Genomic DNA, 57671 nt, shown 5'->3' with positions numbered 1-57671 from the left:
CATCCATACCGTCCACGCCTGCACGCTCAGTGATCTCTTCTTTCAATTCCTCTGCCGCCTGTCTGATACGTGCCGCTTCTTCGGTCTTCATTGCTTTGCGGTATGTTTCATACAGACTGTCAGCATCTTTTTGTATCCGTTTTAGACCTTCCTGTTTTTCCTGCTCTGTTAAAATCAGTTCTGCTGCCGGATAGATCTCGATACTCTCTAAATTCTCGATTGAACGCTGGCTCTCAACATCAAAACTCCGTATCGAATCGATCTCATCGTCCCACAGTTCGATACGGTATGGATTTTCCTCTGTCAATGGAAAAATATCTATGATGCCTCCACGGATCGCAAATTCTCCAGCCGTTTCTACCTGACTTGCAGACTCATAGCCCATTTCGATCAGTTTCTTTTTAAACTCCTCTAAGTCTATGATATCCCCCGGATGATAGGTTCTGACTGCCTGTATGAACTGTTCCGGTTGCGGCATCCGGTTCATTAAAGCATCATATGTCGTGATCAGAGTGATACGCTCCCCTTCTGCGATCGTTTTTAAAGCTAGGATACGTTCCCTTGTCAGTACATTTCCCCTAAGGTCAGACTGGTAGAACAAGATATCTTTTGCCGGGTAATAAACTGCCTTTGGATCATAAAAAAGATATTCTTCATAGAGTTCTTTTGCTTTCTGCTCACTAAAAGTGACAATGATCTTATTCTTAAAGCCATTGCCGATACCATAGATCAGATGCGGTTTTTCAGGATCGATACATCCAGAGATCATCTGCACACCCGGTTCTTTTTTTAACTGCGCTTCTAATCTTTCTAATTCTTCTAATTCACGCAGCGGTTCTAAAAATGCTTTCATATATCTCCTGTTTCGTTACGATTAAAAACTGGCTTTACATACATTTGCGATCTCATGCTTTGTGTTACAGAGCCTGTTTGTGAATCGTAACTTATTACTTCACATGATTAAATTCGTTCATGGCACGACTGATCTCGCCGCCTGCCATATAAGCTGCTGCAGTACAGGCATTTTCGATCGCTTCTTCCACACATGCCCGTTCCTCTTTTGAAAAATGGCCAAGGACATGGTCTGCTAAATCCCATCCTTCCGGTTTTTCACCGACACCGACTTTGATCCTTGCAAAATCACTGCTGCCTGTTTCTGCGATAATACTTTTGATCCCGTTATGTCCACCGGCACTTCCTTTCGCCCGGATACGGATATTTCCCGGTGACAGACTGATATCATCGAAAATGACGATCAGGTCTTCTGCGGGATCTAACTTATAAAATGCCATCACTTCTGCGATACTCTCTCCGCTTAGATTCATATACGTCTGCGGTTTCACTAAGAGTACTTTTTCTCCTGCGATCATGCCTTTTCCACAGATCGCTTTGTGTTTTTTTTCATTCATAGAAATATTATATTTTTCAGCTAAGGCATCAATGACATCAAATCCGATATTGTGTCTTGTATTCTGATACTTTTTATCAGGATTTCCAAGTCCTGCGATTACATACATGATAATTGTTTCCTCCTAAAATCACTACTTCCTCATGTGTGAGCGGGTCAACAAGTCAGAACTCTTATCCTGCAAGCAGGAACGATTTCTGAGCTTTTGACCCTTGTATTCCACATAAAAAATCCGCTATACTATTTCGAATATTCCTAGTATAGCGGATTTTTTATAAAATTACAAATGCTTACTCATCTGTATGTTGTAGCATCTCTGCCTGATATTTCTCTAAGATCATATCCTGTATCTTCTCTCTGGTATCCGAATTGATCGGATGTGCAATATCACGATATTCGCCATCGGCTGCTTTGCGGCTTGGCATGGCAATGAACAACCCCTTCTCTCCTTCGATCACCTTAATATCATGTACTACAAATTCCTCATCGATCGTAATGGATACAATGGCTTTCATCTTGCCTTCTTTCTCCACTTTACGAATCCTCACGTCTGTAATCTGCATATCTGCTGCCCCCTTCTTGTCTATATGTAACTATAATCAGTACCTTCTCCTAAATCACCTTCTGACAGTCAAACCCTGACTGTTTCGATCTGTACCAGGCAATCTGCCCTTCTCCTAAATGACATATCTCGCATTTTCTTCACGCACAACCTTGATACCATTTTCTCCACAATAGTATGTATTTGCACGTAAGGTATTGCGGCTTTCTACAATACAATTCTCCACATAAGTATTGTCACCGATATAAACATCATTTAAAATGATAGAATTTTTAATGACACAATTCTTACCGATAAAAGCCTTCTTAAAGAGAATCGAATTTTCTACTTTACTGTTTACGATACAGCCGCTTGCTATTAAACTGTTCTTCACATCAGAACCCACATTATATTTTGCCGGTGGCAGATCGTCCACTTTTGTAGCAATCTTAGGTTCATCACGGAAGAAGAACTTACGCACTTCCGGATTTAAGAAATCCATATTCGTCTGGTAATAGGATTCCACGGTTGCAATATTGCTCCAGTAAGTTTCTAATTTATAACCATAGATCCTCTTTAAATTCTTATAACGAATCAAAATATCGGATACAAAATCATACCGTTCTTCTTCTGCACAGCGTTCTAACATCTCGATCAACTGCCGTCTGCGGATCACATAGATACCGGTAGAAATCGTATTCGAACTTGCCATCATCGGTTTTTCTTCAAATTCGATGATACGTGCATCTTCATTCATGCGTACCACACCATAACGGCTGACATCCACGCCCTGCGGCATGTCTTTGCATACAACAGTGATATCTGCTTTCTTAGCGATATGATAATCTAAGATCTTATTGTAATCTCCCTTGTATACACAGTCCCCACTGGTAATGATGACATATGGCTCATGCCGTCTTTTTAAGAAATCAAGGTTCTGGTACATCGCATCTGCCGTACCGCGATACCACCAGCTGTTGCCTGCGGTCACTGTCGGTGTAAAGGTATATAAACCGCCCTGTTTACGTCCGAAGTCCCACCATTTTGAAGAACTTAAATGTTCATTCAATGACCTTGCATTATACTGTGTTAAAACTGCTACTGTATGAATGTGGGAATTGCTCATATTACTGAGTGCAAAATCAATACACCGATAGCTGCCACCAATTGGCATTGCTGAGATTGCCCTGCGGCTTGTCAGCTCCTGCATACGATTGTTATTTCCACCTGCGAGAATAATTCCTAATGCCTTCATTTGCCATCACCTGCCTTAATAATATATTCTCCTCCGGCAAGTATACCGTCTGGATAGTCCTCGTTGTCTGTCACTCCTGAAATCGCTGTATTCTTTCCTATCTTTACTTTTGATGGTATGTAGGAACACTCTCCGATCGTAGCTAAACCGAATGCATAGATCTTCTCATTAAGTTTGCTCGGTGCTTCTTCACCAACTCCGATCTCAACTTCATCTCCAACTTCACAATTTTCTGCAATGATCGCTTTATCGACCTTACAATTCTCTCCGAGTATCGTATCTTTCATAATGATGGAATCACGCACTACCGTACCTCTGCCGATGACAACTCCGGCACCGATCACGGAATTATATACTTCTCCATATACTTCCGTTCCTTCCCCGATGATACTCTTTTCGGCAACGGCATCAACAGATAAATACTGCGGCTCTACATTATCTGTCTTCGTATAGATCTTCCAGTATTCTTCATATAGATTAAATTCCGGTATCAGATCTACCAGTTCCATATTAGCTTCCCAGTAAGAACCTAAAGTTCCGACATCTTTCCAATAACCATTATATTCATAAGCAAAGATCCTCTGCTTATTCTCATGGCAGTATGGAATGATATGCTTACCAAAGTCACAGTTGCTCTGGTCTTTCATCACGAGCAATGCTTCTTTTAATACCTTCCAGCTAAAGATATAAATACCCATAGATGCCAAATTGCTTCTCGGATGTTCCGGCTTCTCCTCAAATTCAACAATACGCTTATCATCATCTGTGATCACAATACCAAAACGGCTTGCTTCTTCGATCGGTACCGGCATGGTTGCGATCGTAACATCCGCATTATTCTCTTTATGGAAATCTAACATCACTTCATAATCCATCTTATAAATATGATCTCCCGAAAGAATCAGGACATATTCAGGATTATAACTCTCTATATAACTTAAATTCTGGTAAATTGCATTTGCAGTACCTGTATACCATTCACTGCTGTCGCTCTTCTCATACGGTGACAAAATAGTTACACCACCATTATTCCGGTCTAAATCCCATGGAATACCGATCCCGATATGTGTATTCAGCCGAAGTGGCTGATACTGTGTCAATACGCCAACTGTATCAATTCCTGAATTGATACAGTTGCTCAACGGAAAGTCAATAATACGGTACTTTCCGCCAAATGCAACTGCCGGCTTGGCTACATTTGCAGTCAGCACACCAAGTCTGCTGCCCTGCCCGCCAGCCAACAGCATTGCTATCATTTCTTTTCGAATCATGTCACTCACCTCTCGTCAACTCTCATTATTGATGCTTAAAATTATATCATATTTATCATTATTGTACAACATATTTAACAAATTTATAATCCATTTGTACCTTTTTTTGTTAAAAATAACATATTACAGAAATTATCTGCCTGCAATTTGCAAATCACAGATTGTTGGTTATAATAATAAAAGAAGATAAACGTTTTATATAAGGTAACTGCATTTTATGTATAAAACAGATTGGACAGGTAAAAAATATGTATAAGATTAATTTTGGACAACCGATCCACATTCATTTTATTGGCATTGGCGGCATCAGCATGAGCGGACTTGCCGAGATCCTTTTAGAAGAAGGATTTACCATTTCCGGTTCCGATGCAAAAGAATCTCCTCTTACAGATAAGCTGGCATCAGAAGGTGTGCAGATCTCTTATCCACAGTCTGCTGCAAATATCACTCCCGGTATCGATGCTGTCGTTTATACTGCAGCGATCCATGAAGATAACCCTGAATTTGCTGCTGCAAAAAATACAGGGCTGCCAATGCTCTCTAGAGCTGAGCTCTTAGGACAGATCATGGATAATTATGCAAACTCTGTTGCGGTAGCCGGAACCCATGGCAAAACAACAACGACTTCCATGTTAAGCCAGGTGTTACTTGCCGCTGATTCAGATCCTACGATCTCTGTCGGAGGCATCTTAAAGGCGATCCATGGAAATATCCGTGTCGGACATTCAGATGTCTTTTTAACAGAAGCCTGTGAATATACGAACAGCTTTTTGAATTTCCACCCGAAATACAGCCTCATCTTAAATATCGAAGAAGACCATTTAGACTTCTTTAAAGACCTTGCAGATATCCGTCACTCTTTCCGCAGATTTGCAGAAAATACTGCAGAAGGTGGTACGATCATCATTAACGGAGCCATCACTGATTATGAGGAGATTGTAAAAGACCTTCCGGTATCTGTGGTTACTTACGGACTTACAGAAGTATGTGACTATTACCCTTCCGATATTACATTTGACGAGAAAGGCTGTGCCACTTATACTGCCATGCGTCAGGGCAGGGCATTAACTTCTGTCAAATTGAATATTCCGGGTATGCACAATGTATCCAACTCCTTAGCTGTAATTGCAGCCGCTTTAAGTTTAAAGATCGAACTTTCTACGATCACTTCAGGTATCTCACAATTTACCGGAACTGACCGCAGATTTGAATTGAAAGGCATGTACAAAGATGGGGTCACTGTGATTGATGACTATGCACATCATCCGACGGAGATCGCCGCTACTTTAACGGCTGCACAGAATTATCCGCATAAACGCATCATCTGTGTTTTCCAGCCTCATACTTATACCAGAACCAAGGCATTCCTAAAAGATTTTTCAAAGGCACTTTCCTTAGCAGATGTGATCGTCTTAGCGGATATTTATGCCGCAAGGGAAACCGATACTTTGGGTATCAGCTCCAAAAATATCGAAGATGACTTGAAAGCATTAGGAAAAGAAGCCTATTATTTCCCATCTTTTGATGAGATTGAGAATTTTTTGCAAAAAAAATGTATGAACGGTGACTTGTTGATAACTATGGGTGCCGGAGATGTTGTTAAAATAGGCGAAAACCTACTTATGCACTAAGTTGTCCACATTATCCACATTTGAGCTGTTTTTTTATAAACATTTCGAATGTGGATTTCTTTTGTCATCTGATGCTTAAAAACATATTGTTTTTTCAATATCCCAACCGCTCGTCCCAATTTTATCCACATTATCCACAATTCCTCAACCCCTTGATTTTAAAGGCTTTGAGCGAAAATCACCTCTTTTCAATTTGAAAAAACCGTGCTATAATTTGGGGCATATCAGAATTGGAAAGAAGGCATTTAGCAATGGCAGACATTTTATTAAAGGGCAGCAGTCTACTCTCTTGTACCTGTGTTCCTAATATCTTCATAGATAAGTATATGATAACTGCAAACGGAGAATACATAAAAATTTATTTATATCTGCTTCGGTCTATGAACCAGGGCGGAACAGCATTTTCTGTTTCCATGCTTGCAGATATTTTTGAACATACAGAAAAGGATATCCTGCGTGCTTTACTCTATTGGGAGAAAGCGAACCTGCTCTGCCTTGACTACAATGATCTTGGCGAGATCACTTCAATTACTTTAACCCTTCCGGAGCAGGAAGCAGTTCTTAATACAGCCGCATCAAATGCAGCAAAGCCGCAGACGGCTGATACACTATCAACAGCAGACACCAGGGAACTTCATGCGAAAGATACTACAGATGATCTTATGGCTAAGGCTACAGATACAGCAGACACTACAACGGAATCTGCTTATCTTCCATCTGATGGCAAAGAAATCTATACGACAGAACAGCTTGAGAACTTTCAGGATGATGAATCGGTCCAGGAGATTTTATTTATTACTGAAAATTATCTTGGCAGAACCTTAAATTCAACCGATATCCGTACGATCCTCTACTGGTATGACGGACTTCATTTTTCTACCGACCTGATCGAATACCTGATTGAAACCTGTATCAGCAATGGGCATACAAGCCTTCGATATATGGAAAAGATTGCTCTTTCATGGGCAGAGTCCGGTATTTCTTCTGTCGCACAGGCAAGAGCAGAACACAGTGCACATCATCAGGATGTCTATGCTGTAATGAATGCATTCGGTATTCATGGACGCAATCTGATCCCTGCGGAGATAAAGACGATCCAGAAATGGACAGGTCAGTACGCATTTTCCATGGATATCATCAAAGAAGCCTGCAGACGGACGATCCAGTCTACCGGAAAGGCAAGTTTTGAATATGCCGATACGATCTTAAATAACTGGCACAAGAATAACGTACATAACATGAATGATATCATCAAATTAGATGCTGCACACCAGAAGTCAAAGGCTGCTGCCAAATCCAAAGCCGCTGCTTCACAGGCTTCTGCAAATAACCGCTTTAATAATTTTCCACAAAGAAGCTATAATTATGACCAGTTAGAAAAGCAGCTTTTAAAAACTAATTAGTTACAGGGGGAAGGAGATTAGATTATGCCATTAAGTAATTCACAATACGATGAGATCATCCGTGAATATAATGCAAGACAGATCCAGAACCAGCATATTTTAGACGATCATATCCGTGAAGTATATGGAAAAGACGCAAGGTTAAAAGAAATCGACGATGCGATTTCTTCCTGCTCTCTTGCCCATGCAAGGAAACTGCTAAATGGTGATATGACCGCCCTTTCTTCTCTGCGTGACAAACTTTCTGACTATAAACAGAAACGTCTGGATATCCTAAAAGAGTTAGGATATTCCGAACAGTACCTTGAACCGGTCTACGAATGTAAGGATTGCAAAGATACCGGATATATCGGCAGCCATCGCTGTCATTGTTTTAAACAGCGTGCGATCGATATGGTCTATACCCAGTCTAATATCCGCACGATCTTACAGGAAGAAAACTTTGACCATTTCTCTTATGAGTATTATTCTGAAATAGAAATAAATCCTTCCACCGGTTTAACTTCTTTAGAAACCACGAAAAAAGCGGTCACCGAATGTAAAAATTTCATCCGTGAGTTTGATGATGTTTTTTCTAATCTTTTTTTGTACGGTGATACCGGTGTCGGAAAGACATTCTTATCAAACTGTGTTGCAAAAGAACTTTTAGATACAGGACATTCCGTAATCTACTTTACGGCATTCCAATTATTTGATATATTTGAAAAGAACACGTTCCATCGGGAAACAGATGAGGATATTATTGCTGCCCATCAGAACATTTTTGACTGCGATCTTCTGATCATTGACGATCTTGGTACGGAACTGCCAAATTCCTTTACGATCTCGCAGTTATTTCTGTGTTTAAATGAACGTATTTTAAGGAAAAAATCCACGATCATTTCTACCAATCTGACATTAAACCAGATTGCAGAAATCTATTCTGAGCGGACATTTTCAAGGATTTCAAGCAACTATGTCATGTTAAAGCTGTTTGGAGATGATATCCGTATTCAGAAAAAATTCCGCTGACTTCATTAGATTTTATCTATTGAATATACAATACACCCAATTTATTTTATGGAGGACTATCATGGCAAACGATGAAAAATTACTACGAACACTTCCTGCCGGTTCCCTTGGACTGATCCCGCTTGAAAGCTTTAAAGAGATGGGCAAGAAAGTAGACAAGTATCTTGTAGACTGGAGAATTAAAAGAGAACATGAACTCTCTGACACAACTACTTTAAACGGCTACAAACGTGACACTTATATTTTATCCGCTTCCTGCCCACGATTCGGCAGTGGCGAAGCAAAAGGTGTGATCAAAGAATCTGTCCGCGGTTATGACCTTTATCTGATGGTTGATGTTACAAACCACCACCTGACTTATTCTCTTTGTGGACATACGAACCTGATGTCACCGGATGACCACTTTGCGGATTTAAAACGTGTCATTGCTGCGATCGGTGGAAAGGCACGAAGAATCACTGTAATCATCCCATTCTTATACGAGAGCCGTCAGCATAAACGTACTTCAAGAGAATCCTTAGACTGTGCATTAGCCCTTCAGGATCTGATCAAGATGGGTGTTGACAATATCATCACTTTTGATGCACATGATCCGCGTGTACAGAACGCAATTCCTTTAAATGGATTTGATACTGTCCAGCCTGCTTACCAGTTCATCAAAGGTATCTTAGGCAATACTAAAGACTTAAAGATCGATAATGACCATCTGATGGTCATAAGTCCTGATGAAGGTGGTACAAACCGTGCTGTTTATCTTGCAAACGTGCTTGGTGTTGATATGGGTATGTTCTACAAACGCCGTGATTACAGCAAGATCGTTGACGGACGTAACCCGATCGTTGCACATGAATTTTTAGGTGCTTCCGTAGAAGGCAAAGACGTACTGATCATCGATGATATGATCTCCTCCGGTGACAGTATGATCGACGTTGCAACAGAATTAAAGAAACGTAAAGCAAACCGTATCTTTGTCGTTGCAACTTTCGGACTCTTTACGAATGGTCTTGAGAAATTCGATAAGGCATATGAAAACGGTATCATCTATCGTTTAGTAACTACAAACCTAACGTATCAGGATGCAGAACTGTTAGCAAAACCTTATTATATCAACTGTGATATGAGCAAATATATCGCCTATATCATTGATACCTTAAACCATGACGTATCGATCAGTGATCTGTTGGATCCATATGACAGAATCCACCGTCTGATCGACAAATACAAAACTGAAAATAACTAAGATCTTTTATGTGCAGTCAGTCTTCTGGCTGCACATTTTTTCTCATAAAAAAAAACTGCGCATCACTCTATCCATGCACAGTTCTTTCTATATCCATAATTACATCTTACATTAGAAGATTGGAAGTTCTCCTGCGATCTTATTGTTGATCACATAATATGCTTTCCACTCCTGCGGTTTCATATACACACGAAGGGATTTGATGGAAGACTCACGATGTCCTTCTGCAACATATAATGCTTTTACTTTCTCTACGATCTCAGAAATGCTTGCTTCATGTGATCCGTTATCATCAAACTGTAAAAATACTTCCGGCTGTAAAACGGCTTTCTCTGCTGTTTTCTTAGCTGCTGCTTTTTTGGTTGTTGCAGCTGCTTTCTTAACTGCTTTCTGAGCTGTTTCTTTTACTGCTGCTGCCTCTTTTGCAACTTCTTTGGCAGTTTCTTTAACAACTTCTGCTGCTTCTTTTACTACTTCTTTTGCACTTTCTTCTGGCTTAACTTCTGTTTTTACTTCTTTCTTGTCTGGCTCTGCTTTCACTTCTGCCTTAACCTCTGCGGCTTTCACTTCGGCTGCTTTTGCTTCTGCTGCTTTTACTACGGGTGCTGTTCTTCTTGATGATCTCTTTGCCATAATCCTTTGACCTCCCTATACCAAACTATTATTCGCAAACTAAAAACTGTTCCATTGCAAGCAATGCTTCCTCTTCGTCACTGCCTTCTGTAATAATATTTACTGTCATTCCCTTGGATGGATTGAAAGCCATGATTCCCATAATGCTCTTTGCATTGATCCGGCGATTTTCACTCTCCAGGGTGATATTGCTGTCAAACTGACATGCAACCTGCACCAGTTCAGCAATCGGATTATCATGTTTCTTTGAAACATTAGATACTATAATTTCCTTTTTGCTCATGTTTTCATTTCCTCCTAAAGTACATTGTTTAATATAAACTAAAACTTATAAATTTACAATACGCTTTTCACAAAATCAGCAATTTCTTACGAAAGCCTATATTTCTTACTGTGAAAATTATGCATTTTTTATCTGTTTTTCCGATTTTGTGCCCCGGTATCTCAAAAATCTACTTATCAAGGATATATCCAAAAAATACATTACCTGCATTTTTAAACATTTCTGCCGCATCATTTGATTCAACTTTTTCGGTACGTCCTCTTAATGGATCATATAAAAGTACATTACCTGCATCATATCCGACAACCAATACTGCTTCGGTATCACTTTGCATTGCAAATACCGGAGTTCCTAAATTGATATAATATAAGATTTCCTCTAAGTCACATCCGGTAAGATCTAATGCCGTGACATTATCCATCGTCGTTTCTAAGATCTCTTTTGGTGTCTTGCCCTGCTCGATCAATGCAGTCACGCCGATATTGATCGATTCCTGTTCAAGCATTGCACTGACACACTGGGCGATCGAAGAACCTGCTACATCTTCTTCCCCGATGGAAACTGTCATCTCAGCCTGTGCCGACTTTCTGGCACGTTTCCATATATACTGCTGTTTCTTGCCGATGACAACACCCATCTCAGCATTTGCCGCAGAAATTGCTTCACGCAGATCATCAGTCACGCACAGCACATCTCCTCTTGCATATGCATAGTAACTGCTTTCTTCTCCTGCGTAATCAAGTGCAACTTCACGATCATCTTCCACGACAACTTCTCTCGGTGTCAAAACTTTTGGTGCTGCTTCTTTTACGATATCTGCTAAAGATAACTGCACCTGTGTTTCTTTGACTTCGGTAACGGTCGTATGCACACCTACGATCGTACCGCTGTCACCTTCCCTGTTCATAATCGTATCTTCTGCTGCTTCCACATAAGCCATTCCATTAAACTGTATTCGGTTTAAGTACATGATATAATCTTCAATATCAATATTTTGTACAAAATATCCTGATTTTTCATAAGTTTTTAAAATATCTAAGGTTTCTGAATCCATGATATTAACCTGATACATCGGGAAAGTGATATTTCCGGCAAGATCCTGTCTGACATCATCTCTCTTTGCCACACCATAGACAAAATCTTCTGACATAAATCCTAATGTCTTTAGATATTCTCCACCACCCGCAGAGATCTCATGTTTTTCTTCAGTATCAAGGTTCATAAGAAAGATCGTATCTGCTGCATTTTCATCTTCACCATCGAGCCATGCAAAATATTTGTGAGAATTAGAAATTGCATAAGTTCCTTCTTTTAAACCGGTGATATATTCTTTGACCTGCATCGTGGAAAGATCGATCCTGTATACCGTACCTTCTAACATGATAAAGAAGATGCCCTGCGTATTTTCATACATCAGCTGTCCTAAATCTGCTTTCATGACCTGATAGGATTCATCTGATGGAATAAACAGTTCTTCTTCGATCGTATTCGCCACACTGTCATAATGATAGACACAGATGCCAACCCTGCCTTCGTGCGTACCACAGTTCATATATCCGTATACTACAAAATTCACACTTCCTGTTTCGTCTATGCTGATGATACGGATATCATGTTCGCCATAGTTTTCTCTGTCGTCAATTCCTTCACTGCCGATAAAACTGAATACTCTTGACAACTGGTTTGCAGCTTCGTTATAGCACCAGAGTTCGCCCTGCTGCACAAATGCGACGATATTTCCTTTTTCATTGGAAGAAAATTCCACATTCTGATCACGGATACCAAGCTGAATATAATTATCATAGACTTCTGCACTTTCGGCACGAAAGATCTGTTCCATATTCCGCTCATAATTCAACAGATACATCCGGTCGCTGGTATAACGCACCCTGTAATATTCTTCTACATTATAATACTCCATCTCACCGTTGGCTTTTGTCGCACCTACCAGATAATCTAAGATCACAACGGTATAAGACATATTGATCTCTTTGACAGATGGAACCGGAGTCGTCAGCCGTTCACATGCGAAATCACCCCATGCCACCTGCTTTAAACTTGAATGGATATCTACTTTATTAAAAGTAGAATTATCACCGGACGCATTCGGCTCTAAATAAGCGGCAAGATCCTTTGATTGTACCTCATCAAATGTCTTCTCATGGAAATCCATCGCAAATGATACACATTCATCTACATAACAGTTTTGTTCTTCTATGATCCTTGTATAATAGCTGATCGTGTTTTCACCGGAAGACAGCTTAATGATCAACAGATATTCCCGATTTTCCTCTAAAAGATTCTGTATCGGCAGGCTGGCACTGATCTTCTCTTTGGTCTGTTCATAATCCTCGATCGTTGCATCGGCGATCAGCCTGTCCATATCCATGCTTCTGATCTCATAAGAGATTCCATCTACCTGTGTATCATATGTCCTGACTTGTATCGGCAGAAGCCTGTCCGTACCGACCGGTGTAATGGTATCACGCATATAGATCCCGTTCATCTTTTCTGTATAACCGCGCAGCTTGTTGATCTCTTTTAGACCATCTCCACTGTCTGTCTGTACATATAAAGAAACGACCGGAAGCGTCGCATCTGTCATCTCCGTCGTCAGATCTTTGTTGGAATGATTCATCATCAGTCCAAACCCTAATATGCCAAAGCAAAATACTGCTAACAATACCACTACTTTGATCAGCCCTTTTTTCATGGCACAAATTCCACCTTTCGTCCTCTTATCCACGTTATGCCATGGTTTTAGACAAGGCTAAAACCATGGCATTTTTTTACCACCATCTTTGGCAGCAGCGTCTGCGTCTGCCTCTCCTTCTATGCATCTCATCGAACAAAAGCACCTGTATCACATCCATAAGATCACGATCTCTCCTTCTTCCCCTGCGATGTTCGGTCTGCTCTAGGGGGACAGCTTTATCGTAGATATCTGCTGATACTTTATATAACAGCACACGATCCGGATATTCGTCATACATCATGCTTCCTTCGTATTCCATTTTGTCACATTCTTCCTCAACATATGCAAGCAGTTCTTTCATACGTCTTGGATATAACTCTTTCATCCGTTCCATATCCCGCTCGTATTCTTTTTCTGTCTGATATACATTTGGCATGGGATAAGTCAGATAAAAAGGCATTTTACCGGTATAGTCATTAGGCATTTGCAAATAGGGTTCTCTGAATTGATCCACAACTACAGCTCCGTTTAAAATATCTATATACTATATGCCTTACCTTCTGTTTCCGTTACTGTAACATTATAACGTAGGGTTATCAGAAACACAATGTTAAGATAAAAAAAGTTCTCCTTCCGTTTAATTTCTGTTACTGTTCACTCCGTGACCAGTAACTAATTTCTTCTCAACGCTTCGATTGGACTTAATTTTGCTGCTTTTTTTGCCGGATAGATCCCAAAAAACAGACCGATCGTGGACGAAAATAATGTGGTGATCAATACGGTAATAATACTTACCGAAGGCGTAAAGGAAAGCTGCGGATTCACAAGCGCTATGATCTTCGCTACTAAATATGCCTCCGCAATTCCTGTGATGATTCCTAACAGACCACCGATCATCGTGATGATCGCCGATTCAGATAAAAACTGGAGCATAATGGAACGTGTCTTTGCTCCTAATGCTTTTCGGATCCCGATCTCTCTTGTACGTTCTGTAACGGACACTAACATGATATTCATAACACCGATACCTCCTACCACAAGTGAGATTGCTGCCACAAGTGAGATCAGCATCGTTACTGCATTGATGACCGTATTTACAATACTCATATAGTCATTAAAACTCTCATACTGGTAAATGTCTTCCCCATAACACTGATGTCTGCGTTCTAAGAGATTTACGACCTGTGTGGTAATGGCGGTTGTATCGGCATCATCCTCTGCTAACAGATAGATCTGATAATAATCATCCATTTCCATACCATAGATCGTTGACAGTACTGTCAATGGGAAATAAATATTTACCGGTGAATTATCATAAGTAAAACTTAAAAAGGAACTTTCTTCTGCTTTTTCTACTCCGATGATCGTAAATGCTACTTCTGTTCCCCAGCAGGTAACATCTAAATTCATGCCCACAACATCGGAAGAACCGAACAGACGGAGTGCATCTTCTTCCCCGATCACGCAGACCGGCTGTCCTGCAAGGTATTCATTTTCATTAAAGCATCTTCCTTTAAAGATCGTAGCTGTGGAAAAGTAAGGATAGGATGCCATCTGACCGCTTCCTTCTACTTTAAATTCACCTTTTTTTGTAGTAGTTGTCCCTTCACATCCACTATATACATTGACTGCTTTGATCCCGCTGATCTCGTTTTGGATCGCTTCGATATCATCATTTGTAATATAGTAAGAACCCGTACTATCATAAGTATAAAGTGCGATCTGTCCGGATGCGATTCCTGACATTTCTCCTGTAATGACATTTTTTGCACCATTTCCTAACGACACGATCAGGATGACAGAAGAAATACCGATGATGATTCCGAGCATTGTTAAAAATGAACGGACTTTATTTGCCTTGATATTAGAAACAGCCATTTTCAGATATTCATACAACTGTGACATAACTGCCTCCTATTCTGCAACTTCTGTGGTTGTATTTGTGATCGCTTCTTCCGTGGAATCTGCAGTTGTTCCTGCCGCTGAAGTTTCTGTATCCTGTTCTGTACTTTCTGTTACCTGCATTCCCTCTATGATTGTTGCATCGATCGTCGTAATGACTTTTTCTCCTTCGGAAAGTCCGGATTTAATCTCCATTTCTTCTTTCGATGCCATACCTGTAGTGACCGCTTTTCTTACGACGATATTATCCTCTACAACATAGACAAAATCTCCTGAGGTATCGGAATTGACTGCTGATACCGGTACTTTGATAACATTTTCCACACTTCCAAGATCGATCTTTACTTTTGCATCTAAACCTAATACCAGATTATCATCCGGTGTATCGATATGTACTTTTACGGTAACTAATGCCGCACCGGATTCTGCCTTCTGTGCAACTTTGCTGATGTAATTTACCTCTCCGGTATAATCTTTATCCTGAAATGTGACAGTTGCCTTCTGCCCGATCTCAATATTTGCAAGGTTATATTTTGATACCGGAATCTCTACACACAGATCATTTGCACTTGCTAAAGTAAGAAGCGGTGATCCTTCTGCTGCCATAGAACCTGCAGAGATATCTACCTGTGTGACAATCCCGTCAAAATCTGCGACAATTCCTGCTTTTGCTTTGGAGAGGCTGTCTGCAGTCTGCTCAAGTGTCAGTTTGCCTGCCTGTTTTGTATAATCGATATTTGCCTTTGCTGCATCGGATAATACTCCTGCTTCTGCTGCTGTATTTTTCGACTGGGCTTCTGCTAATTTACTCTGCAGATCTGCAAGCTGGCTGTTCTTCTGTGTAAGCTGTGCCTGTATCGTTGTCTGGCTGTTTGCAATGCTCTTCGTATCGTTTAAGGATTTCTGCTGTTTCTTGATCTCTTTTTCTTTTTCTTTCTGTTCTTTATTTAATGCTTTTAAATTTTTTTCTTCTTTATCGGAAAGTTCTTCTTTCTCCTTCTTTGCTTCTAAACTTGCAATCTGTGCTTTGATCCCTTCTAATTCTGTCTGAAGCTTTGTGATCTTCTCATTGACCGCCGCATTGTCATTACTTGCTAATTCATTATTGGTAGCCTGTGACTGCAGGCTGTTGATCTCTGCATTCAATGCATCGATCTGTCCCTGTAAACTTGCGATATCACTTGCACTCGATGCCATATCTGCTGCGCTTTCCTTACTCTTTTCTAAGGAATCGTTTGACGTTGCATTTTCTGCTTTTGCCTGTAATTCTGCAATATCATAACTTTTCTGCAAGGAAGTCGTATCATAAGTCAGTAAATATTCTCCCTTTTGTACTTTCCCGCCTGCTTCTGCCGGAACATCTAAAACCTGTGCATTGACTGGTGATGCATATACTTTTGTCACTTCGCTTGCGATCGTACCGCTGGTATCTAAAGTGGAAGTGATCTCGCCTTTGACGGCTTCTGCTGTATCGACTGCCGGCAGCATATCTTTTCCACTTCCGAAAACTATGCCAACGACCGTGCGTACAACAATGAGTAACACGATGACTAATACAACGATCTTCCACTTTTTGATCTTTTTCTTTGGTTTATTGATCGTAATTTCTGTTGTCTTTTCTTTTTCCTTAAACATTTTCTAACTCCTTCTCTCCTTCTTCTTCGATTTCTTCTGCTATTTCGTTAATATTTTTATGCTGCCATTCTTCTTCATAGCTGGTATCAGATACGATCTTACCATCCATGATACGGATCACGCGCTTTGCACTGGCTGCGATCTTATTATCATGTGTGATCAATATGACGGTTCTGCCTTCTTCATACAGTTCTCTTAAGATCTGCATGATCTCTTTGCTGGACGCAGAATCAAGATTACCGGTCGGTTCGTCTGCTAAGATCACCGGCGGTGCTGCTGCTAACGCCCGTGCGATCGCTACCCTCTGCTGCTGTCCACCAGACATTTCCGATGGCTTATGATCCATACGGTGCTCTAAGCCGACTTTTTTTAATGAAGCTACGGATAGTTCATGCCGCTTTGCTGCCGGAACATTCCGGTAGATCAGTGGCAGTTCCACGTTTTCAAGTGCTGTCAGATTCGGGATCAGATTAAATCCCTGAAAGATAAAGCCGATCTCCTGATTGCGGATATCCGAAAGTTCATCATCGGAAAGACCTGCAACATCTTTTCCATTTAGGAAATAACTGCCGGACGTCGGAACGTCCAAACAGCCTAACATATTCATAAAGGTAGATTTTCCTGAACCGGATTGCCCGATGATCGCAACAAATTCTCCCTTTTTGATCTGAAGTGACACATCATTTAATGCACGCACTTCATTTTCTCCGGGATTGTAAATCTTCATCAGATTCTTTACTTCTATCAATGTATCCACTCGTTTTCCCTTCCCTCTCATGCATTAGTGTATTACATAGATAATACAATAATACACACAGTTCTTCTTGTCAACCACTTTTTACATTTACTAAAACATCTTAAGAAATTCTTAATCTCTTTATCTTATGTCTTATTTCCGAAGTGCCAAAATCCACTTTTTACAGAACTTTCCTACGTTTTTTGTTCCGTTACGTCACAATACGTTCACACTTTATTCATATTGAGTGTTTTTTGTAAAATTCTAAAGAAATTTTTATAAAAGTTTTACATTGATTTTTTACATTATAAGTTATATTCTTGAGTACGTGAACGTATAAAACTGCCAGATGCACTCTGGTATTCTTAATATAGTATATAAAATCAGGAGGAATCACGATGAAATTAACCGATAAAATCCCGGTGCCGCATATGACTCCGGACAAAAAGAAACGCATGATCGACATGTTTAACCGCTATTCTCTTTTGATTCATGCAGTACTCTCGATGGCATTGTGCTTTACAATCGAAACAATCTCAAGACATTCCGCAGTCAAGGCACTGACGTTTGTTGATAAACATACCTGGGCATTTGCATATAATTCCTTTATTATATTTGCATCCCTTGCGATCGTATATCTGTTCCGCCGCAGAATGTGCCTGCGTATTTTTATCAGTGGACTGTGGCTGTTCCTTGGAACAGTCAACGGCTGCATTTTATCTAACCGCGTCACACCATTTGGCTATACAGACTTAAAATGTTTATCTGACCTTTTGTCGATGCAGAATACCAATTACTTTTCTGCAGGTGAAGCCACGCTTGTTGTCTTTGTCGTAGCTGCTTTTCTTGCATTCTGTATCTTCTTATTTATAAAAGGACCAAAATTTCAGGGTGAACGCAGGAAATTTTTAACACCGGTCATGGTAGCTGCATGTTTTCTGATGCTGCCGGTCACAACACAGGCTGCCCAGAATTCCAATATCATTGCATCTTACTTTGCAAATATTGCACAGGGATATGAAAATTACGGTTTTGTCTATGGATTTTCTACCAGTGTCGTTGACAGAGGTATGAGCAAACCAAAAGATTATTCCCGGGAAACTATAGAAACAGCCCAAAAAAAATCCAAACAGACCGCAACACAAAATGCCGATGATCCGAACATCATTGTTGTATTATTAGAATCCTTTATTGATCCGACAGAAGTTGATTATTTAAACTTCTCCGAAGATCCGATCCCGAACTTCCGTGAACTGACCCAAAATTACAGCACCGGTTATCTTACTGTACCGGTTGTTGGTGCCGGAACTGCAAATACAGAATTTGAAGTATTGACCGGTATGAGTATGCAGTATTTCGGAACCGGTGAATATCCTTATAAGACAATCTTAAAACAGACAGACTGTGAAAGCATTGCTTCTGACCTTTCTAGGATTGGTTACGGTACACATGTCGTACATAATAACGGTGGTAATTTCTACAGCCGTGCAAATGCATTTTCCATGATGGGATTTGATTCATTTACCAGTAAAGAAATGATGAACATCCAGGAATACACACCGCTTGGTTCATGGCCTACAGATAATATCCTGATCAACGAAACCATGAAGGCGCTTGATTCCACCGAAAACCAGTCTGATCTTGTTTATACGATCACAGTACAGGGACATGGCGATTACCCGACAGAAAAAATATTAGACAATCCGGAAATCCGTGTGAGCGGTGCTCCAACAGAAGAAGCCAATTACCAGTGGGAATATTACACGAATATGATCCATGAAGTAGATAAATTTATTAAGAACCTGACTACAGAATTAGAAAAAAGAGATGAAAATACGATCGTTGTATTCTTTGGCGACCATCTGCCAAGCTTAAACTTAGAAGAAAGCAATATGGCTTCTGAAAGTATTTTCAAAACAAAATATGCTACTTGGAACAACTTTGGTTTAGCTAAAAAGGACGCTGATCTTTGTGCTTATGAATTACTTGCTAAAACAACAAACGATCTGAATATCCATGAGGGAACGATCTTTACTTATGAGCAGAATGCTTTAGATCAGGGAACAACCGGAAGTGAAAACTACTTAGATGGACTGAATAATCTGCAGTATGATCTCCTATATGGTGATCGTTATGCTTATAATGGAGAGGATGCTTACCCGGCTTCTGATCTTGTCATGGGTGTCGAAGATACTGCAATTGCCAATATCTTCCCTTCTGCAAATGAAGGCTATCTGATCGTTGGCGGTAAGAACTTCACCCGCTGGAGCCGTGTTTACATCAATGGCGAAAAAGTACCATCTGCATTTATCAGCAGTTCGAGACTTCGTATCAAGGCTGATGCCCTTTCTGATCAGGATACGGTGGTTGTCAGCCAGATGGGTTCTAGTAATACTGTTTTCCGCAGCACACCGGAATATACCTATCATGATCCGAATGCAGAGAATACGGAAGCAAAGATGACTGAGCAGTAAGTTAAGTAAACCCTGTCAATTAAAAATTTCCAATAAATGAGCCCTATACCATAAAAAATGCCGGACTTTGGAAATACGAAAAAATCGTAAAATCCAAATGTTCCGGCATATTCTTGTATTACCATCGTTCCATTATAATGTTCTAAATACCTTTAAATGTAAATGTAAATTCTAATCTTCTGTCTGCATCAATATGATACTCCGGATGTACCGGTGCTCCCCAGCTGTCATCTCCGCCAATACCCATCTGCTGTTTTGATACACGTACTACTGTATAATGTACTTCCGGCAGTTCATATGCATGTTTTGCATTTTCGATTTCATGCGGCGTATATGGAAGTGCTGAAAAACTCATGGAATCTCCGGTAAAGAGGATACCTCTTCCCTTCCTGTCTGTGATCTTACCATAGCGTACATCTGTTTTGTTTCCACACTCCTGAGGAACTAAGTATCCTGCCATGTTATCCATAACATGATTCTTATAAATACCAAGTTTTGCGCCTTCCTTACGGTCTTCGTAAGTTTCTTCCGGTCCGTTTCCGTACCATTCTACATTGTCATAATCTGCATTGAATTTAAAGATCATACCAAATTCAGGCATATCTTTTAATTCTTTTACAGGATCATAAGATAACGTTGTCTTGATTCTTCCATCTCCATAGACACGATATTCTACCTGACACTCTGTTGCCGGTATTGTCGGCATCTTATATGTATAGGTGATCACTGCGTAATCTTTTTCTTCACGTACGGTCGGATTCTCGTACTGTGGGCACTCTACGCCTTCCCGTCTGATACCTGCACCTTTATGTGTCAGATACATACTTGCGATCTTCCACTGTGCATAATGCTGCGGCATATCATTACCATAGTCATTATCTACCGGTGCACGCCAGAAATTCGGCTTCGGAATCTCCTCGATCAGTTCTTTTCCTGCATAACGGTAAGATACCAGTCCACCATTTAAAGATGAGAATAATACTTCAAATTCTGCGCCACGTACGCAGGTATTGTAGACTCCGCGGATCAATGTATATGGTTTCTCTTTTGCCATATATTTTATAGGTTTTACGACTTTCTTTACAACTGCCTGACCAAATGCTACTTCGTGTCCGGCTTTTGCCCATGGCTTATCTTCTTTTAACATGAAGGAAATCGTAACTGCATATTCCCCTTCATACTCAGGAATCTCAAATGGGATCGGATAAGTCTTTTTGCTGTCCGGTTCAACAGAAACTGCAAGCACCTGTTTTGCAATGACAACACCATCTCTCTGTAAATATGCCATACAGTCAAATGTATCTGCATTGACAAACAGATTTTTATTCCATACTTCAAAATTCTTCTCATTTACTGTAACTGCAAGATTCTGATAAACGAATTTAACTTCCTGCATCTTTGGAGAAGCATTTCTTTCTCCACCATATGCAATACCGTTTCCACTGAAATTATAATCTGTCGGGCGGTCACCGAAATCACCGCCATAAGCTAAGAACCACTTGCCGTAACGGTCTTTTTTATAAATAGACTGATCGATGTAATCCCAGATAAATCCACCCTGATAACCGGAATTTTCCTTATCTGCCAGATCGGTATATTTATGGATCGCGCCACAGGAGTTACCCATCGCATGGGAATACTCACAGCAGATAAACGGTTTTGCTCCCGGAGTATTTAAGTATTCTTCGATCTCATATACTTTCGGATACATACGGCTTTCCATATCTGAAGTATCATTATATCTGCGGTCATGGAAAACACCTTCATAATGTACTAATCTTGTATCATCTAACTGCCGGAACAACTCTGACATCTTATAGATCGTCTGACCACCATAAGACTCATTACCGCAGGACCAGAGTACGATCGCTGCATGGTTCTTATCTCTCTGATAACAGGAATTGATGCGGTCTAACATCATAGCCTCCCAGTCTGGTTTATCATCCGGGACAACATAAGACATATCTTTGATACCACGCAGATATGCATCCCATGTACCATGGGATTCCATGTTACACTCAGCGATCATATAAAGACCATAACGGTCACACAGATCATAGATATCTACATCATCCGGATAATGACAGGTACGGATTGCATTGATATTATTCTGTTTCATCGTTATGATGTCTTTTTCTAATTCTTCATAAGTAACATGACGACCGGAAACGGAACTGAACTCATGTCTGTTTACTCCCTTAAATACGATACGTTTGCCATTTAACAGCATACGGTTATCTTTCATTTCAAATTTACGGAAACCGACTGCCTGTTCCATATATTCTACCACTTCACCGGATGCATCTGTTGCCTCGATCTCTAACTGATAGAGATTGGGTTCTTCTGCACTCCAGAGTCTTGGTTTTTCTACAACTTCGGTAAACCGTATCTCTTTTTCTGCATCTACCTGCTTGGTAAAGATACTCTCCTGACCATCTTTTAAGGTAAAACGCACTTTCCCGCTGCCAGATACTTTTGTCGTGATCTCTAATGCTGATCTGCTAAAATCTTCTCCGTCAAACAATGTCTTGATACGGATATCTTCCACATGTACTACCGGAACCGCGTATAAATATACACTGCGGTAAATACCGGAAAAACGGAAGAAGTCCTGATCTTCACACCAGCTTGAAGATGTCCACTTAAATACCTGTACCGCAAGTTTATTCTCACCATCTTTGATATATGGTGTCAGGTTAAAATCCGACGGTGTAAAACTGTCTTCACTATATCCTACATAGCTGCCATTTAACCAGAGAGCCATTCCGCTTTCTACACCGGCAAATGCAATGCGGATCTCTTTTCCTTTCATCCGTTCCGGTATTTCAAAATATTTGACATAACTTGCAACCGGATTGAATCTTTCAGGGATCTCTCCCGGTTCTACATCTTCTCTGCCGTCCCATGGGTACTGCGTATTAGAATACTGTGGGCTGTCATACCCTTCCATCTGGATATGTGCCGGTACTCTGATATCATTCCATGAGGTACAATCATACTCTGCTTTTTCAAATCCTTTGACAGAAGATGCATAATTGACAGCATAGGAAAATTTCCAGATACCGTCGAGGGAAGCTCTAAGAGAACTCTTCCCATCAAACAGCTCTCCCTTATTGCCGTAAGCTATGTGGGAGGAATGTGCTGCTAACACATTTTCCTTAAAAAATGTTGGATCTTTCACTTTTGAATAATCAAACTGTGCCATAACTTATCCTCTTTTTCTCGTATTTTGGAAACGGCAGCCTCATGTAAAGCGAACCTGAGCCTGCCGTTTCAGTTACAATATGATATTTACAATCATTGATTATTTTACTGCACCTGTAATACCTTCTGCGAAAGATTTCTGCAAGCAGAAGAATACGATAGCAGTTGGTAATGTACAGATCAATACGGCCAACATTAACATACCGTAATCTGTTACATAACCCTGTGTCAAGTTTGCTACAACCATCGGCATTGTAACGCTCTTAGCATTTGTCATGATTACCTTTGGCCATAAGTAATTGTTCCATGCATTCATAAATGTGATTGTCATTGCTGCTGCATAGGTAGATCTCATGGTAGGCATGAACATCTGGAAGAAAATACGGATCTCCGATAATCCATCAATTCTAGCTGCTTCAATGATATCATGTGGGAATGAACGTGCACTCTGTCGGAACATCATGATCAAAAACGGTGTTGAAATCGTCGGAAGAATAAATCCGATCGTAGAGTTCAACCATCCTGCTTTTGAGAACATCTGGAATAATGGGATCATCGTTGCTACAAATGGAACCATCATTGCCAGTAAAATTACGCTCATAACAGCATCTTTTGCCTTATCATGGTAAATTTCAAATCCATAACCTGCTAAAGAACAGATTACAAGGGATATCAGTGTTAATACAATCGAATATTTAAAAGAATTTCCTAATGCAGTACCGATATCCTGTGCTGCGAACAGATTCTTAACGTTTACAAGCAGATTTCCACCCGGAATAATGCGTCCGCGAAGAACATCCGCACTTGTATTTGTTGCCGCACATACCATCCAATATAATGGAAAAACGGAAATAAAGGATGCGAGGATCAAAAATACATACATTGCAATTTTCTTACCTTTAGTCACGTTTATCACCTACTTTCATCTGAACGAATGCTAAGATTGCAACTAAGATTAATATCAAGAATGACATTGCTGCTGCATATCCGAACTTCGGCACATACTTAAATGACAGATTGTAAATATAATGTGACATTGTGATAGATGCATTTGCCGGGCCACCATCTGTCAAGTTTACAGATTCATCGAATAACTGTAATGTACCGTTGGTTGACATAATAGCTGTTAAAAGAATCGTAGGCTTTAATAACGGAACTGTGATCTTAAAAAATGTCTGCATCGGTGATGCTCCGTCAATCTTAGCTGCCTCATATACAGAATACTCAATATTCTGTAATCCTGATAAATAGAATACCATATTGTATCCTGTCCATCTCCAGAGAAGTGCTAATACGATAATGATTCGTGCACTCCATACGTGAGTAAGAAATGAATACGGCTGGCTTAAGATACCGATCTTGGTAAGTACTAGGTTTACAAGACCGTTGTTTGCAAATAATGTACGGAATACGGTTGCATATGCTACTAAAGAAGTTGCACATGGTAAGAAGATCATGGTACGGAACGCACCTTTAAACCGTAAGTTTCTGTTATTTAATATAGATGCAAGGATCAATGCTAAGATTAACATGATCGGCACCTGAATGATCAAATAGAAAAATGTATTCTTAATGGACTGGATGAATACAGTATCCTTGAACATCTGTGAGTAATTTCGAAAGATCGGATCTGACCACGTTAATGCTCCACCATTTCCTGTTTTAAAAGACAGGATCAGTGCTTTTATCATTGGCACAAAGCTCATAAATAAGATCAGCAGTGCACCCGGTGTCAAGAATATCCATCCTGTCAGGTTATGCTTCTTGTCTAAAGACAATTTCATTGATGGCTTACTCAAGGAAACTCCCTCCTTTTATGCTGAAAAAACAATGCTACAAGTTAAAAGTTTTAATAAAAAGGGAGAACAGCCGGTTAAACCGTTCTCCCCTTTACAATTATGCTTTACTCTGAAAGATTCAGAAATTACTGCATATTGAAGTTTACAGTATCTTCTGCTGTCTGAAGTTCAGTTGCAATATCAGCTCCGTTGATTACGTTTGTTGTTGCTACTGCTACAGCATCACGAGCTTCATAGTAATATACACCTGTAATATTAGATGGAACTTTTGTAGCAAAATCTACGATCTTAGCAGATACAGCATCGCCACCGAAGAAGTCATCACCTTCAGCGTATTTGTCGGAATCACCAGCTGGTGCCCATGTTGCGATAGCTCCGCAAGAAAGAATGTTGTCATAAAGTTCTGTGCTTCCACCAAATGTGCTTGCTAAGAAATCAAAAGCAAGATCTTTGTTCTGACAGTTAGATGTTACTGCCCATGAAGAACCACCATTGTTAGAGTAGTTAGTTGCATCATCAACACCTACAAGGCTTGGCATATCTGTGATAGCCCAGTTACCGTTCTGGTCTTCAGCTGTCTTGATAGAAGCCATGATCCAGCATCCGTTGATTGTACCAGCAACATCACCGCTTACGAATGAACCTACATATTCATCCCAGCTGTTTACTTCTGTTAACACACCAGTATCTTTTAATTCTTTGTATGTTTCCATAACAACTTTTAATGTGTCGTTGTTTACGATGTTAGCTGTTCCATCTTCGTTGAAAAGAGAAGATCCAGCAGACTGTAACATCATCATGATAAGGTCACACTCACCTGCCTGCATGGAGATAAGAGGTTTTCCTGTAGCGTCTAATACTTTTTTACCGTTTTCAATGTACTGATCCCAAGTAATATCTGTGAAATCATCGATAGTTAAACCAGCCTGCTCTAAGACATCTGTACGGTAGCAGGCGATAACAGCACCATTATCGAAAGGTACACCATAGTTCTTGCCATCTACTACAGAGTATGCAGTTTTACCTGCTGCAAACTGTGAGAAATCAACTCCGCTGTCTGTTAAATCAGTAAATGCATCCGGGTAGCTGATTACGTTCTTCTGGAATGCATTATCCTGCATCAGTAAGATATCCGGTAATGAACTTAAGTCACCAGAAGTAGCTGCTGTTGTAAGTTTTGTCTGAACATCCTCCCATGGAGTTTCAATAACTTCAACGTCAACATCCGGATGATCTTTCTGATAAACCTTAGCTGCTTCTTCCATAGAGAAGATATTGAATGCCGGATCCCAGCACCATACTGTTAATTTTCCACCTTCAGCGCTGCTTCCTGATTCTGTGGATGCATCTGCTGCATCATTTGTTGTAGCTGTGTTATCTGTAGATGCTGCATCATCACTTGAAGATCCACATCCTGCAAACATAGCAGTTGTCATAGCGCCTACTAATAAAAGTGACATTAATTTTCTTTTCATTATTCGTTTCCTCCCAAATACTTTGTTAATAAACAGGAAATCCAACCGGCCGGTTGATGTTGTGCGATTTATACACAATTTTTCTTTTTCCTTTCGTTTATATGTGCATTATACCAACTTTTCATATATAGTTGTTCTCATATTCAACCAAAAAAAGAGCATTTTCAACCATCTTTTAGTTGTTTATGCTCTTTTTTTTAAAAACCCCATGTGTTTTTTGTGCAATTTACCAGCCACGGTGTGCCGAAATCTTAGCGTCCAGTATCTTTCCTTGATAATTTTCACTACTTTTTTTGAATTGATAGGGCGATGTTCCGATAATTTTACGAAAATTCCGGTTAAACGTGGAAATTGTCGTATAGCCTACGCGTGCTGCTACATCTTCCATTGAACACCTTGTTTTTTTCATCAGTTCGCATGCCTGCTGGATGCGTACCAGATTGATATACTCGCTCGGTGTCATGTTCATGTTTTCCGCAAATAATCTCCTGAAATGTGTTTCACTTAAATTACAGCTTTCTGCAAGTGTTTCCATCTTGATATTTTCCATATAACATTTGCTGATATATTCTAAGGCACTTGATATCTGGTAGATTCCACCATGCGGCTGGTAATGCTCCTGCTGACTTACGATATCCTTATCTGCCCTTGCGATCGCTATCAGCATTGTCAGCAAAAGTCCGCGGATATATTCTCCGGAATAGCTTTTCCGGTTTCTGCATTCATCCATGATCATACGCACGATCATAACAAGCTGTTCATTTTCGCCTTTCAGATAATATTGTTCCTTCTTATTGATCCTGTCTAAGATTTTTTTTGCAAACAGAGGATTGTCAGGATAAAATTCAGACAGCAGTTCTTCCGGATTGACAAACAGATATTCCCAATGGCTCTTTGTATGTATCCTGCTGTTCGTAGTATGCGGATAATTTTGCGGGATCACTGTCAGCATTCCTTCATCATATGGAACAACGTTTTCCCCGAATACGATGTTACCATCACCGGATACACAGTAGCCGATCTCCATCAGATTATGAAAATGCAGTTTGATGTCGGTTGTGTCATTTCCGTATACCCGTATCCATGTATTGCCAAGAAGTGCTAAAAGACGTTCTCCCTGTGGTATCTCATAATAGCGGAATTCCATTTCCGGTTTTTTCTTTGTGGACATCGGTGTGCCTCCTGTTTGTATTGTTTATGCTGGTGGTTTATGTTTTGTATGATGGTTTTATTTTATACGAAAATGGTGGTTCTGTCAGCTTATAATTTTTTATTTGTGAGTCTATCCGGAAGGTGGTGAGCCTGTGTTGATTTTCAGTTACGACAAACGGAATAGCGTCCGTATACCGCCTACAGTGTTCGAATCCGGCTTTCTAGTATGTCTAATCAGGCGGTGGCATAAGCGCTTATTCCAAAAACTGCCCAAAACTCGCCTCTTATATTGTGATATGTTCTGCGTTCACGAGCTCAGACAGTTGGGCAGTTTTTGCGCTTATGCCGCCACCTGCTAAGACATACACGAAAGCCGGACAATGAACACTGTAGGCGGTATACGGACGCTATGCCGTTTGATTTTACTGCGTGGAACACAGGCAATGTACGCTGTCGGAGTGTTAGCTGAAATTTTCTAAGCTGTAAGTTTATGCCTGCGGAAATTATGCTATAAATCTGTCGGTTTTCCTATTCTATAACCTTCCGGCGAAATTTAAGGATTGTTCAAAAACCTTAACTGCCTGTGCTGCCAAAAGGCTCACGCAGCCTGTGTGGGCGTTCTGCTGCGGATGCAGGTTTCATTGACCGGCTTTTGTGCGGCTCTTAGCAGGCGGGGACATAATCGTCAAAAGCTGTCCCACTGTCCGAACTCGTCAATGTCACACCGCCTCTGCATATCAGGTGAGTTTGGGACAGCTTTTGGAATAAACGCTTATGTCACCGCCTGCTTAGAGCCGCTAAAAAGCCGGTCTGAAACCTGCATCCGCAACAGAACACCCATACAGGCTGTCAAAACCAAAATCAGCACAGGCTCACTCCCCGTCCCAAACAATCCTTAAATTTCACTCACAACCTATATTATATATATTGTATATAACAGAAAAAGAGCCGAAGCTGTATGGGGTTACAGCAACGACTCTTTTTCCTAAATCTGGGTTAAAATAAATTGGGGTGTATATAAAATTTGGAAGAGAGGTATTAAAACTTACCTTCAAGTAGCATATTAACAGTTCAAGTACATCAAATGTACATCAAAATTCGACCTTTTTATCAGGAATTTTTATTTTCCATTTTTACTTGCTATTTGAACACCAGTCAAGAGAAAAACGTCGGATGCTGTATGGGGTTACAGCAACCGACGTTTTTCCTAAATCTGGGTTAAAATAAATTGGGGTGTATATAAAATTTGGAAGAGAGGTATTAAAACTTACCTTCAAGCAGTATATTAACAGCTCAAGTACATCAAATGTACATCAAAATCTGATATTTTTCTCCAGATATTTTTATTGTATCCAAAAATCATCCTGCTTATCGACAAAGTGATGCTCTTTTTTAGCATATAACCATGATTTTTTTACATGAAAGCATCTTTTTATTCCATTAAAGGCATTATGTGGTACAATAGATACAATATGCAAACATTGTTTATCGACTAAGCTACTTACGCAGGAGAATTTACTAATGAAGAAAATTTTCAGAAAATATACATCCGTGATCATCACTGCAGCAATTTGTCTTATACTAGTCATAAATGCATTTTTTACTGCGGGTTCGATCATACTACAGCAGCGAAAAACGTTCTATTCTAAGATCAACCAGATCATCAACACCCTTGAAAACAGAGCATTAGAATCTGACAACATTAACCGTACACTCGGAAACGAATATCTGACTCGTGCAAAAGCAGCGGCTTATGTCATCGAAAAAGATCCTTCCGTTGTCGATTCTGTAGAAGAACTACAGTACCTTGCAGATCTTTTAAGTGTTGACGAACTTCATATTATAGATAGTGACGGTATTTTAACAGCTTCTTCCGTTCCAAAATACATTGGTTTAGATTTCCACGATGATGAGCAGACTTCTCCTTTTCTTACTATATTAGATGGGGATAAGGATGCATATTTCATTCAGGATTCCATCCCAAATGCCGCAGAAGACAAAATCATGAAGTATGTGGGTGTTGCAAGACAGGACGAAAAAGGCATTGTTCAAGTCGGACTTTCCCCTCTCCGGATTGCTGAAAGTACCGGAAATGCTACTTATGATGAGATTTTTAACAGTTTTCCAACAGATATCGGAGAAACATTTTTTGTTCTCGACGCTTCATCAGGTGAACTTTTAGGCTGCTCCCATGGGCTTTCTGCCCATACGTCAGAAGATTCTGTACCTTTTGAGAAAGCAGAACAGGCTTCGAGAGGTTCTTTTATCAAAAATGATCAGCATAGCTGGCGTTATCTGTTATCCCAGCGATATAACGATATTTACATCTGTGCTTCTATTCCGGTCAGGATCCTGATACAGAATCTTGCACTGAATGTACTGTTTAACTTTATCTGCCTGATTGTCATTGAGATCATTATTTTACTGCTTTTAAACTACTTATTAGAGAAAAAAGTGCTTCGGGGGATTCATCAGATCCTAGCGGATCTCTCCCAGATCACGATTGGTAATTTAGATACGCAGGTTGCTGTCGGCGGCAATCCGGAATTCGAAGAATTAAGTGCAAAGATCAATACGATGGTCAGCAGTATTTCACATACTGCCGACCGGATCACAAAGATCATTGAGATCAGTCAGATTCCACTTGCAGCCTTTGAATATCAGAAAGAATCGAACTATCTGTTTGTCACTTCCGGCACAAAAAAACTGCTTCATCTGACAGACAGTCAGGCTGAACGTCTTTTCTTAGATCCGACACTGTTTTACCAGTATATCCAGCAGATCTTGAAACATCCGGCAGAAGATGAGCCTGATGTATATCCGGTTGATAATGACCATTTTATACGCATACATCTTTCTTCAGAATCGTCCGGTTATCTTGGTGTTATCACCGATGCAACAGAAAACATCAAACGGAAACGGAAGATGTTCTTTGAAAATACACACGATCCTCTGACAAATCTGTACCGTTACCAGTACTTTAAAAAGCTGATCCAGAAACAATTAACGAATATGCTGCCGGGCAGATTGTGTTCCTGTGTCATGCTTGATCTAGACAGTTTTAAAAGCATTAACGATACTTACGGACATGATACCGGTGATCTCTACCTGAAACATTTTGCTAAGATCATGCAGATGCTTCCGGCACAGCACTGTATTGTCGCCCGACGTTCCGGTGACGAATTCTGTTTCTTTACTTATGGACATACCAGTCTGGATGCATTACGAGAATGTGTAAACAGCTTCTGGGCACTTTTAAGCGAGCATCCTCTATCACTGCCGGATAAAGAGCAAAAAATTATCGGAGTGTCCGGCGGTCTTGCATGGACCTCACACTCCGATATGGATTTAGATCTCTTATTAAATTATGCTGACAAAGCACTCTATAATGCAAAAGAACAGCATAAAGGCACACTTATGGAGTACCATTAAAATACTGATCCAGCCCATTTGCGATCCCTTTTACCAGAAGATCCTGATAAGAGGGATCTGCCATTTTTGTATCTTCATCCGGATTTGTCATATATCCCATCTCAATGATCGACACCGGCACCTGACTCCAGTTGATCCCGCTCATCGAATCTGTTTCCCAGACATATTCCTTCTTCGCTCCGGTCGCACTCACCATCTGATCTAAAATAGCAGTGGAAAGCCGCTTTGAAGCATCATAGACTGCCTGACAGGACGGATAGGGATTGTTCGCTGTCGGACAAATCGTCATAATACCGTTTGCACTGCTGTTTTCTGAACCATTTGCATGAATCCGCAAAAATGCATCTGCATGATTATTATTGGCAACATCAGCCCGCTCTTTATTGCTGATATTCACATCATTCGATTCCCTGACCATCAACACTTCATATCCACGGTTTTTCAGTTCATCCCTCAGTTTTAAGGATACCTGAAGTGTCAGTTCATATTCTGCAAGACCTGATGTAGTCCCTCTTGTACCACTTGCCACTCTTGCCTTGGTTTCTGATGCACCGGGTCCGACAGGTTCTGGTGTACTGTCCCCTTTGCTCTGATGTCCTGCATCAATACAGATTACATACCCTTTACTGCCCTGCTGTGTACTTCCCCCTGCATCAGACTTCTCATCTGCCGCTATAGGCTCTGTTGTACTGTCTTCCGTTTCGGTTACTTCTGTGGCAGCGGTTTCTGTTTCTGTAAGGGCAGTATCTTCTGTTTCCGTTTCCTCTGTAACTGCCTGTTCTGTTTCTTTCGCTTCTGTAGTTTCTTCTATATGAACATCTTCCGTTTTCGTAACTGGCTGCTCCTGCTTGACTGTATCATCTGCACGCTGTCCACAGCCTGCCATACATAAGACAGCTATTGCCAATACAATACTTACTGCTGCATGACGCAGTTTTCTTTTTATCCTCATATCTGTTCCCTATTCCGCTCAATAGCTTTTCATTGATCTGATCATTGTCATCAGTTTAAATGCATAATTCGGATCTGTTGCCCAGTTACCGTTTCCCAGATCCTGTACATGTGCTGCACAGCCACGTTTGCTTGCAAGATACATAAATCTCGGATCAACACACTTACCATTTAAACTGTCTTTTGAAGCATATCCTTTTAAATGCTGTACCTGTGCACGGATACCGATCTTTACATTTTCAAAGGTTGCTCCTGCTGCCCCATCATCCGTTGCTCCAAGTCCGGCAAAATTACACTGGCTGGCACTTACCTGACCTCCAAACTGTAAATATCCGGTTTCCAGACAGTTCTGTGCAAAAATAACTTCTGCTTTTATGCCTTCTTTTTCACTCTCATCCAGCACGATCTTACAGAACTGCTTGATATTCTTTGCCCCCTTATCCTCATAAACATTAGAAGGGAAACTTCTGCCGGATGCCTTATAAAAAGCTACCATCTGATCAACCGTAACCGTTGATCTACCCATAATTGCATAAGCTGTGGAAACACCGACTGCATCGGAAAGATTACCGCTTCCTGATGTGATCAGTCCTGTATCTGCTGCATATGCCTGTACTTTATAAAAATATGTCTTACCGGAAACTGCTTTTTTATCTATGTAAGTCATCGTACTCGTTCCTTTTGCCGGTACAGTTGCTACTTTCTTATAAGTACCGAATCGAGAAGCTGCGCGATAAACTTTGTATTCTGTTGCTCCTGTGACTTTCTTCCATCTTACTTTCAGATCATCATTACTGGTTGTTTTGACAGATGAGATCTTCACCTGCTGTAGTGCCCGAAATCCTGCTGCTTTGGAATAACCGCTGGTGATCTTTGCCCCATTTAAACTGCCAACTGACACTACTTTATAGAAATATTTCTTTCCACTTTTGACTGTCATATCTGCATATTTCCGTCTGCCGGCATCTACCGTTGCGATCCGTTTAAAGCCGCCGTCTGATTTTGTACTGCGGTAGATCTCATAACTTTTTGCCCCGCCTGATTTTTTCCATGCGATCTGCATTTTTGTGGAACTGACAGAAGTGATCGAAGTGATCGTTGTCTTTGCGATCGTTCTCCCCTGTGTGATCTCACTATAACTTCCTGTTCCGGTCGTTCCTGCGATCTGCGTAACCGGACGCAGTTTATAATAATAATTTTTTCCCGGAACGACTTCATTATCTGTATAGCTTACGTTATTTTTTCCTTCGATATTGGCGATCAGTCCATAGCCGCTATTTTTATTAGAAGAACGGTAGATCTCATAACCACTGCTGCCGGCTGATGCTTTCCATGTAAGTGTGATCTTTGTCGGCGATTTCACGGAAACTTTCTCGATAGATGTCTTTGCCGGTGCTTTTGCTTTTAAGATCACTTGAACGGCTGTCATTTCTTCTCCTGTCGCACCACTTACCGGAATGATCTTATAATAGTAATTGACTGCTGTACTGACCTTAGAATCACGATAAGATAACGTTGCCGCAGATACGGTCTTTAATTTCTGATAGCCGCCCTCTCTGGCATTGCTCCTGTAGATCACATATGATCTTGCCCCGTCTACACTGTTCCAGTTCAATTCGATCTCACTGCTTGATATTGCAGCCGCAGCTGCCTGCATGGCAGTCGTCGTATCTGCATATGCTGCCTGTGAGGTTCCTGCTGTCAGAACTAAAACAAGTAACAGCAGTATTCCATTTTTTAATACTTTTCTCATTGCTTTTCTCCTATCCTGTTATCTTATGCTGTCCGCTGTATAGTCATAAATTTATATGCCTTGTCAGCTTGCAAGCATTTTTTTAATATACACCATCAATTTTGTATCATAAGATGTATCGGTCGCCCAGTTTCCTTTTCCTAGCTGCTGTACATATTCTGCACTTCCTCTGCTGATATAACGGAATCTGTCATCGATACAGTTATTCACCAATGGATTAGTCGATGCATATGCTTTTAAATGCTGCACCTGTGCACGGACTCCTGTCCGCACATCTGCAAAAGCTGCACCTCCACTACCACCATCAAGGGCACCTAACCCCCCAAAATTACATTGGGATACCTTGACCTGTCCGCCAAACTGCAGGTATGCCGTTTCATGGCAGATCTGGGCAAATAATACTTCCGGCTTTACCCCTTCTGCACTGGCTTCTTCATAAACGATCCTGCAGAAATCATCTAATGTGGCTGCTCCTTTTGTCTTGTATACAGATGATGGATATTTTTTCCCTGACGCTAAATACATTTTGCTCATCTGCTCTGGTGTCACTCCTGCACTTCCCATGATACGGTAATCTGACGGATTTGTCGATACTGTATCTGAAAATATTCCATATAAAGTCGATGCTTTTCCATTGAGAATCTGCGTTGTATATGGACGTACCCGATAATAATAAGTAGTTCCTGCCGTTACCCCTGTATCAATACAACACGTATCTGTCGTAACTGCTACCTTTGTCTGTGTCTTTACATCTGTACTACTTGTCTTATAGATTTCATAGCCAGTGACCGGCACTACACTCTGTGTCCATGTGATCTGTATATTCTGGTTCCCTGCTCCCCATTGTACACCATTTATGACTAATTTAGCAACAGCGCAGCCAGAGGCTGCGCTGCTATATACGCTGCTGTTATTATAATTGTCGATCGCTTTTACTTTGTAGTAATAAGTAACTCCTTTTGTTACAGTCTTATCAGAATATGTTGTCACCGATGCCGATGCAACTGCACCGATCTCGGTATAAGTACCATTTAGTTCTGTACTCCGGCAGATCACATATCCTGATGCTCCTGATACTGCCGACCATGAGATATCAAGCTGATTCTCTGCTATGGAAGTTACGGTAACATTCTGCGGTGCCGCTAAAAGCGTTCCTGATACCGCTGCTGAATAGCTTCCATAAATCGTTTTTCCACCATACTGGTTGATCAGCATGATCTTATAGTAATATGTCATTCCTGACTGTACACCGGTATCTGTATAACTGGTCGTATTATAATCTGAGATCGTTGTGAGCAGATCATATGCACCATTCTGCTGTGTACTGCGGTAAATACGGTAGCCATCGATATCTTTTACCTTAGTCCAGGTAACATCTAAACTACCTTGCTCATTTGCCACCACAGAAAGGATATTCGTAGTTCTTACCGGATATCCGCTTACCGCCTTACTCATACCGCTTGTTCCAGAAGCCTTATATCCTTTCATAGAAGCTTCGACGCGGTAATAATACTTCCTGGTCATTTTCAGCTTCTTATCCGTATAACTGGTTTTCCCACTGCTAACGGTTTTGATCTTTTTGTAGGTTCCTTTTGCGGAATCTGCACGGTATACCGTATAACTTTCCGCTCCACTGACCGGATTCCATGATACCCGTATTCTTGTTCCCGTGCTTCCTGCTACTGTGATCTTAGGTTTTGCTCCTGTCCATGCATTACGGATCGTTGAATACGAACCGTAACCGACTTTACCATTGACTTTATTTCTCGTCCTTACTTTATAATAGTATCTTGTTCCTGCCTTTAATCCGCGGACCTTATAAGTCGTTGTATTTGCTGATTTGATCGTTGCTATTTTCTTGTACTTACCATTTTTTGCTGTACTCTGGTAAATAACATAGCCATCAACGCCATTTTTTTTCTTCCAGCTGACCGTCTGCTTTGTAGATGATGTGCTGACGATCTTTGTGATCTTTGTTTTCGGAATGGTCTTACCGGAAACTGCTCCGCTGTAACCACTGTATCCCTTTACATCATTATTATGATTATATGATTGTACAATATAATAGTAAGTTGTATTTTCTTTTACGGTATCATCGTCATAATAATTTTCTTCACCGTCAGTAACGGTTCCGACTTTTTTATACTTTCCTGCTGCAGAAGTTGCACGTTTGATCACATATCCAGACATATTTGCATCTGCTTTCCATGAGATCCGAAGTGTATTACTGTCTGCTGACTTTACAGAAAGTGAAGATGGGACGGTTGCTGTCCTGCCAGCTGCGATCTCACTGTAATCACTATAGATCGTTGTATTATCTACCTGTCCGACTGAACGGATCTTGTAGTAATATAATTTGCCTGCAGTTACTTTTGTATCAGTATAATTTACCCTGTTGATCCCTGCAATATTTGCGATCAGATTAAAAGTGCCATCTGCTGTTGTTGCACGGTAAATCTCATAATTCGCTGCATTATTAACAGTATCCCAGCTGATCACCAGTTCCTTACTGCTGTTTGATCTTATAGCAGAGATCTCCGGCCGCTGCATTGTTGTTCCTGATACGATCGGGCTGTATTTGCCATATTTTATACCTGAAGATTTTTTTGTATAGGTACGGATCTTATAATAATACGTTGTTCCCGGTTTCAACCCGGTATCTTTCCATGTCGTTGTTGCAGCCGGTGTAACCTCTGCAACTTTAGAAAATCCATCGCCGCTTGATGTACTCCGGTAAATACAGTAACCGGTAACTCCGGTCTGTGCAGTCCATGTTAATGTCATTGTCGTACTGCTTAATGACTGTACGCTGTTAAAACCAAGTCCTTTGCTCAGTCCATAATATTCTGCGATTCCGGTTGCATCTGCAATACCTAATTTTTTCAACTGCTCCTCTGTGCTTAAATATTTCTGTGCATCACTGCTGTTCGATACAAAAGCATGTTCTACGATAAGTCCCGGAATTCCATTTTCCTTACAGCGCTTGATCACTCCATAATAATCTGCAAGTGATCCATCCGGATATTTCGTTCCATTTTCTGAATTACGGATATGGATACCGCCGCTTGCAAGTCCAAGATCTGTAAGCTTAGATAAGATCACATTTGCCAATGCACTTCCTGTTGCTCCGCAGTTTGCATTATAGTTTGAGTTCGGATAGTACACGTTTGCGCCTGATGGTACGGAACTTGTATTGGAATTATTATGCAGACTGATAAATACATCTGCTTTTTTATCTGCCGCTACCTGTGCACGGTCTGCAAGGCTTAAATAGGTATCACCGGTTCTTGTCATGTATACGGTCACACCTGCATATTCTTCTAATTCTGCCTTACAATACTGTGCGATCTTTAAGTTGACAGTCTTTTCCACGATTCCATTTGCCTGTGCACCCGGATCACTTCCACCATGTCCCGGATCTAACACAACAACAAGGCTGTTCATTCCGGTTGCATCGATAGATTCTCCTTTTGCACCGCTTCTTGTGGTTGCAGCTGTTCCTGCATTTTCTTCACAGCCTGCATTTGCCATTGCTTCTTCTAAAGTTGTTTCGGAAGATGAGTTTCCTTCACTATCTAAAGTCACGATATTCATCTCTGTTTCTGCCGCTAATGCCGCAACTTCTTCATCTGTCAAAAGGACATCATCCGGTTCGCTTTCCACGCTCTGGTTTACACCAAATGCTGCGTCGATCCCCATATCACGAAAAGCTGCTGTATAACTGCTGCCTTCGCACGTATATGTAATGTTATTTAACTGATAAACTCCTGCTTCGGTATCCTCTGCATAATCCATGGTAAACAGGACAAAATCACCGGAGATTTCTGCTGCCTTCACGGTAGAAGTTTCTTTTGTTTTCCGGTTATATACAGATAATTCTGCTGCATCTATTGTCTGTGTGCCATCACCGATCCCTAACATGATCCGCTGTGTGCCCGGTGTCTGGACCATCGGAGATTCGACAACCAGATAATTGACTTTTGCTGTGGATTCCTCTGTAACGGCTGCTTTCGTGTTTGTGCTCTGATCTTCATCAACTGCTCCGGCAGCTTCGCTCTGCTCTGCGTCGGCTGTTTCGGTAACTTCACTCTGATCTGCATCAGCCACTTCAGTATCTTCGTTCTGCTCTGTATCAGCTTTTTCGGTATCTTCGTTCTGCTCTGTATCAGCTTTTTCGGTATCTTCGTTCTGCTCTGTATCAACTGTTTCGGTACTTTCTGTCTGCTCTGTTATCTCTGTAGTCAGTGATGCTGCGAATACATCACTGTACCCTGTGGTAAGCAATACCATCCATGTCAGTACAAATGCTGCCCATCTTTTGATCTGTTTCATCTTTTCAACCCTTCCATCTGTTTATCATTATTTACGGATTACAGTTCCTGTTGTGCCTTCCATGGCTTCTTTGGACTTATCGAGTCTTGTGATCAGTGCTGTTTTGACTGCGGAATCTCCGATAAAGTCAACTGCCGCCTGTATCTTAGGAAGGATCGTACCTTCTTCAAACTGTCCCTCCTCCATATATGTACGTGCCTGTGCAACAGTTAATGCATCTAATGGCTTTTCTTCGGCTGTATTATAATTCAGACATACCTTATCTTCACCTGTTAAGATCACGAGCATATCAGCATCTAACATCTCTGCTAATTTTCCTGCAGCAAGGTCTTTTTCAATGACTGCACTTGCACCTTTTAATTTATTTGCCTGGGTCAGTACCGGTATTCCGCCACCGCCACATGCGATCACGATCTGGTCTGCATCGCTCAATGCACGGATTGCATCGATCTCTACGATATCTACCGGTTTTGGTGCTGCAACGATCCTGCGCCAGCCATGTTCTGTTTCCACAACATGATTACCTTTCTTCTCCTCCACCTCTGCTTCTTCCTTTGTCATCACTCGTCCGATAACTTTGCTTGGGTGATAAAAGGCTTCATCATACGGATCGACACATACCTGTGTCAGGATCGTGGATACTGTCTTATAAATGCCTCTGTTTAACAGTTCTGTACGGATCTCATTCTGAAGATCGTAACCGATATATCCCTGACTCATTGCAGAACATACAGACATTGGTGTTGCTGTATATTCCGGATATAATCTGCAAAACTCTGACATTGCTGTGTGGATCATCCCCACCTGCGGTCCATTGCTGTGGGTAATGACAACCTGATAATCTTCCTCGATCAGATCCGCAACTGCCTTTGCTGTCTTCCGAACGGCTACTTTCTGATCCGGTAACGTTGTTCCTAATGCTTCATGTCCTAATGCGATAACAATTTTCTTCTTTCTCATCTATTTTCCTCCTCATTGCGGCGTTCTTATTTATATCAATTCTATTTGTCTGACTCACTGTCACTGAATATGTAAATTGTACCACAATCTATTTTGTTCTACAATACTGCCGGCGGTTCATATTCTTGTAAATTTCTTAAGGTTTTTTTAAGCTGTTTCTTCTCAATAATATCACACCCAACGTAAAAAAAACGCCGCACAAAATCCGCTCTGCTACATACCCATCTGCGGTTTTGGCACTTTTGACCAAAACTGTCTGCAAAGCAGCCTTATCCTGCGTATCTGACACATTGTCTGCTGCCTGTCCTGTCTTATTTGTCTGCTGTACCGGCTTATTTGTCTGCTGCGTGGGCTTTTTCTTCTCCGGTTCTGCCACAAGTGCTGTACTCTCATGTATGATTCCGGTGCGGTCTGCTGTACTATCTACTGCCGGATGTTCTATCGTACCGTTTCCTGCTGTCACAAATACATGACAGCTTACTGTCAGTCCGCTTCCATCTGTTGTCTTTCCCTTTATGTCTGCCATGCCTTCCCGCAATGCCGTCAGCACTCCGTCGGCACTCACTGTAACGACCGATGTATCTGAAGATTCCCATGCCAATGTTCTGTTTTCGGCTGTCTGCGGTAATAGTTCTGTCTGCATGGTATAGGTACTTCCGGCAGACAGTTCTAATATGTGCTCCCCTGCTGCATCCTGCTTCATCCCCTCTGTCAAAAGGCGCAGGCTTTCCACTAAGATTCTTGGATTTTCATCTGTAAATGCCTTGATCCTTGCTGTCATACCGTCCTCTGCAAGATCATCCCAGCCATCCTCTGACTGTCTGAAGCTCTCCCCGGCCTCCACGGTATTCACAAAAGAGATCCAGTTCCCATTCTGATAAGTCTTGTCCACAAAAAAATTGATCTGGTCTTTACTCTCTTTTTCTAAAGTGATCACAACAGAAAAGGTTTCACCTTCTTTTAACAGTACACCTTGATCTAATGGAACCGTATAGTATCCGGTGTAACTGGTTGCTCCCGCGACCGGTTCTTTAAACTGTGGTGTTCCCGATGTCGGATCTTTTTCATCTGTCAGATTCTTATAAATCTGGATCTGATATGTGGCTGCCGTATCAAAAAGTGCAAAAGAAACTGCACGTAACGTTTCTGTATGTCCGTTTCCGCTGTTCTGCGTGGAAAATACATTTGCGATCGCCTTTCCACTGTCGACTCTCGTCAGTGAACTGTTTGGATTCGTTGCATTATATGCCCCTGCCGAACCATCATACTGGTAGTTGTGATCATAATTATCTGCCGCTTCAAAATCAAATACATAGGCTCTTGCCCGGTTGCTGCTCGTATTTAACGGATTGACAACGCTGTCCTCATAGGAAAGATAAAAATATCCGCCATCTCCCCAGTCCTCTCCGTAACTGTTCTTTACGATCCATGCACCATCTTCTGCGGGCTGGTAAGCCGTATTAAAATTTTCCTTTGACCATGTATCATCCCAGCCTACGATCGTTACGGAATGGTTATTCGCCTGACTGCTGTTCAATGGGAAATAATAGGAATTATTTGTGCTGTTATAATAACGGTAATTCCAGTAAAAATTAACCGCAGCCGCCCCATATTTTTTTATCATCTGTTTTACCACACGGACAGCATCTGTATCCTTAAAATTGATCCAGTACGCATTCTGTAAATGTGCCACATCCTGATAGGCAAGGTCTTCTGCATAGGTATTGCTGCCGTCTGCATCTTCAAATGGTGCCACTTTTTCATCTGCCGCCCCTACCCAGCCTGCAAGTGCAAAGGTAGAAAAGATCGTATTAGACCCCACAGACAGATAGTCTGCCAAAGACAGGTTATAATTGCCGTCCCCTTTCGTATTTCCCAGTGGGTCAGCCACCGGATGATAAAAAAAGTATGATAAATGTGCCTCGGAAAGATCTAATACCGATGCATCTGCAAGTCCCTTGCTGACTAAGGACTGCTCACCTGCCGCAAGTGTTGAAAATGCCCAGCAGGTATTATACTGCTGTGTCCGTACCGGTGTCACCAGATGGCTGCTTCTGGGATCATAAACAGCTTCCAGATCATCTTCCTGATAATTTTCCAGTGCAGTATCTTTGTTTAATAAACGATATAATTCTTTTGTCTGTTTTTCTTCATCTGCCCCATCACTGACTAAGGCTTCTATTTCTTCCCGTATCTCCGGCACTTCATATCTATCACTATATTCTGTCAGACTCTCGGGCATTTCTTCTGCCATTACCGGTTTTACAGATGCGGTAAGAAGAAGGCATACTGCTATTCCAAGATACTTTTTCATAATTCACCGCTTTCTGTTTCTGTCTTATTTACCCTCATATCTTCCTGATTCCTGTATCATTATACTTATTGATCCTCACTTCATTATATACAATGTGTCTTAAAATTGAAATAGAAGATTTTTCGTTGCTGGTCACACTGTTAGGTGTGAACAGTAACGATTTTTCCAATAAAATACGGAGCCATACGGCTCCGCATCTTCTCTTGCTATTCACGCCTGCTTTCCCAGACAGTAATGGATCTCTATTTATTTTTTACTTCCAAGTACGATCTCTAAATCCATCTCCACATATTCACCATTCTGTGCACGTTCGATCGTCACATTGACGGTATCTCCTGCGGAGAGATACTTCATCAGTTCCTGCATTTCCTCCATGGAAGTGATATTCCTGCCATCAAATTTGGTAATGATATCGCCCTGCTGCAATCCGGCATTTGCTGCGCCACTGCCTTCAATGACCTGTGCAACATAGACCCCCTGCGGCATCTGGTAAGTACCGGAAACAGTATCCGTTACATCGACCCCGGAAATTCCAAGGTATGCACTCTTTGAACCACTGACAACTTCTCTTGTGATCAGCTGCTTAATGATCGGAAGTGCACTTGCAGAAGGAATTGCATAACCCATACCTTCCACACTGGTTTCTGAATATTTCACAGAATTGATGCCAATGACTTCACCTTTGAGATTTAATAATGCACCACCGCTGTTACCCGGATTGATAGCCGCATCTGTCTGTAACAATTCATTTGTAACCGTACTTCCATCAGATTCATTCTGTACAGATACTTCTCTGCTTAATGCACTGATAACACCGGTTGTAACAGATTGTCCGTAACCTAAGGCATTACCGATTGCAATCGCCGTTTCTCCAACTTTAAGTGCAGATGAATCTCCAAACGTCGCTGTACGGATCTTGTCCTTTGTTTCATCTTCAATATCTTCTAATGCAACTGCTACGACTGCAAGGTCGCTGCTCTCATCAGTTCCTTTTACCTCTGCACTCACGGTACTGTCATCACAGAACAGAACTGTTAATGTTTCTGCGCCGGATACTACATGATTGTTTGTTGCAATATATAAATATTCATCATCCTGACTGACGATGATCCCTGAACCGCAGCCTTCACTTTCATATTCCTGTGTCCTGCCGAAAAATCCTCTGACCTGTGTTCTTGCAATCGTTGTAATTGATACGATAGACGGCATGGTCTGTGATACAATACCGGACACATCGGTAACTGCTCCGTCTGCGGCAGTCTGTTTACTGTTTTCCGGTGTAGCTGAAACATTGTCAACTGTTTCACTGCTGCCTGCAATATTTAAGTCCCCACCGGAGAGACTCTCGTCCTCCTGTGTGGTTTCTTCTGTTGCTGTGACTGTATGGAAAAATGATGTCGTTCCTGCAAATGCTGTTCCTGCCACAAGTCCAAATACAAGCGCCAATGCAACACACTTCATCAGCTTTCTGCCAAAACCGCTCTTTTCTTTCTTTGGTTTCGGTGGTTCCTCATACGGTCTGTAATAACTCTGCCCACCATATGTATTCGTATTGTCATTATCGGTCTGTCCATAAGAATAATAATCGGTCTGACTTTGGTATCCATCCTGATTTTCAAATCCTTCCATGTCCAAAACTTCCTTTCATCCTTTGATCTCTTTTCTAATTACTCTGTCAGTTTATCCTTAATTTGTGATTCTTTTGTGAAAATAGCATATAAAAAAGGTGAAAGATGCATGATCACATCCTTCACCCTCTTAAAATCTTATTATAATGGCACTTTATTCGGCTGCATTATCATCCGGCAGCATATTCTGTGTATCTGTTGTACTGGTATTGTCATCACCTGTCAATGGGTTATCTGTTCTTGATGTTGCGCTTGTCGTACATCCGGTATAATTGATGATATAATCACTGATACCTGTAACTGTATTAGAGATATCATTCTTCTCACCAAAGAGATACTCATGCAGTTCTTTTACGTTTGTTTCAAGGTCAGTAGCAACAACTAAACTTCCCTTAGAGCCATAACTTCCTGTACATAATTCAAATGGCCAGCCATGCGTATCTGCCAGTTTATAATCCATGACACTGCTTACTAATGCTAATAATTCCTTACCTGTAAAGCTTGTGGAAATATCTCCTAACATACTGTCGATCAGGCTGCTGACAGTGGAAATGCTGGATCCCTGTGCTTTTTCGATCATCTTTGTAAGTACAGTACGCTGACGCTCTGTACGTTTGAAATCATCGCCGGCTGTATAACGGATACGGCAGTATGCCAGAGCCTGTACACCATCTACTGTGTAAGTACCGCCACTGCTTAATTTTCCGGACTTATGACCGGTTACCTTATTGATCTCGTCAATATAGTTATCATTCATGATCTGCACTTCCTGGTCGGTAAGTGTCAGTTCAATACCATCTAAAAGATCGATTGCTTCGACAACTGCACCAAAGTCCACAGCTACGTAATTAACAATATCTAAGTTGAGGTTTTTATTTAATGCAGCGATCGCATTTTTAGGTCCTCCATATGCATATGCGGAATTGATCTTTGCATAGGTATCATCCTTTACATTCAGGAATGTATCACGATATACAGATATCAATTTTACCTGCTTTGTATCATTATCAATACTTGCGATCATGATTGTATCACTGTTACCGCCGTCATAGTTGCCTGTCTGACGGTTATCAAGACCAAACAGCGCAATATTGGTAAATCCTTCTAATGCCTCTGCTGTCTGTGAATCCAATTCAATATTGACCTCATCTTTGTCAATATTGCCTGTGCCGCTTTCGACTTTATTCAACTTCGAATAAACCAGCAGACCTATCAATAATGCGACAAGAACAATGATCTCCACTGCAAATAAGATAACTTTGTTCTTTTTCTTTTTTCTTCTTCTCGTATTTCTCGTATTTGTACTCATCTTAACTCCATTCTTTCAGGCATTCCCTTCTCCTGAAATATTGTATTTCGTGTTACTCATTTCTAAAAAACAATTAAAATCAATATATAACTTTTTTCCGGTTCTGTCAATCATTCCCAACATATCATCTGTTTCTGACATAGACATATTGCACAAAAATTATTAATTTTTCCATAATTTTTGACGTTTTCTGATTGATTTCAATAACCTGATACGCTTTTTTAGCATTTCTATCACTGTTCCATGGGAAAAATCAGATACATTTGCATCATGCCTGCGGTACAACAGCAGCTTATCCGGTATAAAAATACTATTTCCATGCAAAAGATCGTTTATCATTCCGATCCACTGGTCATGCATCTCAATCTCATCGGGAATCGGAAGCACATATGGCAGCAGACTGCTCTTAAATGCCATACAGCATCCCATATAACGGTTTTTCAGCAAATTGTTCAAAAATCCTGCCTTTGAACCACGATATGCAAAAAAAGATTCCATCTGCACATGCATAAGCGCAGCATCCATCACTTTCGCATCGTGAGTCACCAGTCTGCAGTCTTCCCTGCTTAAATACTGCATGACTTTTTCTACTTTATCATCCGTCCAGACATCATCCTGATCTGCCAAAAAAATATACTCTCCGCGACATTCTTTTAATGCCGCATTGATATTCTGCTTAATGCCAAGTCCGGGACCTTTGATCACTTTGACCGGGATCTCTTTTCCTTCATATTCTTTTAAGATCTCTAATGTATGGTCACTAGAACCGTCATCTGATATGATGATCTCATCTTCTTTCGACAGATTCTTCCATATAGAATCCATCTGCTCCCTGATATAACGCTCCCCATTATAGGTTGCTACCGCTGCTGATATCCTTATTCTATCCATTTTTTCATCCTTTATGGCTGGTCTGCCTGCCAAGAAACGTCTTTTCATACGTTTCTGCGATCTGCTCTTTGCTGTATGCCGTTAAGATCCTGTTCTTTGCCTTTCTGCTATATGCATTTCTTTCTTCTTTATCAAATGCTGCTGTTTTCTCGATCAATGCTGCTAAATTTCCGGTTTCTTTTGTCCAGTATAATGCCGCATCTTCTCCTACTTCCCGATTAAAACCGACATCTAACAACAGGTTGACTTCTGTGCTCGCTAATGCTTCTAACAAAGACGGGTTTGTACCTCCGACTTCATGTCCATGCAGATACCCACAGGCATTCTCCCTGATCTTCTTTAACAGTTCTTCTTCATAAACGGTCTGACAGAATACGATCCGTTTATCTGATATAAATCCGGTCGTTTCTTTTAACTTCTGATAAAATGGATTTTCCTCCACATTACTGATGATCGCAAGTTTCTTATCAGTATCTGCCTGCATAAATTCACGGATCATCGTTTCGTAATTATTTTCCGGCACAAATCTTCCGACGATCAGATAATATTCCTGTGGCTTTAAATTCCATTTTGCATACCATTTTAAAAGAGCTTCATCCTGATCTGAAAGAGTGCTCTTTTTTACATCTGCCCCATAGGCGATAAATGTCGTCTCTGGTGTATATTTCTGATAAGTATCTTTGATATACTGCTCCATATTTTTAGAATCACAGATCAGAAGATCGGCATGTTTCACCATCAGCTTTTCGGAAAATTTCCAGTATGTGCGGATCGCTTTGTTCCATTTTGCACGCATCCATTCGTGTCCGTCAGGATTGACAAACAATCTTCCGCCTCTTTTTTTCAGCAGATGCTTTAAAAATCCGGTAAACGGTCCGATCCGGCAGGCTAATACATAGACGATCGGATCATTTGAAGGATGCTTTCTCAGATAGTTCAGGCAGTAAAAAAAAGCAGAAAGATCATACCAGACTGCCTTTGCCGGCCCGATCTTAGGTACTTTCAACTGAAAACAGTGGCAGTCCTGATACTCATATTCCCTGTTTTCTTCTCCCATACATGCCACATGATAAGAGATTTCATTGCTCTTTTTATATCTGGTAAGCTGTTCCACAAAGGTTTCAAAACCGCCATATCCTGCCGGTATCCCTTTGCTTCCTATAATAAATATATCCTTCATCTTTTCCTCTATTCTTTCATTGCATAGGTGTTTCCCTGCTGCAGGCTCAGATTGCAGTTATATGCAAAATCGTCCTGTAAAAGCTGTTTTTTATACTGTTCTGCAAACTGCTCTCTTTCCATCCGCATCTTCATGCCATCTTTTGTATCTTCTCTTATTACTATGCCACTTTCTGTGCTGCCATCAGATTCTTCCGTTGCCACAATGTCCGGTACAACAAGTACCTGATAGGAAAGCTCTCTTAAACGGAAACAAAGATCTGCATCCCGATAGATCCCATGATAGTTTTTGCTAAAACCACCGGCTCGTAAAAAAGCATCTCTTTTGATCATCGCACAGGCTAATGGCAGTACACTGACACTTTTCGGGATCACTGCATGCAGGAAATATCCCTTATATTCAGCTCTCAGGCCACCGCACAGCGGAATCATACCTGCTTTTTTATCATAGGTCATTCCACATGAGGAAACTTTTCCCTTTTTCGTTAAGATCTTTGCTCCAGCGATAGCGGTGTGTTCATGCCCACAGTAACCTAACAAGGTTTCGATCAATCCCTGCGGCTTTACTTTGATGCCTTTTTTCACATATAAAATATAGTCACCTTCACAGGATCTTTCTACATCTCCATCAAATGTATCTGCATACAGATACCGGATCTGTAATTGATATTCCCTGTGTGCTGTCTGTTTCTCATAATATTCCCGTATACGGGATAATTCCCTCTTACTCTCCGATACCACAGTGACCTGATATGTTCCCTGCAAGCGGTACTGTATATGGTAAACACCAAGATTTGCTGTGACTGCTGCACTTCCGGCTTCATTTGCACGCTTCAAATGTGCCTCGATCGCACGGCACCCATTATCAAATGCATATGCTTTATCTGCACTGTTTCCTGCGGTCGATCCTTCATGTATCCTCCAGTGATAGAGGATCTTTGGGATGTGTTTTACAAGGGCTCCTGCATCGACACAGCGGAGTACAAAATCATAATCCTGTGCACCATCATATTCTTTGTTTAGCCCGCCTGCCTTCTGCAGAAGTTCTGTAGAAAACATCAGAAAATGACAGAAATAATTATTATGCCGTAAAAATTCCAAATTAAAATCCGGTTTAAAATGCGGTCTGCTGTACACACTGCCATCTCCGTTGATCTTATCCTCATCGGAATAGATCATCGCCATCTTTCGTTCCTCTGGCAGATATCTTTCATTTAAACACTTTACCATTTCGTATAAAGCATTTTCACTTAAAAGATCATCATGATCCATCAGTGCGATATATGCCCCCGATGCCATTTGAAAACCTTCATTCGTATTTTCCGATATACCGCCATTGCAAAGCAGTTTCTGATAACGGATACGCTTATCTGTTTTTGCATATTCTTCTGCGATCTGTGCGACCTGTCTGCTCTTACTTCCATCTGCAAGGCACAATTCCCAGTTCGTATAGGTCTGCGCCTGAACTGTTCCTATCAGTTTCCTTAAGTAGACCTCCGGTGTTTCATAAGCCGGTACAACAATACTGATCAATGGTGCATAAGAAAAACTGGTCTTTTTCTGCTCTTCTAATTCTTCCTTCGATGGCAGGAACTGCACATACCGGTCAGTATATGCTAACATCGGTGAATGCATTCTTTCTAATGTTTTGAAAACAAGTCCCCGAAAGCCATAACGCTTTAGAAGACTTGTTACATACTCATACTGATATCTGATATTCATCTGTTCTATTCTGAACCTTTCCCGGTGATCACGACCTGCAGCGTCTTAAAGAGGATCTTAAAATCAAGTCCGATACTCCACTGTGAGATATAATGTGTATCTAATGCAACAACTTCTTCAAAATCCTTAATGTCGCTCCTGCCGCTGACCTGCCACATACCCGTAATGCCGGGTTTAATGCCAAGCCTTGCTTTATGGTGGATCTGGTATTTTTCAAATTCTTCGACAGTAGGCGGTCTGGTTCCAACCAGACTCATATCACCTTTTAATACGTTAAAAAACTGTGGCAGCTCATCAATGGAAAACTTACGTATAAATTTACCGATCGGGAAAATTCTGGGATCATCAGCCATCTTAAACATCAGCCCCTGCATTTCGTTTTTGTCCATGAGTGCTGCTTTTTGTTCTTCTGCATTCACATTCATCGAACGGAACTTATATAATTTAAACTTCCTGCCGTTTTTCCCTACACGGATCTGCGAAAAAAATACCGGTCCCGGTGACTGTTTCTTGATCATCGGTGCAAAGATCACAAATGCAATGCCACAGGCGATCAGTCCGATCAGGCTTCCAACAATATCCATGATACGTTTTGCAAGGATCTGCCTTGGGGAAGCGATCTTCATGCTTGAAGTCAGCACCATATAGTTGCCATATTTCTCTACGACTTTATTCGGTGCCAGCGCATTCATGTGTACCAGATTAAAATGCACCGTGATTCCCATTTCTAACAGTTCGTTTGCCAATGCCTGCGAACTCTCTCTGGTATTTCCATTGATAAAGACTTCGTCTACCACATTCGTCCGCAGATATTCATAACAGTCATCTGCATTTGCAACGACCGGTACACCACAGATCTTAATCCCTTTTAAATTCTGGTCGATCACGATCACACCTGCTACGACAAAATCTTTATATTCTAAATGTGCAAATTCTTCTAATACTTCTTTCGCATATTCTTCCGTCGTAAGAAGGATCATCACCGAAAGATTCTTCTCTTTTCTGATCCTGCGCCGTATCAGCTTCTTTAAACAGACACGCTCGCCATAGACCATGACCAATGCGATCGGCAGAAATGCAAAGACAACTTTTCTTGAATAGATCTCTGTCTGCTTGACTGCTACCATGTAGATCAAAACACCGACAAATATGATCATACAATAGGTAATACAGGCATTTGCCTCCTGAAATTTGCCTCTGCGTAAAATTCCGTTATACGGTTCAAAGAAAAATACGACGCAGATATCGATCAGTATCATAACTACTGCTAAACGCTCATATGGCTCATTTGAATATGGCAGATGCCAGCCCAGACGGCACATATATGCCACGATAAAAGCCAGTTGCAGGCAAAGAATATCTGCGATTGTAAAGTCTATGTGCTTTAGCCAGCTCTTCTTTTCCCTTTTATACATAACTTCTTACCTCATTCGCTCTTAGCCTTATGCATATAGAGCCATGTTTTTGCATAGCTTTCCCGCTCTTCTTCTGTCATATGGCCAATTTTTTCATAAGGAAGCTTTGTTACCACCATATGCGGCTCCCCACATTTAAAGCATTCCACATTTCTTCTTCTCGATACCACCCGAATCCAGCCGCACTTCGGGCAAATATAGGCTTTCATAGATTCTTTATTCCCCTGATAATTCATCTCTGTGTATTCTGATCGTCTGGAGTTCCATTTCAAAATCCTGACGGTTTTTCTGTCCCATGGTCTTTAAGATCAGACCTGAAAAAAATGACTGTATCGCTGCTAACATTACAAATCCGCATACAATAAGTGTCGGAAAATGCGGTACAAGTCCGGTTTTTGAGTAAAGTACAATGATCGGTATCATAAACCCGATAGAAAGTAATGCCAATACTGCGGAAAGCACTCCAAAGAAATTCATCGGTTTATAAGTCTGATACATTCTTCCGATTGTTTTTAGTACCCTGAATCCGTCTGAAAATGTATTTAATTTCGATACACTTCCTTCCGGACGGTCACGGTATTCGATCACAACATTTTCCACCTGCATATTTTTATCTGCTGCGTGGATACTCATTTCTGTTTCGATCTCAAATCCTTTCGATAATACCGGGAAAGATTTTACAAACAGATAGCTGAATGCCCGGTAACCGGTCATCATATCTTTAATATCTGTATCAAACAGCATATTGATACTTTTTCTGACTAAGGAATTACCAAAATTATGGAATGCACGCTTATTTTCTGTAAAATAGGTAGAGGAAAGCCTGTCCCCTACAACCATGTCTGCATTCTTTTCAAATACCATATCGATCATTTCCGGTGCTGCTTCTGCCGGATAGGTATCATCCCCATCTGTCATGATGTAACATTCTGCATCAATATCACGGAACATTCTGCGGATAACATTTCCCTTTCCCTGTTTGTACTCATAGCGCACGACTGCACCAGCCTGCCTTGCGATCTCATCGGTTCCGTCTGTAGAATTATTATCATATACATAGATCACGGCTTCCGGTAAAACCCTTTTAAAATCTTCTACTACTTTTTTGATCGTCCTGCTCTCATTATAGCATGGGATCAATACTGCAATCTTATCCATATCAGGTTTCCTTCCATTTTTTCATCTTATGATATACACAGTATATCTCTATTATAATCTGTATGCCCAATGTAATCAACAGTGCATATACAACTCCATCCATCGAATATTTCTTCACACATACCACCGATGCGATCCATGAAGAAATGATCCCTCCGATACCGACTGCCAACTGGCCTTTGATCTCACGCAGTACCGTACAAACCGGAAACATACATGCATTGATACTGATCAGAAGTGTGGATATGATGATCGGCACAAATAAATATGTATAAGGCCTGATCTCCTCTTTAAATACTAAGACTAAGAACCATTCTCCTAACAGGGCAGATACGATAACCGCTAATACAGATAACACTGCAAATACGACCGCAACTTTCTTTAGGATATCTAAAAACCCTTTTTTATCGTTCTCTTTCAAGCGGTCGGCAAGCGGTGTGATCAGCGGAACGAAAATTGTCGATGCTCCGACCTGTACGATCATACTCGGTGTCGCCACAGATGAATAATACCCTAAAACTGTTGCCCCGTAATAACGCTCTAAGAAATATTTCGGCAGGGAAATGGAGAGGTTATTTGTAACGGCTACTACTACTAACGGGATCATGGCGAGCATCAGTTTTTTTACGGCTTCTTTATCTGTTTTAGCATCTGCTGCAATAAACCGTTCTGCCACTCTCCTGTCATAGAAAAATGCGACGAAGATCGTCGTAAGTGTGATACTTCCTACTGCAAATACCAGATTTTTCGTCAGATATAAGATACCGCAGAATCCGGCAAACATCAGGACACCACGGACGATATAGGAATAACAGATATAATCCATACGTCCATTCTTCTGGTCGATCCCATGGTATACATCGATCCATGCTTCGATACATTTATAGACCATATATAATAAGATAACGCTCCACTGATACAGTGTATAAGAATTAAAGAACAGTCCGATAAAGCAGATCAAAAATGCTGCTGCCATTGCTACATAACGTGAATGGATATAAGTTCTGTCCGAATATTCCCCTACCACATCTGACACCTGATACTGTCTGGTATTAAACAGTGCTAAAATTGCAAATGCTGCGGTAAATGTCATGGCAAGCGAATAATTTCCGCTATCTTCAAAACCGGATAACCGGACAACTAAGATCGTTGTCAGCCATTGGCATCCATAATAAAAGATCATGCCAAAGCTGTTATAAAATATATTTGCCAGTGTTGATTTTTTCTTCATATCTTTTCCTTTTTAAATGTCCATCGTATAATCTGCGCGATGCAGTGTCAGATTCGGATTGTAGTATGGATCGCCATTAAGTATCTCTGTTTCCCATTTTGCCTGAAACCGGTCGATCTCACTTTGGAATCTTTCTTTCTTCTCTTTGGTATCTTCTGTTCCTCTTGACTTCGATTCATAATGATACAGTTTTGCATATGGATTGAACAAGATCCCATATCCTGCTTCACGGATCTTTAAGCAGAAATCCACGTCATTTAATGCAACAACAAAAGCTTCATCAAATCCTCCGACCTGTTCATAGACTTCCTTTTGTACCATCAGACATGCTGCTGTCACACCACTCATCTCATGTTCACAGATAGAAAACGGGAAATATTTTTCATCCCGGTCAGTTAAACTCCATAAGGCGTTCGCTGCAAATCCGCCTAGTCCGATCGTGATGCCGCCATGCTGGATCGTATCATCATCATAATAAAGCATTGCACCGCTTGCTCCTGACCCCGGCAAAAGTGCTGAGATCACAAGTTCCCTTAGCGTTCCCGCATCAATAAATTCTGTGTCATTATTTAAGAATAAGAACAGATCTCCCTTTGCCCTCTTTGCTGCAAAATTATTGATTGCCGAATAATTAAATCCATCTTCCCAGACAACCACCCGTATACGGTAGTCTTCTTCAATGAACTTATTATATCCTGCAAATGTTTCCGGTTTTTCGCTGTTATTCTCTGCAATGATGACCTCATAATTCTTGTAGTCACTCTTTTTTAAAGAATCTAAACAGATTTTTAAATCTTCGATATGGTCTTTGTTCGGAATGATAATGCTGACTAACGGTTCTTCTGCTAATTCATATTCCACATGATAAAATCCCGGTACGTCAGATTCTTTTACTTTTCCACTGATATTCTCTGTTTTTAGATAGTGTTCCACACAGGCGGCATTTTCCGGTGTAATACTATGCGTAAACTGATTTTTTTCTTCCTTAGTTACGACATTAGAAAAAAGCACTTTCGGAATATGTGCAATATGTTCCGCATATCGGAATGCCTGTAGTGATAAATCATACCAGCCATTTCCTGTCAGCTTCACATCCGTTTCCTTCTGTACTAACGTACGGAGCAGGCTTCGTTTTACTACAAAGCATCGTCCTAAATATGGAAAACCCAACAGCAGATGCATACTGGCATCCGGCTTAAAAAACGGACGGTAACGCTTGCCTGCTGCATAATTATCTTCATCTGTATAGACAAGATCCACTGACTTTACATTCTTAGGTCTGATCCTGCTGACCGGTTCATTTCCCTGATGGCAGATACGTTCTGATATTTCATAGAGAAATTCCGGCAGTACACGCACATCTTTACCGCAGAATACAAAATATTCTCCTGTATGTCCCTTTAGCAGGTCAAAAATGCTCATTCCTTCTGATACTTTTACAAAGGATACCTGTTTACAGGTCTGTTTTTTCCAACAGGACTGATCGATATCCACGCCTTCTTCCGAAACGACAACAAAAGATAAACGGTCCGATAATACTGTGCCACACTGTTTTTCTAATTCTTCTTTGGATGCGGTATTTCTCCTGCACCATGTCATATATTCCGATTCTTCGCTGATCGGAATCCCAATTTTGCGGAGTGCTTTCTTTGCCGTATAGGACATTCCATAATTTTTCAGATAATATACTGCTTTTTGTAATTTATTCTTGCCTTCTGTATCAAAATCACTTAACATAGCTTCTCCTATTTCTTCTGCCAGTATCTTTCTAAGGAAAGATTCCCGTTATAAAACGGATCACCCGAAAGTATCTGCTCCTTATATTCTTTCATCAGATGTTCACGGTCTGCTGCGGATAATTCTTCATTATATTCTTCCCGTTTTAATCTGCCTAATGCATAGGGATTCAATACGATCCATCTGCCTTTGTTTCTCTGTTTGAAACACACTTCTAAGATCCTGCCAAATGTTGACCTTGTAATGCCTTCCGCAAAAAAAGCGGCAAACTCCTCTTTTCTTCCCATACAGCCGCAACCGGATACAGCGGAAATATTGTGTGCATAATAATTTCTGCCCATATATCCGGGTGCATCATAACGTTCCATCCTGTTGACTTCGATTGCAAGATTGCTCTGCGTATTTCCGATCACGATATCTGAACTTAAGATCAGATCTTTTTCATCTAACACCTGCATCCCCACAAGTCCCACATCTTTTCTTTGGGCAAACATCAAGAGTTCTTCCATAAAAGTCGGCGTGATCGGCATCATTCCGACCGACAGCAGTAACAGATATTCTCCGTCTGCCTTCTGCATCACTTCGGATAATTCACTAAAAGAAGATGCATACAACAGTTCATAGTTATCATAAGTTGTCCTTGCCTCGATCGCTGCTGCTGTACGGGCGATCTGATTTCTCGACTTACCCTTTCCATCGATCACGACTGAGATCTTCGGATGACCGATCTGATATTTCATCCGGTAATGTGTCTTACAGATCTGTGCACTGTGTACTTCCGCCGGATAACCCCTGCGTGCCTCTGCATCCCGGACAGCCCTTCTTCCTGCTGCGATCGCATAGGATTTTGAATCTAAATTCATGGACGTTGACATCTTATGGCACCGCCAGAAATATAAGATTTTTGGCACATGGCAGACTTTTTTTGCTGCATCTGTCAGCCTCATGATGATATCGTGATCCTGACTGCCGTCATATTCTTCCCGGAACAGCCCGACCTGATCTGTCAGTTCTTTCTTAAAGACACTTAAATGGCAGATATAGTTCACGCCTCTTAAATTATCCACCGAAAAATCCGGTTTAAAATGATAGGTCATGATATCTTCGATATCTTCCCCTTCAAAGGTCGCTTCATCAGTATAGACAAACTCTGCATCTTCCTGTTCGATCACTTTTGCACACTCATATAATGCAGATGGGTGCAGGATGTCATCATGGTCAAAAAGTGCAAGATAATTTCCGGTTGCCATACGGATGCAGGCATTTGTATTTTCTGCAATTCCTTCATTTTTTTCTAACTTCTTATATACGATACGGGCATCTTTTTTGACATACTCTGCTACGATCTCTCCCACATTCGTATGCATATCATCCGATGCATCACAAAGGCAGAGTTCAAAGTTCTGATATGTCTGTGCTATGACGGATTCGATCATATCTCTAAGGAATGGTTCCGGTGTATTGAATAACGGTACTAAGACACTGATCTTTATTTCTTTTTCAAAAACACGTTCCCGCTGCTTTTGTTTTTCTTCTTCGGTCGGCATGATCTTCGTCAAATATTGCCTGCCTCTTTTTTTCCTTGCATACCGGCTGTTTTCTATCGCATTTTCTGCTTTTTTATAAAATCCGGTAAAACCTGTCTGATACAGGTATCTTGCGATATGATACCCTTTTCTTGCCGGATAAAGAAGCGTCCAGACCGGTGTGCCTTTTAATTTACGGATACCGGTACGTTCCGGCTCATAGACCGGCTCTACATCATCCGGTCCATCATCATGTGTATATGCCAGAAATTTGATAAAATCTCCTGTATCTGCCGGAATCTGTTTCTTCTCCTGCTCAATCAGTTCCCTTAACCCCTTATCTTCATTTACTACCATGAATTTTCCTCTTTTCAATAACCTGTCTATGATCGTAATGATTCTGTATGGAACCGTTACCTCTTGTTACTTATCATCCAGTTCTAAGATATATCCGGCTTCATTCTCAAACAGAATCTTGACTGCTTTTTTGCCTAAAACATCTTTGCCATGCAGTTCTTCAAACTGTGTTCCCTTCATCAATACGGCATAGTGTACATCCCAGTCATAATATGCCTGTTTTAATTCTTTTTTCGTATGCCGCCATTCATAGAAATCCGGGAAATCATAACCACTGACACCTTCATACAGATATGTCTGGCCATAATCATTTTCCTCTGTCATCAAAGGTACCATCTTTTCCTCTGAAAGATTATCTGCCACATACTGGAACAGATCAAATACAGAATTATCCAGTCCCTGATGCCCTCTGGTGATAAATGACCAGTCATACTGATACAGGGTAAAAAATTCTGTGCTGTGCATTGCCCCTGTGATACGCTCTGTCGAAGTGACGATCTTGTATTCCACACCGCCATAACAGAGTATAACAAACATGGCAGCCAATGTGCAGTATGCGATCAGGGTTTCTTTTGCCTCTTGCAGCATAACAAATGCAGCCTTAGCTGTTAAAACCCAGCAGAACATCCACAATGGATAATAAGTTTTATAATAATAATAAGTCGATACATGATGTGTCAGTGTTAAAAACAGCATGACACCGGTAAAGCCGAAAAATGCTAAAAAGAATACTACATCCGGTGTAAATCTGCGTTTTTTCAAGGTATAAGCTAACATAAATAATACCGGAAAGATCACCCAGAAGAAATCCATATACAATTCTGTATAAATTCCTCCTGCATTGCCCAATGCTCCGCTGATACTTGTACCGGATGAGATAAAGAACCCATACAGACAGTAATAGAGTCCCATAACTGTCGGAAGTAAAAAGACTTTTAAAGCTAACAGTACATTTTTAACGGTAAAGATCTTGCCTTCTCTTTTCGCCACGATCATCAGATATACAAATGCTGCAACAAATGTCACCGGTGCAAACATCATATAACTTGTCATAACACCAAAGCAGCCTAACATCAGCATGAAAATAGAATATTTTCTTTCTACACAGGCTTCTTCATACAGACGCAGTGTGATCGCAACAAATCCTACCATCATACTTCCTACAGCCCAGTAGCCGAAAGAATAATAGTAACTGAAAAACGGATATCCCATAAAATAGCAGACCGTTAAGAATATTGCAAACACTTTTGAACCTTTTGTCTTTGCAAATCTGCGGATCATCGCTGCAAAGAACAAGGTTTCTAACCATAAGAAGAAACAATCTCCTAAAATATATCCTTTATACCAGTCTGCGATCCGCACAAACGGCTGTATCATTTCCACAAACATCGCATTCTGCAGATGTAAAAAGTACATATTTGTGACTTTCTGGGATCGTACGATCGCTGTTGCTTCTTTTAAATGCAGTCCTGCGTCACTGTTGTAATAGCAGTACAAGAGCTGTGGTGAAAAGATCTTTAAGCTGATCGCCGCCACTGCCACCGTCGTTAATATCAACACGATAAAATCATATTTTTCCCAGATATATTCCTGCCTCATGCCTTCTTTTTTGATCCGCCAGCCTACAAGGACTGCGATCAGAAGATAGATGACTGCCATGGAATAGATATTGATCGGTATATGCAAAGGACTTATCAATCCGGCTGCCACACTTCCCATACTGATCGTGATCAGAAAAGACAGTACCGACCATGTGAATCCGCTCATTGGTTTATGTGATTTACGAAACCGGTAAATATTCACTACACAGGCAATCAATGCTGCCAGATAAAAAACTGTTCCAAAAACTGTTCCGTGTAACATAGATCTTCTCCTTATAAACTATTTTAATATGATCTGGTTCGGTGCTGTGGAAAAACTATAGATCACTGCTCCGCCACTCGCCATCAGATAAGATGTCTTTGGTGTTGTAAACCGTCCGCTGGTATCCTGCATCAGCCAGTCCGGTGCGTCAAAAAATGCCGCTTT

General features: G+C 40.9%; 41 protein-coding genes (2 of these 41 only partly in view). 6 read left to right on the top strand and 35 right to left on the bottom strand.

Annotated features, from left to right (window positions below):
- The 5 genes from mfd to H8S17_RS01340 form a co-directional block, all read right to left on the bottom strand.
- On the bottom strand, window positions 1-853 hold the 5' portion of the coding sequence (gene mfd, locus H8S17_RS01360; RefSeq protein ID WP_186865907.1) for a transcription-repair coupling factor. 2666 nt of this gene lie to the left of the window's left edge; the window shows 853 of its 3519 coding nt (coding positions 1-853); it begins with the start codon at window positions 851-853; its stop codon lies beyond the left edge, outside the window.
- 94 nt (window positions 854-947) lie between these two features.
- A complete protein-coding gene (gene pth, locus H8S17_RS01355) occupies window positions 948-1517 on the bottom strand; it encodes an aminoacyl-tRNA hydrolase (protein WP_186865906.1) in 570 nt (189 codons plus the stop codon).
- A 181-nt stretch (window positions 1518-1698) separates the two neighbouring features.
- The gene (gene spoVG, locus H8S17_RS01350; protein WP_186865905.1) at window positions 1699-1971 is read right to left on the bottom strand and encodes a septation regulator SpoVG; all 273 of its coding nucleotides are present in this window, start codon (window positions 1969-1971) and stop codon (window positions 1699-1701) included.
- A gap of 114 nt (window positions 1972-2085) precedes the next feature.
- Window positions 2086-3204 (bottom strand): glucose-1-phosphate adenylyltransferase subunit GlgD, encoded by a 1119-nt coding sequence (gene glgD, locus H8S17_RS01345; protein WP_186865904.1) that lies wholly within the window; start codon window positions 3202-3204, stop codon window positions 2086-2088.
- The gene (locus H8S17_RS01340; protein WP_186865903.1) at window positions 3201-4475 is read right to left on the bottom strand and encodes a glucose-1-phosphate adenylyltransferase; all 1275 of its coding nucleotides are present in this window, start codon (window positions 4473-4475) and stop codon (window positions 3201-3203) included. Before H8S17_RS01340 ends, glgD begins: the two co-directional genes overlap by 4 nt.
- Window positions 4476-4723: 248 nt before the next feature.
- Here H8S17_RS01340 and murC point away from each other — a divergent pair, with 248 nt between their 5' ends.
- The 4 genes from murC (at window position 4724) to H8S17_RS01320 (ending at window position 9760) form a co-directional block, all read left to right on the top strand.
- A complete protein-coding gene (gene murC / locus H8S17_RS01335) occupies window positions 4724-6106 on the top strand; it encodes a UDP-N-acetylmuramate--L-alanine ligase (RefSeq protein WP_186865902.1) in 1383 nt (460 codons plus the stop codon).
- 251 nt (window positions 6107-6357) lie between these two features.
- Entirely contained in the window at window positions 6358-7509 is a 1152-nt protein-coding gene (locus H8S17_RS01330) for a DnaD domain protein (RefSeq protein WP_243237929.1), read from the top strand.
- Between the two features lie 24 nt (window positions 7510-7533).
- On the top strand, window positions 7534-8520 hold the full coding sequence (locus tag H8S17_RS01325; protein WP_186865900.1) for an ATP-binding protein: 987 nt from the start codon (window positions 7534-7536) through the stop codon (window positions 8518-8520).
- A gap of 61 nt (window positions 8521-8581) precedes the next feature.
- Complete coding sequence (locus H8S17_RS01320) at window positions 8582-9760, top strand: ribose-phosphate pyrophosphokinase (protein ID WP_178050876.1); 1179 nt, start codon at window positions 8582-8584, stop codon at window positions 9758-9760.
- Window positions 9761-9871: 111 nt separating this feature from the next.
- Here H8S17_RS01320 and H8S17_RS01315 read toward each other — a convergent pair whose 3' ends face one another.
- From H8S17_RS01315 to H8S17_RS01285, 7 genes are all read right to left on the bottom strand, one after another.
- Complete coding sequence (locus H8S17_RS01315; RefSeq protein WP_186865899.1) at window positions 9872-10393, bottom strand: DUF6465 family protein; 522 nt, start codon at window positions 10391-10393, stop codon at window positions 9872-9874.
- Between the two features lie 28 nt (window positions 10394-10421).
- Window positions 10422-10676 carry an HPr family phosphocarrier protein gene (locus tag H8S17_RS01310; RefSeq protein ID WP_178050874.1) on the bottom strand — a complete coding sequence of 85 codons (255 nt, stop codon included), beginning with the start codon at window positions 10674-10676 and terminating at the stop codon, window positions 10422-10424.
- Window positions 10677-10845: 169 nt separating this feature from the next.
- Window positions 10846-13389, bottom strand: a complete 2544-nt coding sequence (locus H8S17_RS01305; RefSeq protein WP_186865898.1) for a hypothetical protein — start codon at window positions 13387-13389, stop codon at window positions 10846-10848.
- Between the two features lie 76 nt (window positions 13390-13465).
- Complete coding sequence (locus tag H8S17_RS01300; protein WP_330595589.1) at window positions 13466-13885, bottom strand: hypothetical protein; 420 nt, start codon at window positions 13883-13885, stop codon at window positions 13466-13468.
- 158 nt (window positions 13886-14043) lie between these two features.
- Window positions 14044-15276, bottom strand: a complete 1233-nt coding sequence (locus H8S17_RS01295; RefSeq protein ID WP_186865897.1) for an ABC transporter permease — start codon at window positions 15274-15276, stop codon at window positions 14044-14046.
- Between the two features lie 9 nt (window positions 15277-15285).
- A complete protein-coding gene (locus H8S17_RS01290) occupies window positions 15286-16908 on the bottom strand; it encodes an efflux RND transporter periplasmic adaptor subunit (protein ID WP_186865896.1) in 1623 nt (540 codons plus the stop codon).
- Window positions 16901-17665: an ABC transporter ATP-binding protein gene (locus H8S17_RS01285; protein ID WP_330595588.1), complete on the bottom strand. Its 765-nt coding sequence runs from the start codon at window positions 17663-17665 to the stop codon at window positions 16901-16903. The genes H8S17_RS01290 and H8S17_RS01285 overlap by 8 nt, the downstream gene beginning before the upstream one ends.
- 377 nt (window positions 17666-18042) lie before the next feature.
- Here H8S17_RS01285 and H8S17_RS01280 point away from each other — a divergent pair, with 377 nt between their 5' ends.
- Complete coding sequence (locus tag H8S17_RS01280; RefSeq protein WP_186865894.1) at window positions 18043-20118, top strand: LTA synthase family protein; 2076 nt, start codon at window positions 18043-18045, stop codon at window positions 20116-20118.
- Window positions 20119-20260: 142 nt separating this feature from the next.
- Here H8S17_RS01280 and H8S17_RS01275 read toward each other — a convergent pair whose 3' ends face one another.
- The 5 genes from H8S17_RS01275 to H8S17_RS01255 all read right to left on the bottom strand — a co-directional run bounded on the left by H8S17_RS01275 (window position 20261) and on the right by H8S17_RS01255 (window position 27767).
- Window positions 20261-23323, bottom strand: a complete 3063-nt coding sequence (locus tag H8S17_RS01275; RefSeq protein ID WP_186865893.1) for a glycoside hydrolase family 2 TIM barrel-domain containing protein — start codon at window positions 23321-23323, stop codon at window positions 20261-20263.
- Between the two features lie 99 nt (window positions 23324-23422).
- Window positions 23423-24205 (bottom strand): carbohydrate ABC transporter permease, encoded by a 783-nt coding sequence (locus H8S17_RS01270; RefSeq protein ID WP_243237946.1) that lies wholly within the window; start codon window positions 24203-24205, stop codon window positions 23423-23425.
- A gap of 16 nt (window positions 24206-24221) precedes the next feature.
- The gene (locus H8S17_RS01265; protein ID WP_186866189.1) at window positions 24222-25106 is read right to left on the bottom strand and encodes a carbohydrate ABC transporter permease; all 885 of its coding nucleotides are present in this window, start codon (window positions 25104-25106) and stop codon (window positions 24222-24224) included.
- A gap of 140 nt (window positions 25107-25246) precedes the next feature.
- Window positions 25247-26596: an ABC transporter substrate-binding protein gene (locus tag H8S17_RS01260; protein ID WP_186865892.1), complete on the bottom strand. Its 1350-nt coding sequence runs from the start codon at window positions 26594-26596 to the stop codon at window positions 25247-25249.
- Window positions 26597-26822: 226 nt separating this feature from the next.
- Window positions 26823-27767, bottom strand: a complete 945-nt coding sequence (locus H8S17_RS01255; RefSeq protein ID WP_186865891.1) for an AraC family transcriptional regulator — start codon at window positions 27765-27767, stop codon at window positions 26823-26825.
- 1502 nt (window positions 27768-29269) lie between these two features.
- Here H8S17_RS01255 and H8S17_RS01250 point away from each other — a divergent pair.
- Entirely contained in the window at window positions 29270-31180 is a 1911-nt protein-coding gene (locus tag H8S17_RS01250) for a diguanylate cyclase (protein ID WP_186865890.1), read from the top strand.
- Here H8S17_RS01250 and H8S17_RS01245 read toward each other — a convergent pair.
- The 18 genes from H8S17_RS01245 to H8S17_RS16810 form a co-directional block, all read right to left on the bottom strand.
- A complete protein-coding gene (locus H8S17_RS01245) occupies window positions 31164-32132 on the bottom strand; it encodes an N-acetylmuramoyl-L-alanine amidase family protein (protein ID WP_243237928.1) in 969 nt (322 codons plus the stop codon). The two genes, H8S17_RS01250 and H8S17_RS01245, sit on opposite strands and share 17 nt — an antisense overlap.
- Before the next feature lie 18 nt (window positions 32133-32150).
- On the bottom strand, window positions 32151-33884 hold the full coding sequence (locus tag H8S17_RS01240; protein ID WP_186865889.1) for a glucosaminidase domain-containing protein: 1734 nt from the start codon (window positions 33882-33884) through the stop codon (window positions 32151-32153).
- A gap of 63 nt (window positions 33885-33947) precedes the next feature.
- On the bottom strand, window positions 33948-38216 hold the full coding sequence (locus H8S17_RS01235) for an N-acetylmuramoyl-L-alanine amidase (RefSeq protein ID WP_186865888.1): 4269 nt from the start codon (window positions 38214-38216) through the stop codon (window positions 33948-33950).
- A gap of 27 nt (window positions 38217-38243) precedes the next feature.
- Entirely contained in the window at window positions 38244-39176 is a 933-nt protein-coding gene (gene arcC, locus H8S17_RS01230) for a carbamate kinase (RefSeq protein WP_186865887.1), read from the bottom strand.
- A 136-nt stretch (window positions 39177-39312) separates the two neighbouring features.
- Window positions 39313-41490 (bottom strand): lectin like domain-containing protein, encoded by a 2178-nt coding sequence (locus tag H8S17_RS01225; protein WP_186865886.1) that lies wholly within the window; start codon window positions 41488-41490, stop codon window positions 39313-39315.
- Window positions 41491-41736: 246 nt separating this feature from the next.
- Entirely contained in the window at window positions 41737-43119 is a 1383-nt protein-coding gene (locus H8S17_RS01220; RefSeq protein ID WP_178051633.1) for a S1C family serine protease, read from the bottom strand.
- A 153-nt stretch (window positions 43120-43272) separates the two neighbouring features.
- Entirely contained in the window at window positions 43273-44427 is a 1155-nt protein-coding gene (locus H8S17_RS01215; RefSeq protein WP_186865885.1) for an LCP family protein, read from the bottom strand.
- A 162-nt stretch (window positions 44428-44589) separates the two neighbouring features.
- Window positions 44590-45318, bottom strand: a complete 729-nt coding sequence (locus tag H8S17_RS01210; protein WP_186865884.1) for a glycosyltransferase family 2 protein — start codon at window positions 45316-45318, stop codon at window positions 44590-44592.
- A gap of 4 nt (window positions 45319-45322) precedes the next feature.
- Entirely contained in the window at window positions 45323-46498 is a 1176-nt protein-coding gene (gene cps2T / locus H8S17_RS01205) for a beta 1-4 rhamnosyltransferase Cps2T (protein ID WP_186865883.1), read from the bottom strand.
- Window positions 46499-46506: 8 nt separating this feature from the next.
- Window positions 46507-48219 (bottom strand): glycosyltransferase family 2 protein, encoded by a 1713-nt coding sequence (locus H8S17_RS01200; RefSeq protein WP_186865882.1) that lies wholly within the window; start codon window positions 48217-48219, stop codon window positions 46507-46509.
- 5 nt (window positions 48220-48224) lie between these two features.
- The gene (locus H8S17_RS01195; protein ID WP_178051638.1) at window positions 48225-49634 is read right to left on the bottom strand and encodes a sugar transferase; all 1410 of its coding nucleotides are present in this window, start codon (window positions 49632-49634) and stop codon (window positions 48225-48227) included.
- A gap of 11 nt (window positions 49635-49645) precedes the next feature.
- Complete coding sequence (locus tag H8S17_RS01190; RefSeq protein ID WP_178051639.1) at window positions 49646-49843, bottom strand: DNA-directed RNA polymerase subunit M; 198 nt, start codon at window positions 49841-49843, stop codon at window positions 49646-49648.
- A 7-nt stretch (window positions 49844-49850) separates the two neighbouring features.
- Window positions 49851-50792 (bottom strand): glycosyltransferase family 2 protein, encoded by a 942-nt coding sequence (locus H8S17_RS01185; protein ID WP_178051640.1) that lies wholly within the window; start codon window positions 50790-50792, stop codon window positions 49851-49853.
- A gap of 1 nt (window position 50793) precedes the next feature.
- The gene (locus H8S17_RS01180; protein WP_186865881.1) at window positions 50794-52023 is read right to left on the bottom strand and encodes a lipopolysaccharide biosynthesis protein; all 1230 of its coding nucleotides are present in this window, start codon (window positions 52021-52023) and stop codon (window positions 50794-50796) included.
- A 12-nt stretch (window positions 52024-52035) separates the two neighbouring features.
- Window positions 52036-53760 carry a glycosyltransferase family 2 protein gene (locus H8S17_RS01175; RefSeq protein WP_186865880.1) on the bottom strand — a complete coding sequence of 575 codons (1725 nt, stop codon included), beginning with the start codon at window positions 53758-53760 and terminating at the stop codon, window positions 52036-52038.
- An 8-nt stretch (window positions 53761-53768) separates the two neighbouring features.
- On the bottom strand, window positions 53769-55643 hold the full coding sequence (locus tag H8S17_RS01170; protein ID WP_186865879.1) for a glycosyltransferase family 2 protein: 1875 nt from the start codon (window positions 55641-55643) through the stop codon (window positions 53769-53771).
- Window positions 55644-55709: 66 nt separating this feature from the next.
- Window positions 55710-57506 (bottom strand): hypothetical protein, encoded by a 1797-nt coding sequence (locus tag H8S17_RS01165; RefSeq protein WP_186865878.1) that lies wholly within the window; start codon window positions 57504-57506, stop codon window positions 55710-55712.
- Between the two features lie 18 nt (window positions 57507-57524).
- Window positions 57525-57671, bottom strand: the 3' end of a protein-coding gene (locus H8S17_RS16810) for a ComEC/Rec2 family competence protein (RefSeq protein ID WP_186865877.1). The gene runs 1446 nt beyond the window's last position; only the last 147 of its 1593 coding nucleotides appear in the window; its start codon lies off the right edge, out of view; the stop codon is at window positions 57525-57527.

Source organism: Roseburia zhanii (genome assembly GCF_014287635.1).
In the GTDB taxonomy this organism is placed as follows: domain Bacteria; phylum Bacillota; class Clostridia; order Lachnospirales; family Lachnospiraceae; genus Roseburia_B; species Roseburia_B zhanii.
Note: the sequence above shows the minus strand (reverse complement) of the source record. Positions and strands in the feature narration are given on the sequence as shown.

Bases quoted from the DNA above. Each gene is read 5' to 3' on its own strand.
- pth (WP_186865906.1), bottom strand. From the start codon at position 1,517: ATGTATGTAATCGCAGGACTTGGAAATCCTGATAAAAAGTATCAGAAT.
- spoVG (WP_186865905.1), bottom strand. From the start codon at position 1,971: ATGCAGATTACAGACGTGAGGATTCGTAAAGTGGAGAAAGAAGGCAAG.
- glgD (WP_186865904.1), bottom strand. From the start codon at position 3,204: ATGAAGGCATTAGGAATTATTCTCGCAGGTGGAAATAACAATCGTATG.
- H8S17_RS01340 (WP_186865903.1), bottom strand. From the start codon at position 4,475: ATGATTCGAAAAGAAATGATAGCAATGCTGTTGGCTGGCGGGCAGGGC.
- murC (WP_186865902.1), top strand. From the start codon at position 4,724: ATGTATAAGATTAATTTTGGACAACCGATCCACATTCATTTTATTGGC.
- H8S17_RS01330 (WP_243237929.1), top strand. From the start codon at position 6,358: ATGGCAGACATTTTATTAAAGGGCAGCAGTCTACTCTCTTGTACCTGT.
- H8S17_RS01325 (WP_186865900.1), top strand. From the start codon at position 7,534: ATGCCATTAAGTAATTCACAATACGATGAGATCATCCGTGAATATAAT.
- H8S17_RS01320 (WP_178050876.1), top strand. From the start codon at position 8,582: ATGGCAAACGATGAAAAATTACTACGAACACTTCCTGCCGGTTCCCTT.
- H8S17_RS01315 (WP_186865899.1), bottom strand. From the start codon at position 10,393: ATGGCAAAGAGATCATCAAGAAGAACAGCACCCGTAGTAAAAGCAGCA.
- H8S17_RS01310 (WP_178050874.1), bottom strand. From the start codon at position 10,676: ATGAGCAAAAAGGAAATTATAGTATCTAATGTTTCAAAGAAACATGAT.
- H8S17_RS01305 (WP_186865898.1), bottom strand. From the start codon at position 13,389: ATGAAAAAAGGGCTGATCAAAGTAGTGGTATTGTTAGCAGTATTTTGC.
- H8S17_RS01295 (WP_186865897.1), bottom strand. From the start codon at position 15,276: ATGTCACAGTTGTATGAATATCTGAAAATGGCTGTTTCTAATATCAAG.
- H8S17_RS01290 (WP_186865896.1), bottom strand. From the start codon at position 16,908: ATGTTTAAGGAAAAAGAAAAGACAACAGAAATTACGATCAATAAACCA.
- H8S17_RS01280 (WP_186865894.1), top strand. From the start codon at position 18,043: ATGAAATTAACCGATAAAATCCCGGTGCCGCATATGACTCCGGACAAA.
- H8S17_RS01275 (WP_186865893.1), bottom strand. From the start codon at position 23,323: ATGGCACAGTTTGATTATTCAAAAGTGAAAGATCCAACATTTTTTAAG.
- H8S17_RS01270 (WP_243237946.1), bottom strand. From the start codon at position 24,205: ATGTATGTATTTTTGATCCTCGCATCCTTTATTTCCGTTTTTCCATTA.
- H8S17_RS01265 (WP_186866189.1), bottom strand. From the start codon at position 25,106: ATGAAATTGTCTTTAGACAAGAAGCATAACCTGACAGGATGGATATTC.
- H8S17_RS01260 (WP_186865892.1), bottom strand. From the start codon at position 26,596: ATGAAAAGAAAATTAATGTCACTTTTATTAGTAGGCGCTATGACAACT.
- H8S17_RS01255 (WP_186865891.1), bottom strand. From the start codon at position 27,767: ATGTCCACAAAGAAAAAACCGGAAATGGAATTCCGCTATTATGAGATA.
- H8S17_RS01250 (WP_186865890.1), top strand. From the start codon at position 29,270: ATGAAGAAAATTTTCAGAAAATATACATCCGTGATCATCACTGCAGCA.
- H8S17_RS01245 (WP_243237928.1), bottom strand. From the start codon at position 32,132: ATGAGGATAAAAAGAAAACTGCGTCATGCAGCAGTAAGTATTGTATTG.
- H8S17_RS01240 (WP_186865889.1), bottom strand. From the start codon at position 33,884: ATGAGAAAAGTATTAAAAAATGGAATACTGCTGTTACTTGTTTTAGTT.
- H8S17_RS01235 (WP_186865888.1), bottom strand. From the start codon at position 38,216: ATGAAACAGATCAAAAGATGGGCAGCATTTGTACTGACATGGATGGTA.
- arcC (WP_186865887.1), bottom strand. From the start codon at position 39,176: ATGAGAAAGAAGAAAATTGTTATCGCATTAGGACATGAAGCATTAGGA.
- H8S17_RS01225 (WP_186865886.1), bottom strand. From the start codon at position 41,490: ATGAAAAAGTATCTTGGAATAGCAGTATGCCTTCTTCTTACCGCATCT.
- H8S17_RS01220 (WP_178051633.1), bottom strand. From the start codon at position 43,119: ATGGAAGGATTTGAAAATCAGGATGGATACCAAAGTCAGACCGATTAT.
- H8S17_RS01215 (WP_186865885.1), bottom strand. From the start codon at position 44,427: ATGAGTACAAATACGAGAAATACGAGAAGAAGAAAAAAGAAAAAGAAC.
- H8S17_RS01210 (WP_186865884.1), bottom strand. From the start codon at position 45,318: ATGGATAGAATAAGGATATCAGCAGCGGTAGCAACCTATAATGGGGAG.
- cps2T (WP_186865883.1), bottom strand. From the start codon at position 46,498: ATGAAGGATATATTTATTATAGGAAGCAAAGGGATACCGGCAGGATAT.
- H8S17_RS01200 (WP_186865882.1), bottom strand. From the start codon at position 48,219: ATGAATATCAGATATCAGTATGAGTATGTAACAAGTCTTCTAAAGCGT.
- H8S17_RS01195 (WP_178051638.1), bottom strand. From the start codon at position 49,634: ATGTATAAAAGGGAAAAGAAGAGCTGGCTAAAGCACATAGACTTTACA.
- H8S17_RS01190 (WP_178051639.1), bottom strand. From the start codon at position 49,843: ATGAAAGCCTATATTTGCCCGAAGTGCGGCTGGATTCGGGTGGTATCG.
- H8S17_RS01185 (WP_178051640.1), bottom strand. From the start codon at position 50,792: ATGGATAAGATTGCAGTATTGATCCCATGCTATAATGAGAGCAGGACG.
- H8S17_RS01180 (WP_186865881.1), bottom strand. From the start codon at position 52,023: ATGAAGAAAAAATCAACACTGGCAAATATATTTTATAACAGCTTTGGC.
- H8S17_RS01175 (WP_186865880.1), bottom strand. From the start codon at position 53,760: ATGTTAAGTGATTTTGATACAGAAGGCAAGAATAAATTACAAAAAGCA.
- H8S17_RS01170 (WP_186865879.1), bottom strand. From the start codon at position 55,643: ATGGTAGTAAATGAAGATAAGGGGTTAAGGGAACTGATTGAGCAGGAG.
- H8S17_RS01165 (WP_186865878.1), bottom strand. From the start codon at position 57,506: ATGTTACACGGAACAGTTTTTGGAACAGTTTTTTATCTGGCAGCATTG.